Source organism: Rhizobium sp. T1470 (assembly GCF_042140505.1).
Lineage (GTDB): Bacteria > Pseudomonadota > Alphaproteobacteria > Rhizobiales > Rhizobiaceae > Rhizobium > Rhizobium favelukesii.
In genome coordinates this window covers 1494946-1552616 of sequence record NZ_CP148092.1, presented here as the reverse complement: position 1 = coordinate 1552616, position 57671 = coordinate 1494946, and the positions used below count along the sequence as shown (strand labels likewise).

The 57671-nt window shown below is 58.9% G+C and carries 52 protein-coding genes and 4 pseudogenes (2 of these 56 only partly in view); 26 read left to right on the top strand and 30 right to left on the bottom strand.

The genetic code is table 11. From position 1 onward, the window contains the following. Positions 1-1385: the 5' portion of an MFS transporter gene (locus WGT02_RS28735; RefSeq protein ID WP_225040059.1), read on the bottom strand. It extends 16 nt beyond the left edge of the window; 1385 of the gene's 1401 nt are visible here — the first part of the coding sequence; the start codon lies at positions 1383-1385; its stop codon lies beyond the left edge, outside the window. 120 nt (positions 1386-1505) lie between these two features. On the opposite strand from WGT02_RS28735, the gene WGT02_RS28730 reads away from it, so the two are divergent. Beyond that, a complete protein-coding gene (locus WGT02_RS28730; RefSeq protein ID WP_024314661.1) occupies positions 1506-2465 on the top strand; it encodes a LysR family transcriptional regulator in 960 nt (319 codons plus the stop codon). Between the two features lie 3 nt (positions 2466-2468). Here the strand turns inward: WGT02_RS28730 and WGT02_RS28725 are convergent, their stop codons facing one another. The 7 genes from WGT02_RS28725 to WGT02_RS28695 form a co-directional block, all read right to left on the bottom strand. Then, positions 2469-3440: a sugar kinase gene (locus tag WGT02_RS28725; RefSeq protein ID WP_208247872.1), complete on the bottom strand. Its 972-nt coding sequence runs from the start codon at positions 3438-3440 to the stop codon at positions 2469-2471. Positions 3441-3454: 14 nt separating this feature from the next. Next, positions 3455-4270, bottom strand: coding sequence for a carbohydrate ABC transporter permease (locus WGT02_RS28720; RefSeq protein WP_208247870.1), 816 nt, complete (start codon positions 4268-4270; stop codon positions 3455-3457). Then, positions 4270-5211 carry a carbohydrate ABC transporter permease gene (locus tag WGT02_RS28715; RefSeq protein WP_208247868.1) on the bottom strand — a complete coding sequence of 314 codons (942 nt, stop codon included), beginning with the start codon at positions 5209-5211 and terminating at the stop codon, positions 4270-4272. Before WGT02_RS28715 ends, WGT02_RS28720 begins: the two co-directional genes overlap by 1 nt. After that, positions 5211-6542 carry an ABC transporter substrate-binding protein gene (locus WGT02_RS28710; protein WP_208247866.1) on the bottom strand — a complete coding sequence of 444 codons (1332 nt, stop codon included), beginning with the start codon at positions 6540-6542 and terminating at the stop codon, positions 5211-5213. Before WGT02_RS28710 ends, WGT02_RS28715 begins: the two co-directional genes overlap by 1 nt. Before the next feature lie 55 nt (positions 6543-6597). After that, entirely contained in the window at positions 6598-7275 is a 678-nt protein-coding gene (locus WGT02_RS28705) for a GntR family transcriptional regulator (protein ID WP_208247864.1), read from the bottom strand. Between the two features lie 5 nt (positions 7276-7280). Beyond that, a complete protein-coding gene (locus WGT02_RS28700; RefSeq protein WP_208247971.1) occupies positions 7281-8165 on the bottom strand; it encodes a dihydrodipicolinate synthase family protein in 885 nt (294 codons plus the stop codon). A gap of 138 nt (positions 8166-8303) precedes the next feature. Continuing rightward, positions 8304-8696 carry an Lrp/AsnC ligand binding domain-containing protein gene (locus WGT02_RS28695; protein WP_375679620.1) on the bottom strand — a complete coding sequence of 131 codons (393 nt, stop codon included), beginning with the start codon at positions 8694-8696 and terminating at the stop codon, positions 8304-8306. Between the two features lie 204 nt (positions 8697-8900). Here WGT02_RS28695 and putA point away from each other — a divergent pair, with 204 nt between their 5' ends. After that, positions 8901-12608, top strand: coding sequence for a trifunctional transcriptional regulator/proline dehydrogenase/L-glutamate gamma-semialdehyde dehydrogenase (gene putA / locus WGT02_RS28690; protein WP_375679618.1), 3708 nt, complete (start codon positions 8901-8903; stop codon positions 12606-12608). 353 nt (positions 12609-12961) lie between these two features. On the opposite strand, the gene WGT02_RS28685 is transcribed toward putA, so the two are convergent. Continuing rightward, a protein-coding gene (locus WGT02_RS28685; protein ID WP_208245220.1) for an IS630 family transposase occupies positions 12962-14022 on the bottom strand; the annotation gives its coding sequence in 2 pieces (ribosomal slippage) (positions 12962-13530 and positions 13530-14022; 1062 coding nt in all). Between the two features lie 380 nt (positions 14023-14402). Here WGT02_RS28685 and WGT02_RS28680 point away from each other — a divergent pair. After that, the gene (locus tag WGT02_RS28680) at positions 14403-15167 is read left to right on the top strand and encodes a DUF4157 domain-containing protein (RefSeq protein WP_225040061.1); all 765 of its coding nucleotides are present in this window, start codon (positions 14403-14405) and stop codon (positions 15165-15167) included. Next, positions 15164-15556 (top strand): hypothetical protein, encoded by a 393-nt coding sequence (locus WGT02_RS28675; RefSeq protein ID WP_208247860.1) that lies wholly within the window; start codon positions 15164-15166, stop codon positions 15554-15556. The genes WGT02_RS28680 and WGT02_RS28675 overlap by 4 nt, the downstream gene beginning before the upstream one ends. 52 nt (positions 15557-15608) lie before the next feature. On the opposite strand, the gene WGT02_RS28670 is transcribed toward WGT02_RS28675, so the two are convergent. Further along, the gene (locus WGT02_RS28670) at positions 15609-15893 is read right to left on the bottom strand and encodes a LexA family transcriptional regulator (RefSeq protein WP_225039569.1); all 285 of its coding nucleotides are present in this window, start codon (positions 15891-15893) and stop codon (positions 15609-15611) included. 28 nt (positions 15894-15921) lie between these two features. Here WGT02_RS28670 and WGT02_RS28665 point away from each other — a divergent pair, with 28 nt between their 5' ends. From WGT02_RS28665 to WGT02_RS28655, 3 genes are all read left to right on the top strand, one after another. Further along, positions 15922-17037: an IS630 family transposase gene (locus WGT02_RS28665; protein ID WP_208244984.1), complete on the top strand. Its 1116-nt coding sequence runs from the start codon at positions 15922-15924 to the stop codon at positions 17035-17037. Positions 17038-17164: 127 nt separating this feature from the next. Continuing rightward, on the top strand, positions 17165-17452 hold the full coding sequence (locus WGT02_RS28660; RefSeq protein WP_208247964.1) for a type II toxin-antitoxin system HigB family toxin: 288 nt from the start codon (positions 17165-17167) through the stop codon (positions 17450-17452). Between the two features lie 4 nt (positions 17453-17456). After that, positions 17457-17864 carry a type II toxin-antitoxin system HigA family antitoxin gene (locus WGT02_RS28655; protein ID WP_024318387.1) on the top strand — a complete coding sequence of 136 codons (408 nt, stop codon included), beginning with the start codon at positions 17457-17459 and terminating at the stop codon, positions 17862-17864. A 304-nt stretch (positions 17865-18168) separates the two neighbouring features. On the opposite strand, the pseudogene WGT02_RS28650 reads toward WGT02_RS28655, so the two are convergent. The 4 genes and pseudogenes from WGT02_RS28650 to WGT02_RS28635 all read right to left on the bottom strand — a co-directional run bounded on the left by WGT02_RS28650 (position 18169) and on the right by WGT02_RS28635 (position 21704). Next, positions 18169-18983, bottom strand: a pseudogene (locus WGT02_RS28650) (pirin family protein). Positions 18984-19158: 175 nt separating this feature from the next. After that, positions 19159-19512, bottom strand: a complete 354-nt coding sequence (locus WGT02_RS28645; protein WP_208247858.1) for a RidA family protein — start codon at positions 19510-19512, stop codon at positions 19159-19161. Positions 19513-19640: 128 nt separating this feature from the next. Further along, positions 19641-20510 carry a LysR substrate-binding domain-containing protein gene (locus WGT02_RS28640; RefSeq protein ID WP_208247856.1) on the bottom strand — a complete coding sequence of 290 codons (870 nt, stop codon included), beginning with the start codon at positions 20508-20510 and terminating at the stop codon, positions 19641-19643. Positions 20511-20642: 132 nt separating this feature from the next. Continuing rightward, positions 20643-21704, bottom strand: a complete 1062-nt coding sequence (locus WGT02_RS28635) for an ABC transporter ATP-binding protein (RefSeq protein WP_208247962.1) — start codon at positions 21702-21704, stop codon at positions 20643-20645. Positions 21705-22412: 708 nt separating this feature from the next. Here WGT02_RS28635 and WGT02_RS28630 point away from each other — a divergent pair. The 3 genes from WGT02_RS28630 (at position 22413) to WGT02_RS28620 (ending at position 25261) form a co-directional block, all read left to right on the top strand. After that, entirely contained in the window at positions 22413-23258 is an 846-nt protein-coding gene (locus WGT02_RS28630) for an SHOCT domain-containing protein (RefSeq protein WP_208247960.1), read from the top strand. 816 nt (positions 23259-24074) lie between these two features. Then, complete coding sequence (locus WGT02_RS28625; protein ID WP_208247854.1) at positions 24075-24593, top strand: antitoxin Xre/MbcA/ParS toxin-binding domain-containing protein; 519 nt, start codon at positions 24075-24077, stop codon at positions 24591-24593. Next, positions 24590-25261, top strand: a complete 672-nt coding sequence (locus WGT02_RS28620; RefSeq protein ID WP_024318400.1) for an RES family NAD+ phosphorylase — start codon at positions 24590-24592, stop codon at positions 25259-25261. Before WGT02_RS28625 ends, WGT02_RS28620 begins: the two co-directional genes overlap by 4 nt. Positions 25262-25314: 53 nt before the next feature. Here the strand turns inward: WGT02_RS28620 and WGT02_RS28615 are convergent. Continuing rightward, a pseudogene (locus WGT02_RS28615) lies at positions 25315-26283 on the bottom strand (IS30 family transposase). Between the two features lie 500 nt (positions 26284-26783). On the opposite strand from WGT02_RS28615, the gene WGT02_RS28610 reads away from it, so the two are divergent. Next, on the top strand, positions 26784-27029 hold the full coding sequence (locus WGT02_RS28610; RefSeq protein ID WP_208247852.1) for a type II toxin-antitoxin system ParD family antitoxin: 246 nt from the start codon (positions 26784-26786) through the stop codon (positions 27027-27029). After that, positions 27029-27322, top strand: a complete 294-nt coding sequence (locus WGT02_RS28605) for a type II toxin-antitoxin system RelE/ParE family toxin (RefSeq protein WP_208247851.1) — start codon at positions 27029-27031, stop codon at positions 27320-27322. The genes WGT02_RS28610 and WGT02_RS28605 overlap by 1 nt, the downstream gene beginning before the upstream one ends. Positions 27323-27543: 221 nt before the next feature. Here WGT02_RS28605 and WGT02_RS28600 read toward each other — a convergent pair whose 3' ends face one another. From WGT02_RS28600 to WGT02_RS28590, 3 genes are all read right to left on the bottom strand, one after another. Continuing rightward, positions 27544-28920: an ISNCY family transposase gene (locus WGT02_RS28600; RefSeq protein WP_208247849.1), complete on the bottom strand. Its 1377-nt coding sequence runs from the start codon at positions 28918-28920 to the stop codon at positions 27544-27546. A gap of 185 nt (positions 28921-29105) precedes the next feature. Beyond that, positions 29106-30107: an IS30 family transposase gene (locus WGT02_RS28595; RefSeq protein ID WP_037069798.1), complete on the bottom strand. Its 1002-nt coding sequence runs from the start codon at positions 30105-30107 to the stop codon at positions 29106-29108. A gap of 313 nt (positions 30108-30420) precedes the next feature. Beyond that, on the bottom strand, positions 30421-30819 hold the full coding sequence (locus WGT02_RS28590) for a hypothetical protein (protein ID WP_225040183.1): 399 nt from the start codon (positions 30817-30819) through the stop codon (positions 30421-30423). On the opposite strand from WGT02_RS28590, the gene WGT02_RS28585 reads away from it, so the two are divergent. Next, the gene (locus tag WGT02_RS28585; RefSeq protein ID WP_208247847.1) at positions 30769-30969 is read left to right on the top strand and encodes a hypothetical protein; all 201 of its coding nucleotides are present in this window, start codon (positions 30769-30771) and stop codon (positions 30967-30969) included. The genes WGT02_RS28590 and WGT02_RS28585 overlap by 51 nt on opposite strands. Positions 30970-31114: 145 nt before the next feature. On the opposite strand, the gene WGT02_RS28580 is transcribed toward WGT02_RS28585, so the two are convergent. From WGT02_RS28580 to WGT02_RS28565, 4 genes are all read right to left on the bottom strand, one after another. After that, the gene (locus WGT02_RS28580) at positions 31115-32824 is read right to left on the bottom strand and encodes an IS66 family transposase (RefSeq protein WP_208246114.1); all 1710 of its coding nucleotides are present in this window, start codon (positions 32822-32824) and stop codon (positions 31115-31117) included. Between the two features lie 48 nt (positions 32825-32872). Then, on the bottom strand, positions 32873-33208 hold the full coding sequence (gene tnpB, locus WGT02_RS28575; protein WP_208246417.1) for an IS66 family insertion sequence element accessory protein TnpB: 336 nt from the start codon (positions 33206-33208) through the stop codon (positions 32873-32875). A gap of 11 nt (positions 33209-33219) precedes the next feature. Next, positions 33220-33591, bottom strand: a complete 372-nt coding sequence (locus WGT02_RS28570) for a transposase (RefSeq protein ID WP_208246116.1) — start codon at positions 33589-33591, stop codon at positions 33220-33222. Positions 33592-34266: 675 nt separating this feature from the next. Beyond that, entirely contained in the window at positions 34267-34548 is a 282-nt protein-coding gene (locus WGT02_RS28565; RefSeq protein WP_208247844.1) for a hypothetical protein, read from the bottom strand. A gap of 290 nt (positions 34549-34838) precedes the next feature. Between WGT02_RS28565 and WGT02_RS28560 the strand changes: the two genes are divergently transcribed. From WGT02_RS28560 to WGT02_RS28530, 7 genes and pseudogenes are all read left to right on the top strand, one after another. Continuing rightward, a complete protein-coding gene (locus WGT02_RS28560; protein WP_208246032.1) occupies positions 34839-36173 on the top strand; it encodes an ISNCY family transposase in 1335 nt (444 codons plus the stop codon). Between the two features lie 306 nt (positions 36174-36479). Continuing rightward, positions 36480-36668 carry a hypothetical protein gene (locus tag WGT02_RS28555; RefSeq protein WP_208247842.1) on the top strand — a complete coding sequence of 63 codons (189 nt, stop codon included), beginning with the start codon at positions 36480-36482 and terminating at the stop codon, positions 36666-36668. An 87-nt stretch (positions 36669-36755) separates the two neighbouring features. Then, positions 36756-37057: pseudogene (locus WGT02_RS28550) on the top strand (UBP-type zinc finger domain-containing protein). A gap of 11 nt (positions 37058-37068) precedes the next feature. Beyond that, positions 37069-37722, top strand: a complete 654-nt coding sequence (locus tag WGT02_RS28545) for a hypothetical protein (protein ID WP_208247840.1) — start codon at positions 37069-37071, stop codon at positions 37720-37722. 205 nt (positions 37723-37927) lie between these two features. Further along, complete coding sequence (gene istA, locus WGT02_RS28540) at positions 37928-39400, top strand: IS21 family transposase (RefSeq protein ID WP_208245170.1); 1473 nt, start codon at positions 37928-37930, stop codon at positions 39398-39400. Further along, a complete protein-coding gene (istB, locus tag WGT02_RS28535) occupies positions 39397-40293 on the top strand; it encodes an IS21-like element helper ATPase IstB (RefSeq protein ID WP_208245168.1) in 897 nt (298 codons plus the stop codon). Before istA ends, istB begins: the two co-directional genes overlap by 4 nt. Positions 40294-40344: 51 nt before the next feature. Beyond that, positions 40345-41390: pseudogene (locus tag WGT02_RS28530) on the top strand (NAD(P)/FAD-dependent oxidoreductase); the annotation flags it as partial. A gap of 50 nt (positions 41391-41440) precedes the next feature. Here WGT02_RS28530 and WGT02_RS28525 read toward each other — a convergent pair. From WGT02_RS28525 to WGT02_RS28515, 3 genes are all read right to left on the bottom strand, one after another. Then, a complete protein-coding gene (locus tag WGT02_RS28525) occupies positions 41441-41878 on the bottom strand; it encodes a hypothetical protein (RefSeq protein ID WP_208247838.1) in 438 nt (145 codons plus the stop codon). A gap of 166 nt (positions 41879-42044) precedes the next feature. Continuing rightward, complete coding sequence (locus WGT02_RS28520; protein ID WP_208247836.1) at positions 42045-43553, bottom strand: mechanosensitive ion channel family protein; 1509 nt, start codon at positions 43551-43553, stop codon at positions 42045-42047. Then, complete coding sequence (locus WGT02_RS28515; RefSeq protein WP_208247834.1) at positions 43550-44749, bottom strand: adenylate/guanylate cyclase domain-containing protein; 1200 nt, start codon at positions 44747-44749, stop codon at positions 43550-43552. Before WGT02_RS28515 ends, WGT02_RS28520 begins: the two co-directional genes overlap by 4 nt. A gap of 130 nt (positions 44750-44879) precedes the next feature. Between WGT02_RS28515 and WGT02_RS28510 the strand changes: the two genes are divergently transcribed. After that, positions 44880-45635, top strand: coding sequence for an SDR family oxidoreductase (locus tag WGT02_RS28510; RefSeq protein WP_208247832.1), 756 nt, complete (start codon positions 44880-44882; stop codon positions 45633-45635). Here WGT02_RS28510 and WGT02_RS28505 read toward each other — a convergent pair. Then, entirely contained in the window at positions 45573-46274 is a 702-nt protein-coding gene (locus tag WGT02_RS28505) for a carbon-nitrogen hydrolase family protein (RefSeq protein ID WP_208247829.1), read from the bottom strand. The two genes, WGT02_RS28510 and WGT02_RS28505, sit on opposite strands and share 63 nt — an antisense overlap. Before the next feature lie 317 nt (positions 46275-46591). Between WGT02_RS28505 and WGT02_RS28500 the strand changes: the two genes are divergently transcribed. Continuing rightward, positions 46592-47815, top strand: coding sequence for an efflux RND transporter periplasmic adaptor subunit (locus tag WGT02_RS28500; protein WP_208247827.1), 1224 nt, complete (start codon positions 46592-46594; stop codon positions 47813-47815). Further along, the gene (locus WGT02_RS28495) at positions 47812-50994 is read left to right on the top strand and encodes an efflux RND transporter permease subunit (protein WP_208247825.1); all 3183 of its coding nucleotides are present in this window, start codon (positions 47812-47814) and stop codon (positions 50992-50994) included. The genes WGT02_RS28500 and WGT02_RS28495 overlap by 4 nt, the downstream gene beginning before the upstream one ends. A gap of 194 nt (positions 50995-51188) precedes the next feature. Here the strand turns inward: WGT02_RS28495 and WGT02_RS28490 are convergent, their stop codons facing one another. From WGT02_RS28490 to WGT02_RS28475, 4 genes are all read right to left on the bottom strand, one after another. Then, on the bottom strand, positions 51189-51521 hold the full coding sequence (locus tag WGT02_RS28490; RefSeq protein ID WP_341353382.1) for an isochorismatase family cysteine hydrolase: 333 nt from the start codon (positions 51519-51521) through the stop codon (positions 51189-51191). Between the two features lie 501 nt (positions 51522-52022). Further along, on the bottom strand, positions 52023-53063 hold the full coding sequence (locus WGT02_RS28485) for a hypothetical protein (protein WP_208247823.1): 1041 nt from the start codon (positions 53061-53063) through the stop codon (positions 52023-52025). A gap of 59 nt (positions 53064-53122) precedes the next feature. Further along, the gene (locus WGT02_RS28480) at positions 53123-53515 is read right to left on the bottom strand and encodes a response regulator transcription factor (RefSeq protein ID WP_208247821.1); all 393 of its coding nucleotides are present in this window, start codon (positions 53513-53515) and stop codon (positions 53123-53125) included. A gap of 61 nt (positions 53516-53576) precedes the next feature. After that, positions 53577-54173, bottom strand: coding sequence for a response regulator transcription factor (locus WGT02_RS28475; RefSeq protein ID WP_341353381.1), 597 nt, complete (start codon positions 54171-54173; stop codon positions 53577-53579). A 112-nt stretch (positions 54174-54285) separates the two neighbouring features. On the opposite strand from WGT02_RS28475, the gene WGT02_RS28470 reads away from it, so the two are divergent. From WGT02_RS28470 to WGT02_RS28460, 3 genes are all read left to right on the top strand, one after another. Further along, a complete protein-coding gene (locus tag WGT02_RS28470; protein ID WP_208247818.1) occupies positions 54286-55809 on the top strand; it encodes an ATP-binding protein in 1524 nt (507 codons plus the stop codon). A 111-nt stretch (positions 55810-55920) separates the two neighbouring features. Beyond that, entirely contained in the window at positions 55921-57210 is a 1290-nt protein-coding gene (locus tag WGT02_RS28465; protein ID WP_208247816.1) for a DUF3644 domain-containing protein, read from the top strand. A 328-nt stretch (positions 57211-57538) separates the two neighbouring features. Then, positions 57539-57671: the 5' portion of an alpha/beta fold hydrolase gene (locus tag WGT02_RS28460; protein ID WP_225040186.1), read on the top strand. Its footprint extends 689 nt past the window's final position; the window shows 133 of its 822 coding nt (coding positions 1-133); its start codon is at positions 57539-57541; its stop codon lies off the right edge, out of view.

Below are 57671 nucleotides of genomic sequence, written 5' to 3'. Positions count from 1 at the left end.
TAGATGTTCCGGTCAACGACAGAGGCTCTCGGACCGAGTGCGGCCGCAAGCGTGACGAGGACCGCAAGGACCGCGACAAACGTGATGCCGGCGAAATACGGATCCCAGCCGAAGCCGGAAGCCGCACAGAATATGGCTGAGGCTGCCGCAAGCACAATGCCGCCACCGATCTGGAAGGAGCCAAACAATAGCCCCGATGCGAGCCCGGACTGATCCTCGCCAACGTCGGAGAGTGCCGCAACCTGCACGGAGGGGTAGGTCATGGCGTAGCCGACACCGAGCGGGAGCTGTGACAGGGCGACCAGCCAGACAGGGTCGATGTGGCCAACGCTCAGGATCCAGAAGATGTAGCTGAGCGCCTGTAGTGCTACGCCAAGCGTCATCAGCCCGGTCGTGCCACGATTTTGCGCGATCGTCGCAAAACGTGGCGCCAGGAACATGACGCAGACGCCGCCGAAGGCAAAGGAGAACCCGGTCGCGAAGGCCGACCAGCCAACGACTGTCTGATAATAGAGCGTCGCGATGAACTGGAAGCCGACATAGACGCCCTGGAACAGCGCAGCAATGGCATTGGCGTGGGAGAGCTTTCCCCGCCGGAATATCGCAAGCGGCACCATCGGATCAGCGTGACGGGATTCGACGATGAGAAAGAGGCCGATCAAAACGGCAGCCGCCACGAGCGCGCCCCAGGTCGGCACCGCCTGCCAGCCATCGGCCGCAGCATTGGTGATGCCAAAGACGAAGAGCAAGAGTCCCGGCGTGATTGTCATCGCGCCAGCCCAGTCGAACTTGGCACGCGGCCCGCTGCGCTGCTGGTCTGCCGGCAGCACGAAAGGAGCAATCGCCAGTGCGATAATTGCGACCGGCGCACCCATGACAAGAGTTGCCCGCCAGCTGAAGACCGTCGCGGCACCACCCAGCACCATGCCAAGGACAAAGCCGGTCGCGCCAGTCGAGGCAAAGACCCCAAGCGCTTTGGCCCGCGCCGATCCTTCGCCGAACACCGACAGAAGGAGGGCAAGGGCAGCGGGTGCCGTAAACGCAGCGGCGATGCCCTTTATCAGGCGTGCGGCGATCAGCGTCGGGCCGCTATCGACAAAGCCGCCGGCGATGCTGGCGGCAGCGAAAATGGCGAGCGACCAGAGGAAGACGCGACGGTGGCCGAAAACGTCCGCGACGCGCCCGCCCAGCAACAGGAAACCGCCATAGCCAAGCACATAGGCGCTGACGGCCCACTGAAGGGACGTGGCCTTCATGCCAAGCTCGGCCTGTATCGCCGGAAGCGCGACGCCAATCGTGGACACATCCATTGCATCAAGAAAGTTGGCAGCGCAGAGCAACAGCAATGCCAGGCCGGCTCCGCCTTGAGATCTCGAAATGGTCATGAGTGATCGTTCCTTTCTGCCGACGCCCCGGGAGGAAGCTTTGAGCGTCAGGGAACGAGAAAATGTACACCTCCCGAACCTATTGCAAATTGATAGTAACCATGCCAGGTATTATTGATAATGATAAATGACACGATCCTCAGAAAGATAGACCTCAACCTGCTGCTTGCCTTCTCGGTGCTGATGCAGGAGCGCAATGTCTCTCGTGCTGCCGAGCGGCTTCTGCTTGGCCAGCCAGGCTTGTCGGCGGCGCTAAAGCGGCTGCGCGAGACGCTCGACGACGAGCTGTTCGTGCGGGTCGGGCGCGGCCTGCAGCCGACCCCACGCGCGCTTGCAATCGCCCCGGCGATCGAGGATGCGCTATCGGGCATCGAGCGCGCCATTCGGCCGCCGGCCGCCTTCGATCCAAAGATCTGGCAGGGCGAGTTCAGGATCGGCATGTGCGACAATCTGGAATCGGCGTTCTTCGGGCCGCTGGTGGCGCGTCTGCGTGCACTGTCCCCGGGTGCACGTCTGATCGGGGTCGCCGCCGACAAGCGTGATGCTGCCCGCATGCTCGACGACGGTGCTTATGATTTCAGCGTCGCGGTCCACGAGGAACCGGCGTCCTGGCATGTCCGGGCGCCGCTCTTCAGCCAGTGTTCGGTCTGCGTCTATGACCCCGCCCAGCTGAAGCGCAAAGCGCCGCTGACCTTGGAAGACTTCGTCAATGCCGCGCATGTCACCGTGTCCTTTGAGGGCAACAGTGCGACAAATGTCGACACAGTCCTTGCCAAGGCCGGTCTGCGCCGACAGGTCGTGGCCACCGTACCGCGCTTTTCAGCGCTGCCACCGGCGCTGAGAGCGATGCCGGCAATCGCGACCATTCCGGAATCGATCGCTCGCTGCATCGCGCAGTTGCACGGGCTGGAGATCTCGGCGCCGCCGATCGATCTTCCCGCCGATCCTGTTACGATGCTGTACCGCCGCGTCGATCGGGCGGACGGTCGCTCGTTATGGTTCCGCAAGCTTTTCGTTGACGTCGTCGAAGCCGCGCTCAAGGCGTCCGGCTGCTCCATGACGATCTCGAAGGCAGCTTGACGTTCAAAGGGCCTGCGCCGGCGCGTTTCGCGCGGTGATATCGACGGCCTTGGCTGGCCAACTCATCAGAGCTTCATCAAGCTCTGCGCGAGCCGGCGCGCCGATGCGGCCTCCGAATGTCTGGCATTTAATTGCCGCCGCCATCGACGAGGCGCGCATCACATCCTCGATCGCCATGCCCTCGGACAGCGCGAGCGCGAAGGTTCCATGGAAGATGTCGCCTGCCGCCAGCGTATCCGTGGCCGTGATGCTCGGTGCTTCGAGATGGCGAATGCGACCGCTGTCGTCATCGAACCAGTAGGAGCCTTTTTCTCCGAATGTCACGCTAACGAAGGCATGGCTGAAACGCTCCTTCAGTCGGCGAACCATCGATGGGGGCTTCGCCGTTCCTGCCAGACGTTCAGCAGCCGGCTGCGAAAAAACAATATGGCTTGCCGCCGGTGCCAACATCTCGATCACCCCCTCAGCCGCCACGTCACCGTCAAGGATGGCCGGCAACTTCGCTTCCCGGGCAGCGAGCAGTGTCTGCAGTGCAAGTGATGGCCAGCGCACATCGACCAAAACCGCGTCGAATGGCGCGATATCGTCCGCTGTGACAGATTGGACGAACTGATGCAGACGCGGGTCGTAGAAGGGGATGATCAGGCGTTCGCCGGCATCGTCGATCAGGATCGTCGATATGGCCGAGCGGGCACCCGCCACGCGCCGCATGCCGCGGGTGTCTATGCCGCTTTCTGCCAGGTCGCCGATGATGCGCTCGCCGGTTTGGTCGTCTCCGACCGCACTCCAGAGGCTGGCGTCCCCACCAAGCTTTGCGACCGCAAAAGCAGCACTCGAGGCCATACCTTCTGCGATCTGCAGCATGTCATATGGTAGAACTTTGCCCTGTCCGGTAGGCATGGTGCGGACCCTGAAGAGCGTATCGAGAACAGCGGCTCCAACGCACAGAACGTGTCGCTTCGCACGCTTATCCATTGCGGTCGTCAGCGTCACTTCACGGCACCCGCCGTAAGCCCGGCCACAATCTGCCGTTGTGCAAAGACGGTCAGGATCAACACCGGCAGCGTAACGATCAAGGCGGCGGCCGCAAGCGGCCCCCAGCTGACCTGCTCGAACGACAGCATGTTGTAGACCGCGACAGGCAGGGTGCGGGTCTCACGGCTTGCAAGGACGATGCCGAAGACAAAAATGTTCCAGGAGAAGATGACCGATAGGATGAAGGCCACGACGATTCCCGGCCGTGCGATCGGCAGCGCCACGAGGCGGAAAACCTGCCAGGGCGTTGCCCCGTCGATGCTTGCGGCCTCTTCCAGTTCCATCGGTGTCGTTTCGAAATATCCGATCATGATCCAGACAACGATCGGAACGGTCACGACGAGATGGATGATAATCTGCGGCCAAAGCGTGCCGAGTAGGTTCAGCCATTGGAACAGCAGGAAGAGCGGGATCAAGAAGGAAAGGCCAGGCGTCATCCGGGCAATCATGATGACGACAGCCGACTTTTCGGCCTTCAGACGCGCAATGCCGTAACCCGCCGGCACCCCGATGACGAGCGCCAAGAGCGTCGCCGCACCCGTGACAAGAACCGAATTCCAAAGGTAAAGGAAGAAGTTGTTCTCCTCGAACACCTTTGCGTAGTTCGACCAGGCAAAGCGCTCAGGAATGAAGATCGGCGGATAGGCGCCGTTGTCGATCTCGTACTTCAGAGACAGCGAGATCATCCAGAGGAAGAACAGGATGACCGGCGATACCATCACCAGCGCCACGAACAGAAGTCCGATGCGATCGACTGCCTTGCGCTTCATCAGCGTGCCTCCCAATCGGACCAGTTGGCGCGCTGCTTGACCATCAAAAGGACGAAAGAGAGCGCCACGATCAGCACGAAGAAAATCACCGCCATCGCCGAGCCGTATCCAATGTCGTAGTAGGAAAACGCGGTGTTATAGAGATAGATGTTGATCGTTTCCGACGCAGTGCCAGGCCCCCCTTGCGTCATCGCGTAGATGATGTCGAAGCTCTTGACCGCATCGATGCTGCGAATGATGACCGCGATCATCAGGAACGGTGCAATCATCGGCAGCGTCAGATAACGGAACTTCTGCCAGACATTGGCGCCATCGATTTCGGCGCTCTCGTAAGGTTCGCGTGGCACGGCGGCGAGCCCGCCCAGCACGATCAACATGACGAGCGGTGTCCACTGCCAGGTTTCCACCAGCACCAGAGAGGGAATGACGCTCGTCTGGTTGTAGATCCATTCCTGCGGGCCGATCCCGATATAGGAAAGCAGGTAGTTCAAAACACCGAGCTGGGGATGGAACATCATCGTCCAGACGAGCGCGATGGCGACCGGGGTCGCCATCATCGGCATCACAAACACCCCGCGCAGGATGCCGCGCAGCGGAAACTGGGCATCGAAGATGAGGGCGGCCAGCATTCCGAGGAGCAGGGGAGCGACGACCGACAACGTCGTGTACAGCACGGTATGCCACAACGATTCCCAAAAGCGCAGGTCAACGGCAAGGCGGAGGTAATTATCCAACCCGGCAAAGACCTGTGCCTGGCCGAGCGTCCAGCTGTTGACGCTCATCCACAGCGTAAAGACCCACGGAAAAACGATGACAGCGGCCACGACGATCAGGGCGGGAATGACGAAAGGCCAATAATTGGGAGCAAACCGACCCGGTTTGCTCCCCTGCTTTGTCTCGGCCTTGGCCGCGGTTGCGGTTTCCATGCTCACCGAAGCCATTATCCCTCGCTTCGAGCCAGGACCGGCTCGAATTGAGCCGTGGCCGTCTTCAGCTCCGTGGCTGGATCGGCGCCGCCGATCATGTTGGTGAGGCCTACCCCATAGATGTCGCGGAACTCCGTGACTGGAATGATAACCGGTAAGGCAAGTTGCGACACCTTCGCGGAACCTGCGACAGCATCAAGCCATGCGGCCGGCATCTTCACGCCCTCGCGCACCTTCTGATCTGCAAGGACCGACTGGCGGAACGGAACGCCGGCGCCGGCCTGAAGCAGGCGCGCACCCATGTCATGGGAAATGGCCCACTGGCAGAAGAGATATGCAGCTTCCTTCTTCTGGCTTGCGGCGACGACGCCGAGGCCGTCTCCGAACGTTCCCGCCGCCTGGGCCTTTGGCCCCTTCGGCATGATGCCGTATCCGACCTGGCCGACGACGCGCGACTTTTCCGGGTTCTCGATCGGTGGCGCAAAGCCCACGCCATCAAGCCACATGCCGATCTTGCCCTGAAGGAAGGCCGATTGGGCTTCGGCCCAATTGAAGCCGGAGACGCCAGGAGGAGCCGCCTTAGTCATCAGGCGCTGATAGAGCTTGGCCGCTTCAACGGCTTCCTCGGAATTGGTGCGCAGCTTGCCATCCGGCCCAAGTGGGCTCGATCCGTAGCCGAGCAGTAGCGTCGTCCACACCGGGGTATTGGCATTCTTGAGACCACGGGCGACGAAGCCATAGGTGTTGGTCGACGGATCGGTGAGCGCCTCGGCAGCACTTGCCATTTCCTCGAACGACGTCGGATAGGAAAGCCCCTTTTTCTCGAAAAGCGCCTTGTTCCAGTAAACGATCCAGTAGTCGACCGAAAAGGGCAGGGAGCGCAGGACACCATCAGAATCCTTGGCGAAGGTCATACCCGCTTCGGCAAAATCGCTCTCGACCAGCGACGAATCGGTGAGCGAAGGATCCTTGAGGAAGCCACCGATGTCGGCGAGCCAGCCACCCTTTTCGAACTGTCGCTTCTGGACGTGATAGCTCATATGCACGACGTCGAAACTCGGCTTGCCGAAGCTCAATTCGATTGTGGTCTTCTGGCGCTGCTGCTGCTCAGGCGTGGCTTCCGCATTGACCTTGATGCCGGTCAGTTCTTCGAACTCCGGAAGATACTTGATGAGCGTCTCGCTGCGCGGGCTTTTCACCAGATTGACTTCCAACGTCGTGCCGGCAAAACGCTTCCAGTCGACGGCCGCCGATGCCGAGCGCACGCCCATGAGGCTGCTCGCACCGAGGGCTGCGGTACCGGCGAGAAAGCCGCGCCGGGTGGGATTAAGAAATGATGATGGCATGTAAGTCCTCCTCCTCCTGTTGCCGTCGATCTCCTCACCGCCGGCTATGGTGCAATTAAATCTTCAGGGCGCGATCCCTCGCGTGATTAATGTGGGCGGCGAGGTTGTTGACCGCATCCTCGGCCGAGCGCTTTTCGATTGCCTCCAGAACCTTCAGATGCTCACCCATGACGGGGCCGACACGCCCGTCGATGCGAAAGCGCTCCTGACTGATCAGACGCATCTTGATCGAATTGACTCGGTAGGCGTTGGAAATGATCGTATTGCCAAGCGCGTCGATAAAGGCGTCGTGCATGCCCCAGTCGACGGCTTGAGCGCGCACTTCCAGTTCATGCGAGGCGTCGCCATTGGCAATGGCATCGGCGATATCGCGATGCTGCTTGATGAGCCCACCGATCATCTCATCGGAGGCGGAGCGCGTGAAGAGCGCCACGGCTTCCTTCTCCAGGAAAAGCCGAAGCTGGAAAGCCTCGCGAATGAGGTTGAGGTCGATATGTGCTATCTGCAGGCCGCGCTGCGGGACCGTCTTGATCAGCCCTTCGGCCTCAAGCCGGGGGATCAGTTCGCGGATCGCCGCCAGCGTCAATCCGGTCAGTTCGACAAGACGGCGCTGAGAGACAAACTGACCCGGACGCACGTCGCGCGCCAGCAGGTGGCGCGTGAAGCTTTCATACGCCTTTTCCCGCAGCGTCGGCTGCTCGTCGATTCCGTCCATTGCCTCCCCCTGGTACATGGTGCCTATGCTGCCTTGGAGCGGAAAAGTAGATCGAAGGCAAGACCAAGCTGCTCCTGCCCCTCGCTGGATATTGAAACAAGCGGCGGACGAACCGCAAGCCACATCTCCTCGCCGGTGAGCCTGGCCACCATGACCTTGACGGCCGGAGTAACTGGGTATGTGAGGAGTTCGGCGACAAAATCCTCGACGCGGGCGTCATCCCTGCCTTCTTCGGCCATCAGCCTGACCTCGCCAGGCAGGAAGTTTGCCATGCCGGAGATCGCGCCTTGTCCGCCAAGACGCACACCCTTTGCCAAGTGGCGCTCATCGCCGATCAGGATGATGAGATCGCCGTGCGCCTTCAGGAGCGCTTCGGTGAACGGCCAGTCGCCGGACGAATCCTTCACTCCAGTGACGACCGCTGGAAAGGCTGCACGCAACCGCCCGATCAGCGACACCGTCAGCGGCACCATGGTGACCGACGGAATATTGTAGACGATGATGTCGCGTGCCTTGTCACCGAGGATCGCAAAGACGGCGGAGAACCATTTGAAGACGCCGTCATCGCTGACATTCTTGAAGTAGGAGGGCGGGGCGAGGAGAATGTTGCGCACACCGTACGAAAACGCTTGTCCGGCTTGAGCGGCCGCATCCTCGGCCGCATCGACCAGCACAGCGATCACAACCTTCTGAGGCGCGATACCGGCATCCAGAAATGCATTGAGGATCCGCTCGCGCTCCTGTGTGCCGATCGAGGCTCCTTCACCCGTGGTGCCGAAAAGCGTGACGCTCGAGCATCCCGCCGCAAAACTTTGTTTTGCCTGCGCAATCATCGCCGCGACAGCGATCTCGCCATTCGCATCAAATGGCGTAGCAAGTGCCACGGAAAGCCCGAATTTTTCAGTCAACATTAATCCTCCCCACCAACGTGTTAGGTATAACGGACTAACATGTTAGTTGTAAAGAGGTAATATGGCAGCGATGAAATCCGCCGCACTCCGGGAAACGAGACGCCTGAAGCCGGGCACGGAAAAGGATAGGTTTCCTCAGACGCCGTTTTCCTTGACGGCCTCCATAGCCACAAAAGTCGACGTACTGGCGACGAAAGGAAGGCTCGATATCTTCTCGCCGAGTACAAGACGGTAATTGGCGATGTCTGACGTGCGAATCTTCAAGAGATAGTCGAAAGCGCCGGCGATCATGTGGCACTCCTCGACCTCCTGTAGCTTCCAAGCGGCGATATTGAAGGCCGTCAGCGCATGCTCCCGCGTGTCGGAGAGCTTTACTTCGGTGAATGCGACGTGATTCTTCCCGAGTTTCTTCACATCGACGATCGCGCGAAAGCCGAGAATATAGCCATCTTCGATCAATCTCTTTAATCTGACCTGGCAGGGCGTGTTTGACAAACCGACCTTTTTGGCGAGGTCGGTAATGGACATGCGACCATCGGCGACAAGGGCCTCTATGATCTTGTGATCGAATTGGTCGATTTCCCTGCCATTTGCGATAGTATTCACGATATTGCCTCTAGGTTTCGCACAAATTAGGCAAATATATTCGCATTACGCCAGTTTCAAGTGAAATCACCTTTATTGGATCTGCTATGTTCGGCCACTATCCTTCTCTGGAGCAATGACATGACGATCACCAACGATCCGGTGGCGAACGAAACCGTTAACGCGCAGTCTCGCAGCGCCGCAAATCCTTTCGAGGGTTTTGCGCCGGAAGTCCGACCGCAAAGCGATCTGCGCCGTGCCATTACAGCGGCTTACCGTACGCCGGAGACGGTTTGTGTCCCGCGCCTCGTTGACGCCGCAACGATTTCGGAAAAGGTCAGGCAGGGCGCAGCTGCAACCGCTCGCAAGCTCATTGAGGCGCTCCGCGCCAAGCACAAGGGCACGGGCGTCGAAGGTCTCGTCCACGAGTATTCGCTCTCGAGCCAGGAGGGCGTTGCGCTGATGTGTCTCGCCGAAGCGCTGCTGCGCATTCCCGATACGGCGACGCGCGATGCGCTGATCCGCGACAAGATCGCCGAAGGCGATTGGAAGTCGCATCTGGGCGGCGGTCGTTCGCTGTTCGTGAATGCCGCAACCTGGGGGCTGGTCGTCACCGGAAAACTCACCTCCACGGTCAACGATCGTAACCTTTCGGCCGCGCTCACCCGCCTGATCGCCCGCTGCGGCGAGCCTGTCATCCGACGCGGTGTGGACATGGCGATGCGCATGATGGGCGAGCAGTTCGTCACCGGCGAGACGATCGACGAGGCGCTGCTGCGGGCCAAGCCGCTGGAGCAGCGCGGTTTCCGCTATTCCTACGATATGCTCGGCGAGGCCGCCACCACGGGCGCGGATGCCGAACGCTATTACAAAGACTACGAAGCCGCGATCCATGCCATCGGCAAGGCCTCTGACCGACGCGGCATCTACGAAGGTCCCGGCATTTCCATCAAGCTTTCGGCGCTGCATCCACGTTATTCGAGAGCCCAGAGCGGGCGCGTGATGGGCGAGTTGTTGCCGAAGGTCAAGGCGCTTGCGCTGATTGCCAAGTCCTACGACATCGGCTTCAACATCGATGCCGAGGAGGCAGATCGGCTGGAGCTGTCGCTCGATATTCTTGAGACGCTGTGCCTCGACGACGAGCTTACCGGCTGGAACGGAATGGGCTTCGTTGTCCAGGCCTATGGCAAGCGCTGTCCCTTCGTGCTCGACTATATCATCGATCTTGCCCGCCGCGCGGGTCGCCGCATCATGGTTCGCCTCGTCAAGGGCGCCTATTGGGACGCCGAAATCAAGCGCGCGCAGCTCGATGGCCTTGAAGACTTCCCCGTCTTTACCCGCAAGATCTACACCGACGTCTCCTACATCGTCTGCGCCAAGAAGCTGCTTGCTGCAACCGATGCTGTCTTCCCACAGTTTGCAACCCACAATGCGCAGACGCTCGCCACCATCTACCACATGGCTGGCTCCGACTACTATGTCGGCAAGTATGAGTTCCAGTGCCTGCATGGCATGGGTGAGCCGCTGTACGACGAGGTTGTCGGCCGACAGAACCTCAACCGTCCGTGCCGCATCTACGCGCCCGTGGGCACCCATGAAACCCTGCTTGCCTACCTCGTGCGCCGTCTTCTTGAAAACGGCGCCAACTCGTCGTTCGTAAACCGGATCGCCGATCCCAATGTCTCGATCGACGAGCTCGTCGCTGATCCCATTGACATCGTCGCCAGGATGCCAGTGCCCGGTCAAAAGCACGATAAGATCGCGCTTCCCTCCGACCTGTACGGTCAGCGCCGCAACTCCGCCGGCTTTGATATCTCCAATGAGACGTCCCTGCAGGCGCTGACAGAGGCGCTGAAGATGAGTGCCACGATCTCGTGGGCAGCCGCGCCAAGCGGCCCGATCGAAGGGGCTCCAGCGGCGCGCGATGTCGTCAATCCCGCCGACAAGCGGGACGTTGTCGGCACTGTACGCGAGGCAAGGGCTGAAGAGGCGGCCGCAGCAGCGGTGGTCGCGCTGGAGGCCGCGCAGTCCTGGGCGTTGGTCCCGCCAGCGGAAAGAGCGACACTGCTTGATCGCGCTGCTGACATCATGCAGGCGAGAATGGAAACCTTGCTGGGCCTCATCATGCGCGAAGCCGGCAAATCGCTGTTGAACGCCGTCGCCGAAGTGCGCGAGGCGATCGACTTCCTGCGCTACTACGCTGAGCAAACCCGCCGCACGCTTGGCCCGTCGCATGCGCCGCTTGGACCGGTGGTGTGCATCAGCCCCTGGAACTTCCCCCTGGCAATCTTTACGGGGCAGGTCGCCGCAGCTCTTGTCGCCGGCAACCCGGTTCTCGCCAAACCTGCGGAGGAGACCCCCCTGATCGCCGCCGAGGCGGTCCGTATCCTGCACGAGGCCGGCATTCCTTCCCATGTGGTGCAACTGGTGCCGGGAGACGGAAGGGTAGGGGCAGCCTTGGTCGCAGCACCGCAAGCCGCTGCGGTGATGTTCACCGGCTCCACTGAGGTTGCAAGGATCATCCAGGCGGAGCTTGCGAAGCGCCTGTCGACTGACGGAAAGCCAATCCCGCTGATCGCTGAAACGGGCGGCCAGAACGCCATGATCGTCGATTCCTCGGCGCTCGCCGAACAGGTCGTGGGCGACGTGATCGCTTCGGCCTTCGACAGCGCCGGACAGCGCTGCTCGGCGCTGCGTATCCTGTGCCTGCAGGAAGACGTCGCCGATCGTACGTTGACGATGTTGAAGGGCGCAGTGCGCGAGCTTTCGATCGCCAACACCAATCGGCTGGCCTCCGATATCGGCCCGGTGATCACCGCTGAAGCCAAGGATATCATTGAGGCGCACATAGACGCCATGAGCCGGTCCGGCTGCGCCGTCGAGCGCGTCGCGTTACCGGATGCGACCCAAAACGGAACCTTCGTTGCGCCAACGATCATCGAGATCAAAAAGATCTCGGACCTGAAGCGGGAGGTATTCGGGCCTGTTCTGCACGTCATCCGGTGGCGTCGTCAGGACCTCGGCCGCCTGATCGACGAGATCAATGCGACGGGCTACGGCCTGACTTTCGGTCTCCACACGCGCCTCGACGAAACGATCGCCAATGTGACGTCACAGGTGAAGGCCGGCAACCTTTATGTGAACCGGAACGTCATCGGAGCTGTCGTCGGCGTCCAGCCCTTCGGCGGCCGCGGCTTGTCCGGCACCGGCCCCAAGGCGGGCGGTCCTCTCTATCTCGGAAGGCTGGTCACCACGCCGCCGATCCCACCCCAGCACAGCTCCGTTTATAGCGACCCCGCTCTTTCGGACTTTGCGAAGTGGCTGGATCAGCAGGGCCTTTTCGAGGATGCGGAAATGGCGCGCCATCTCGGCGGCCAGTCGGCCCTGGGGCTCGAAACCGAACTCGCCGGCCCGGTCGGCGAGCGCAATCTCTACGCGCTTCATCCCCGCGGTGTGATCTTGTGCGCTCCGGTCTCGCAAACCGGTCTCGTTCGCCAGGTCTCGGCTGTGCTCGCCACCGGAAACAGCGCAATCATCGACGCCGACGAGAGCCTTCGCTCGATGCTGAAGCGGGTTCCCGTCAGTGTCGCCCGGCGGATTTCCTGGAAGGAGACCTCCGCCGATGCTGAGCCAATGGCCGGCGCCCTGATTGAAGGCGATGCCGACCGCGTCTTGGCCATGCTCGCAAAAATCGCCGCGATGCCGGGTGCGCTGCTGCTCACCCAGTCAGCCTCGACGGAGCAGCTTGAGCGCGACCCTGATGCGTATTGCCTTAACTGGCTTCTGGAGGAGGTGTCCACCTCCATCAACACGGCCGCAGCCGGCGGCAATGCCAGCCTGATGTCGATAGGGTAGGCTGGTCGGCTGCAACTTCGTCCTCCGAACCAGGCGCGACCCTTCGCGCCCGGTCTCCTGTAGCCGCTGAGGTCAACACAAAAAGACCAGCGCGATCACGACTTTTCGGCCTGCACGACCTGGAATGTTTCGACCACTCCCCAAGGGCATCGATTCGGATCATAGACTGGCTCGCCGCAATATAGATCTTAAGGCCCTCGGTTCAGGCACGGTTTATGGGAGTTGCGACCTCAAGCCGCTCCAATACGGAATGCAAGAACTCCGATGCAATTCATACAGACCGAGCGGCCAATGTCAGACGACCAGATTGCGCAAAAGATCGATACCGACGAGCTGATACCAACGAGCGCTAATCAAAACCGGTGCGCCCAGTCACGCATTCCAATCGACATGATCTTCCACGGCTGAGCGACCAGCTTGTTCCATGCGTCGCAGCAATGGGCGACGATGTCCTCGTAATCTTTGAAGATCCGGTTGGACAACCAGTTGTCACGCAGAAATTGCCACACGTTCTCGACGGGATTTAATTCGGGCGAGCGTGGCGGCAGGAAGAGCAGTGTGATGTTGTCGGGCACATCGAGCTTCGGCGTGACATGCCACCCCGCCTGATCAACGATCAGCACGGCATGAGCGCCGTCATCGACGGCCTGGCTGATTTCGATCAAATGCTGGTTCATGGCGCTGGTGTCGCAGTAGGGAAGAACGAGACCCGCACCTTTGCCCTTCTTGGGGCAGATAGCGCCGAAGATATAGGTCCACATCGTGCGTTGATCGTGTGGTGCCGAAGGCCTTGTTCCCCTGCGTGCCCATCGCCGGGTGATCTTGTTCTTTTGGCCTATCCGAGCTTCGTCGGCCCACCAGAGCTCAATCTCGACGTTCTTCGGGAGCCTGCCTTTGATGGCTGCCAGTGTGGCGGGGAACTTTTTTTAAAACTCTCCAGGTCGCCTTCGTTCTGGGCGTAATGGCGCGGGCGGGCAGACAGCTTTGCAAAGCCGAGCGCCTTCAATTCGCGGCCAATGGTCGTTTCATCGACGGATATCCGATATTCTTGGAACAGCCATTGAGCAAGATCCTTGCGCCGCCAGCGCACAACGCCATGCACCGCCGGTATCGGGCCACTTTCGACGATCTTTGCCAAAGCCTGGCGATGCACGTCGGAAAGCTTTCCTTGATTGCCGGGTGCTTTGCCATTGATGAGCCCCGACGGGCCACGCGCATTGAAGCGAATAACCCAGTCGCGGACAATTTGCAGGGTCACGCCTCCGATCCTGGCCGCATCGCTGCGGGAATGGCCATCATAGATTTCGGCAAGGGCAAGAAGCCGCCGAGCCTGTGCCGCATCCTTCGTGCCTTTGGCCAACGCCCGAAGAGCGAAGCCGTCGAAGTCATCGCGCAGTGGAATTCCTGATGTCATCCGCAAACCTCCGTTTGCGGTATTGATTCAGAACTCAACTGATTTGGAAACCTCAAAAAGAGTCAGAGATCGCTCACGCTGGTATGAGCTGACATTATCGCCCGGTCGCGACCAAGATGGTGCGGGCTGTAGGCGTGATCACCCTGGGGTTTTTGGCACGGCTTGGTGACCAGCCGACCATCGCCGACGGCCGCCGCTTCTTTCCATCAGCGACTTCATGCAGGAACGCCTTGATATCCTGCGTCGGAAGACTTGATCATTGCAGGCGCTTTTGCACCTGCAATTTCTGGCCGCAAAAAAATATTACGCAAGAACGGTGGCCTCACCATCATTTTAGATATTGTGTATATATGGTAATAGACTGAACTGAGGGACTGGCTATGCAAGTTGCCCGATCCACCACCGCGATAGTTTCCCAAAGCACCCTTTCAGCCATGTTCCGTCTCGCCCTGATCTTGCTCGGGACGTTGATACCGGCTTCGCTGGCCCACCCCTGCGCAGGCATTTCCGATGTGGCCTTCACCGCAAAACATGGCGGTCCGGAACCTGGTGATATTCTGGAGAAGACAGGCAACAGCCTTCAAGACTCATCGAATGCTGTCACGAGTGCCCTTCAGAGCGTCGTTACTGCGCTCAATGAGATTCAAGCCAGTGTCGTAACTGGGCCATTGCTGGAAAGAGCTCTTGTTAAGAGCCGCAATGACGCGATTAGCGGATCAATGCCGATCCCTCCGTATATTCGAGAGCAATTGACCGGCTACGCGACCGAAGACTCGATGAACCGTGTGCGGTACAAGATCGGCAACGACGACTCTCTAGACCTTGCTCAGCTGCTAGAGAAGGGAGGCTTTGCAGACGCCGTCACCCTGATCGACGTGGTGGTATTTCGCGAACCCAGCGCGGCCGCGAACGTCTCCGCGTGGGCGCATGAACTGACACATGTCGACCAGTTTCGAGACTGGGGCGTACACAACTTTGCAGTTCGATACGCACGGAACTGGCGAGGCGTCGAAAGTCCGGCCTATGCCAAAGGCGACGGCTTTTGCAATTGGCGACAATCCCAAAACGTCGGAAATATACGACAGGCCCTATCGCAACGCCCTGCCACTCCAATGGAATGCAACTCAGGCTCCAACGACGAGTGAGCCCGAACGTGTACGGTTTCTGCGTTGTACATATGGGGTGCAACTGGCACCTGCCGCATGAAGTTTATTCAATCTCCGAAAATGGAAATGCCTGCATAGTGCGGGCAAATCCTTTCTTTCCATCAGCAAGCGGCTCGCGCAGGGCACTTCCAGTCATTTTCTTCGACAATATCAAGGATCTTGATGGCCGTGCTGCTGGGTTTCTGGTGACCTTCTTGACGTTGATGAACTGGTTAAGCACGGCCTGGCTGACCTTGTTTGCGTTTCAAATCTTCTTGATCTCCTCGCGCATAGTCACGAAGAGGATGAAGGCAAAGAGCGTCGAGCTCCCTCATCGCCCACAAAGCCGGCTTCGTGCTGTCGCGCAGCAGACTTATGAACGTTCTTAAGAGCCCCGCTCGTGGCACTAGTACCGCGCCACAGAGATTATGACGGGTTGGGTTATCGTAGAATGGGCAAGTCTTCTGGTGGGATGAGAAGTTGGATGCTGCGTGCTGCGCCTGGCACGCGGGATATAAATCCTGCCTTCTCGAGGGTCAGCACCATCTGGTGAACAGACGGAGCCGTAACGGCGAAGTGGCGACGCATGTCGGCTTCGGCCGGAGGCTGTTTGAAGATGCGGCTGTAGGCGTAGATGAAGGCCAGGTACTGGCCTTGGACTTGCGTAAGGCCATGTCTTGCCGTTGCGGCTTGCGGGTCAAGTGAGGGACTCATTTTCGGATTCATCTGCGTCTCCGCGCTGAAGGAGGTGTCGATGACTATAAAGTTTCACGTAGAGCTTAGCCAATCGGAACGTGATCAACTGGCCGTTTTGTTGAGCGGGGGACGCCATGCGTCGCGCAAGATCAAGCGCGCCCAGATCCTGGTGGCGGCGGACGAAGGCTTCAGCGACGAGGTGATCGCGGCAACCTTGAACGTCAGCGGATCGACGATTTACCGGACCAAGCGCCGGTTTGTGGAAGCCAATCTGGAAGGCGCGCTCAGTGAAGAACCGCGCCCGGGTGTTGAGCGCAAGCTATCGAGCAAGGAGGAGGCGCTGTTGGTGGCGACCGCCTGCTCAAAGCCGCCGCCCGGGCGAGCCCGCTGGACCCTGGAGCTTCTGGCCGATGAGATGGTCCGACTCACCGATCATGACGAGTTGTCCTCGGAGACCGTACGTCGCCGGCTGGCTGAGAATCATCTCAAACCTTGGCGCAAAGACATGTGGTGCATCCCAAAGCTCGATGGGGAATACGTCGCGCGCATGGAGGATGTTCTCGACCTCTACGCAGAGACGCCTGATCCACAAAGGCCCGTGGTCTGCTTCGACGAGAGCCCGACCCAACTCATCGGCGAAGTGCGCGAGCCCATTGCGGCCAAGCCTGGCCAGCTTGAACGCTACGACTGCGAGTATCGCCGAAACGGCACGGTCAATCTGTTTGTCTTCATGGACGCCCACCAGCCCTGGCGCAGGGTGAAGGTCACCGATCGGCGAACCAACCAAGACTTCGCCCAGTGCATGCGCGAACTGGTCGACGTCGATTATCCCGACGCCCCGATCATCCGCGTGGTGATGGACAACCTCTCCACCCATTCCGCCGGGGCGCTTTACGACGCATTTCCAGCCCCGGAGGCTCGAAGGGTGCTGAAGCGACTGGAGTTCCACCACACGCCCAAGCACGCCAGTTGGCTCAACATGGTCGAGATCGAGATCGGTGTCCTGCGCAGCCAATGCCTCGACCGTCGTATCGACAATAAAGACACCATAATCGCCGAAGTCGCAGCCTGGGAGCAGCAACGCAACGCTAATGGCGCAAAGATCCAATGGATGTTCACAACCGAAAAAGCCCGCCAAAAGCTCCGCAAAGCTTACCCCGTCAAAGAGTCATAATCTCTGTGGCGCGGCACTAGTCGGACCTTGGCGAATGCGAATAAAAAGGCGCCATAGCAACTTGCTATAATCGGATTATCGCGCTAGATTGCAGCCATAGCAAAATGCGATGCGCGATTCCGGGTTTATGCACGTCATTACACAGATAAAGATCTGGGAGGCGAAAGACCGATGGCCCCAAGCAGCCAGTGCCCTAGATACTTGGTATCGACTAATAAAGTCCTCGGAGCCGACAGACTTCGCTGACATGAAGTCGCTGTTTCCGGCAATAGATAAGGTCGGCCAGCACCACGTGTTCGACATTGGTGGCAACAAGCTGCGCTTGATCGCGGTGGTGCATTACAAATTTAAGAAGGTCTATATTCAGCGGATTATGGACCATGCGGAATACGACAAAGGAAAATGGAAGGGTTAGCCCGATGAACGCACTTGTAAAACTGGTAAGCGAGCACTGGACGCATGTGGCCCCTCTTCTTGCCATGCCGACCAACGAAGCTGAGTATGATCATCTCGTGGAGCAACTTGACGAGATCCTGGCTGAAGTAGGCGACGATGAGGATCATCCTTTGGCGTTGCTTGCATCTCGCATGGGGGACCTTATCGAGGCCTATGACGAGCAAACCCGCCCAATGCCTCACGTAACCGGTGCTGATGCACTCCGTTACATCATGGAAGAGCGGAGTCTTGGCCAGTCCGAGGTGCCAGAAGTAGGCGCTCAGTCCGTCGTGTCTGAGATTCTAAGAGGAAAAAGACAAATCAACGTTCGACAAGCTCGTGCGCTGAGTGAGCGATTTTTGATACCAGCGACAGTATTTCTATCGCTTTGAAGACGAACGTCTACTGCTGACGTCCCAAACGCCGAAGGGTCAACACAGAACTATCGTCAGAGTGACATTTTTTGTACATCACTGCATCCACGGTCTGAGCCCGATTGCGCGACGCGGTTCGTTTCCAAGCCAAATCCAAATACGGCCACCGTTCGAAGCAACCGCACCAACATCCCGCTTGCGGGCGGTCAAGGCTCACGACGACGACCCTTCTACACCGGATCTCGTCTGGGAGTGGCCCGGACATGCATGATCAGGCAGCACTCTCCCAGAGGCGGGGCTGCCGATCGGCGATGCCCGGCCCTTAGTTGGCCCAGTGACGCCATAGGCGCTGCAGCCTTTTCCACCCCTTAATAGCCCGAATGACGATAGGAGGCGGGATCTTTCGGTGATCTCCAACTGTTCCTCTGCGAACCACCGGGGCATGTGGATCTACAAGGAACGCGACAACCACACTGGAGCTCTTTGCCCTTATCGTAAGTGTGGCACCAGACAAAAGCAGTCCTTGTTCGCGCTCGTCAAACTTCAGCCCGTCGGCAACGACTGAACCGCTGAACACGTGGAAAAAGAGGTCACGCCCAGGCACCTGCGGGAATTCAACAACCGCGTCAGCCTCCAGCCGGATATCAAAGAAATCGGCCGCATTGCGCACGTAGAAGGGGGCCTTGCTACCCTCCGGTCCTACGAGATGCCGCCACAAGTTCGGCTCCGCCGGCGGGATAGGTCCGTGCTGAATCTTGGGATCGAGATCCATCGCAGAGGGCCGCACAAGAATTTGCAGCATGCGCAAGGGGGATCGGACTGTATTGTCTCTTCAGAGTGCCAAAAGCTGCGTCCGGCATTCATCACCATAAGGCTGTTTCTGTCGGTAATCAGTCGGCCGGTGATTTTGTCTTCGTGGCGCATCACGCCAGCCGGCACCCAGGAGATGATTTCATCGTTTCGGTGCTCGTGCATCGCAATGACCCGACCTGGATGGTGGATGGATTCGACGACCATAGCGAGAGGACCATGACCGTGATCGGTCGGCTTGTGTTGCAGCCATCCAGGCATGTTAATGTGGACGATGAAGCCTCCCATGTCGCGGACCACAAATGTGCGTTCACCTTTGATCAGCACAGAGTCCTCCTCATTGAGTGTTGGCGCTCTACCGCGCACTAAACCGGAACCAAGAATACTATTCCCAACCCGATTCAGGCAGCTTTCCCGGTATATGGCCGATCCTCAAACACCTGCGTCTGACCGCACGCAAGACGCGTCGATGGAATGGTGCGCACGCACGCAGACGGCTCATTCAAGCTCGCAGGGCCCCGCTCTTTCGCGACGCTGCTACGTCAATACGGATGGCGCACATCGGCGGGAGATTCTTGTCCTCAAACGTCGCCCGCCGTGGCGTCCCGCCATCCGGCACCCAAACGTCCCAGGCTCTGTTCATTTCCTCGAATGAGGCAAGGTCGCTAAGCCAGATGTTGGCGAGAATGATCTCCGACTTATCGGTACCTTCGTGCAGCAGCATATCATTGATGCCCTGCAGTATTTCGTTGGTTTGCGCCGCCACGCTCGCTCCCCTCGTGAGGTTTGCGATCTGGCCGGGCAGATAGACGGCATCTGCAAGGAGAGTTTCGTCAACTTTGGCTTGCCCCATCATCGTATGCGCAGACTTCCATGAATGCTTGAAATTTGGCCGTCGACCCTTCATTCGATCACTGTGGGGCTTTGCTCGCCATTCCGGTAGAGGGAATTAAATTGACCCGATATAATGGAAGCTGAACGCTCCTAGCTGGACAATATGGCGGTATGCCGCGAAATGAAGTCCACAAGGTAGCGCGCGCCTTCGGCCGTCTCGGATTGAGCATACAGACCGATCTCGATACGCACGGGACCGGGCAGGTCGGCCGACCTGTCAAGCGTCCGGCAGCCCTCCGGTTTCGTCGTGACCATCATTGGCGCGATACCGATACCGACGCGAACCGCGGTCGCCATGGCCACCAGCGTCGATGCGACGCATGCCGTCTTCCACTGGACGTTCCGCTGGGACAGAGCTGCAATCGTCGGGAGCGTCCAGGGACACCCCTCCTCGAACATGATGATGGGAAGCGGTTTTTCCGCGTCGGCCACAAAGTCAGATCTGACCGTCCACATCAGATATTCAGTCCAGATGAGGGTCGGTTTTCGCGAGAGGCAGGTGATATCGCAAACAACCAGATCCAGCTTCCTGTCTTCAAACAGCTCTGCGAGGCGGCGATTCGGCTCAACAATGATATCGATCTCGACTTTCGGGTTTTGGGCTCTAAAGTCCCGAAGAATGTCGATCAGGTGGCCGGCTGCAAAATCTTCGACAACGCCGAGGCGAATGCGGTCCTCGATCATCTTGCCGGTCAGCCTTTTCTCGACCTCGTCGCTGAGGGCGACCATTTCGCGGGCATATGCCAGCATGATCTGCCCATGGCTCGTGAGTTCGAGGCCTTTTGACGATCGCGAAAACAGCGTAACGCCGACAAGCTCCTCCAGCTTGCGGATCTGCATGCTCACGGCCGCCTGCGTTCTATTCAGAGCGACGGCTGCGCCATTGACGGTGCCGATCTCCGCAACGGTCAGAAACGCACGAAGCAGATAGGAATCAAGGTCAAGCATCAGAAGCCGCATTCCATATTTTGTGGCGCTCGAGAGCGGATGGCCTCTCTGCCCATATGCGGATATTGGACGAACCCTGTCCCTCAGGCAACTGGTGGCCCTCAAGCCGGGGCGCGGTACAAGCTGCGCACCATCAACGCCAGCTTATCGCGCGAAGAGAACGCATGCCTCGGCGGGGATGGAAATGCTGATTTCCTGCCCGCGGGCGAAGGCTATATCTGGACGGTTGGGGCAAGCCGAGATGATGCGGTCGCCACTGGCAAGGTCCAGAACGACATGCCTGAAGGCACCGAGTGTCACGACCTCAGCAACGCGTCCCGGCATCGCCCCAGCAGCCGGAGCGCCGGATGATATCGAGACGCTTTCCGGCCTCACGCAAACCTCGGCGGCACCTAAAAGGCTTCCCGTGGATGCGACCGGAAACTCCCAGCCGGATTCGGAGCGGAATTTGCAGGCCGTTCCGCCAGCGGCCGAAATCGAGCCATGAATCCAGTTCGTCCGACCCATAAAATCCGCTACGAAGCGCGAGTCTGGACGCCAATACACATCATCCGGCCTGCCCGACTGCATGATTGCACCACCGTTCATCACGAATATGCGCTCTCCCAGGCTCATTGCCTCTTCCTGGTCATGGGTTACCACGATTGCGGTCGAGCCGACGGCGGCGAGCACATCCTTCAATTCGGTGCGCAACTCATGTCGAAGTTTGGCGTCCAGGGCCGACAAGGGCTCATCCAGGAGAACAAGGCTCGGATGGGTGGCGAGCGCCCGCGCAAGTGCAACACGCTGCTGCTGGCCCCCGCTCAACTGATGCGGCCGCCGCTGTCCGAAACCGACGAGCCGGACGAGCTCGAGCATCTCGGCAACGCGACCGGGTATTTCGCCTGGCGCATGGTTGCGATGGCGAAGTCCGTAGCCGATGTTCTGTTCGACGGTCATATGCGGGAAAAGAGCGTAGTGCTGGAACAGCAGCCCGACATTGCGCTCATAGGGTTTTAATCCGGCCATCGACTTGCCGTTGATCATGATCGAGCCTTTGTCCGGCCGCTCGAATCCGGCAATGAGCCGAAGAATGGTGGTCTTGCCGCAGCCGCTTGGTCCAAGCAGTGCGATTGTTTCACCTGGGTTCACCGAGAAGGAGATATTACCGAGGGCGACAATTTCGCCGAAGCGCTTGCTGACCCCTTGAAATTCCAGTCGGAACAGCGTTGGCGGATCTTGCCGCCGCGACGATGGTATATGAAGCCGCTTTGATCGCCAGCTGACCGTCCAAGGCGCATGGAGGCCGAGACGTTAAAAATTCTTACGCCCACCAATGGCAGAATGTTCCGGAACCCCTTTTGGTGAACGAGAAGACACCGTTCGTGAAGCCGCTTTTTTGCCAACCACGTCGAGGGCTCGGCCAGGGCAGCGGTTCGCGGGAGGGCACACATCACCATCTGCGTCCATCAATGCTAAAAGCCCTGGGGCTACCCAATCCTTTGTGGCGGCGTGCAAAGTAGAAGTGTCACTTTGGGGGCGCCTTCAGCCATTTGGAAATGCGACACTCGGCATCTCCACTTGCGCTGAGGCAAGCCCTCGACCGGACCGGCTGGTTGGGATTGCAAGGGAAGATCGGGGGCCGGGTGAGTTGGACGCCGCCTCGATACGAGAAATCGCTCTCTGCCGCTGGAAAATGACGGTAGGATCGGGGACGAGATCCGTCCGCCGTCCCAGTTTACGACTGCCCAGTGCGTTATAATAAAACGTCACGAGGGATTGGAGAAGAGGCCTTGTGCCAGTCCGGCAGCGCGCAGCGCGACGCTGATCCTGCGGGGGCCTGTCAACTCGGAGCGGCGCGTGCTAGATCACTTGCAACGGATGCGCCGACCTGGTGCGGCGTGCCCGCAATCTTCGTCAGGCAAGGCGATCACGATGAGACAACTCAGTGAAGAGGGCCGACGGACCCTGGGAGAGATCGCAGAGCGGTACGGGGTCAGCTTCGGCGCGGTGGAGCACCTTCTGATGGCGATTATCGCCGGGCAGGCGACACAGGCCCAGTTCAACCATCCCGATCTGGGTGGGATGGGGCAATGGTCGCAGGGCGGCATGATCATGGTCGGCGACATGTTCAACAATGCGCTAAAAGCGAACGTGGCCGGGATTTGTTCCGAGCTTGCGGCCTTGGTGCACGGCCTGGATTTGCTGGGCCCGCAGGCGTCGCACCAGTCCCAATATCAAGGTCAGGGCGGCAGCGTCAGCCTGTTCCTGCCTGGCGCACTGTCGGCTGGAAACTGGTGGCCCGAGGAGTTTGGGCATCCTGCCTCGACCGGGGCGCAGAATGACCTTCGCTATGCCTTGTTCCCGACAATTCGACGGCTGGCGATCGATATCGGTGGCCGGGTTACGATCTATGACACGAAGGACCATCGAATTGGCGGGTTCTCACAACAGCAAAGCGGCGACCAGTCGCTGAGCTTTACCTCTCAGTACGGGCTGGTGAAAATTTCGGAGCTGGATGTGGTACGGCAGGGCGGCAAGGAACCGGCGGACACGTCGGCTACCGGAACATCCGCCGCCACGGCTGCGCCGTCGATATTCGCATCGTCCGCGCCGGAATCCGCCGAGCCACAACAAGCGACACGTCCAGCAACGGAGGCGCTTCGGTCGGATGAGGACATCTTCGACAAGATCGAGCGTCTCGCGGCACTTCATGCAAAAGGCATTCTCACGGATCAGGAATTCGAGGCCAAGAAGTCGGACTTGCTCAGCCGACTATAGCATCCGATGAACGGGACTTTCCACACGGAGGTCAATGGAAGGCTTTCCATCGAGCCGGCGGCCGAGCTGACGGGCAATCTCACCAGTCGGAACATTGCGTTCCCTGAGTTGGTGAAGACGTCGTCGATCGGAAAGGGTGATCTGCGAAAGCAATGCGACACCCAAAAATCTCCAGAGCGAAACCATTGTAATCATTGGCATGTCGCACTTGAAAATAGAATGTACCCCCTACAATGCTGCATGTGGCGGCAAGGTTGGAATGTCCGTTTGTGCGCAAAGTTAAAGTGTCACTTTGGGCGCGTCTTCAGCCATTTAGAAATGCGACACTCGGCATGTCCACTTGCGCTGAGGCAAGCCCCCGACCGGACCGGCTGGGCCGGGTTGCAAGGGAAGGGCGGGGGCGGATGAGACACACCCATCGGCGTTCCTGACGTCCTTGACTGTGGCAATCCGGAACGTAAAGAAAAACGTCGCGCGCTCTATCGCGAATACGGGTTTCTACCTTTCCATTCGAACGAGATGCGCCTTTTCCTTGCAAGCGCATCCGTTCGGACGTTGATTGCGGACGAGTGAGTGATCTCGGACGTCGAAACACCATCATAGCCTTCCGCCCCCACAGATCGCCGAGCAGATCCCGATCGCACCAATCGGGCAAAGAAGAATCGGTGTTGCCTGCTTTTCCAGTGACGCGACGTCGACCGGATAGGGTGAGGGGAGCAATTCATGCATTCCGACCGACAATCAGATCCTCAGGCGAAGGTGACTTGCTGAATGTCTAGATCTAGACTATATCTCTTTTCAGATTGGAGCAATGTAATGCGGAACGCTGAACATAAGACAGATGGGACGGTACTACCGCGCCTTCAAACAGATCGGTTTGCTCCCTCGAATCGAAAAAAACTCAGTGCGCCATCGCTGAGGACCTTCTTGGCCATTGCGGATCTGTGGTCGTTGACCGAAGAGCAGCGATTACTCGTTCTCGGTTATCCATCAAGGTCGACTTATCATAGCTGGGCCAAACGGGCCCGTGAACATGGCGTGTTTACCCTGGACGTCGACACGCTTACTCGAATCTCTGCAGTGCTGGGGATTCATCAGGCGCTTGGCATCCTGTTCTCCAACGAACGGGCGGGAGTAGAGTGGTTGCGCATGCCGCATCAGGCGCTTGCTTTTGGCGGTCATCCCCCGCTTACAGTCCTAACCAATGGAACTCAGGACGGACTGATGACTGTCCGTCGATTTCTGGACGCGGCGAGGGGCGGTGTATACATGTCCCCAAACACTCTAGACGAAGCATTTACGCCATACGACGACGGGGACATTGTGTTCCGGTGACCAGTCGCTTTGCCCCGGCGCCATATCCCTCATTCCGGCTAGTGCCGTCGCAGTTTCCGCCGATCGGGCTGTTTGACACAGTTGCTACGGCGGCTGATCTCGAGGCTGTGATGGAGCTTGTCGGCTGGACCAACGACCGATTGGTCGCTGAACGCATTCAGCGACTCCCCCAAGATGAATGGGTTTACAGTGTTCCCAACGCCAGTGTGGTAATGGCTGCGTTCCTGCATGTGGCTCCTGATGGAATGCGGTTCAATGGCGGGGATCTTGGTGCCTGGTATGCGGCCGATGATCTTCGCACAGCCGCTGCCGAGGTCGGGCATCATCTTCGCCGCGAGGTCGTTGCCCGCGGTGTGAGAGAAATGGCGCGCTCCTACAGATGTTACACCGCAGTTCTGCACGGAGACTACCTGGACATCCGTGGAGAGCAGTCGCGGCACTCTGCGGTATATGACAGTGCCAGCTATGCAGCTTCTCAAGCGCTTGGTGAGCAGGTCCGGGCGGGCGTCGGCGCAGGTATCATCTACGACAGCCTGAGGCGCAGGACCGGCGTGAATGTTGCGGCACTTCGGCCACGGAACATTCGGGATGTCACGCAGACCGACCACTTTGAGATCACTGTGTCCGCCGGTGAACGCCGAATCGACGTGCGGAAGCTTTCGAGCTGAGAGGCATCATTTTGTGAGTTCATGGCGAACCGCGACTTGCGGGCTTCGAGAGGCTAACCGGTACGCCGGATTTGCGCGAGGAGTTTCTGGCGGAAGACTTCGGCGGGTGTTTTGTAGCCGAGGCATTTGCGTGGTGTCGCGTTCAGATGATTGCAGATCTCGGTGAGATCGCCGTCGCTGAGAGACAGTGGATCCACCTCTCTCGAGAGCCATTTCCTGGCCCGTCTGTTGGTGTTTTCGACAGTGCCTTTCTGCCAAGGGGATTGTGGATCGCAGAACCATGTTTGCGCTCCGATGCTCGCCTGCAAGTAGGGCCAGTCGGTGAACTCAGTCCCACGGTCAATGGTGATCGAGCGGCGGGCGAGGTGGTCTCGATTGCCGGTCTTTATTGCGCAGGAAGACGGCGAAGCGACTGACCCGTTCGACCAGCGACGTCACGTTGGCCTTTCCGAACTTCTTGCGAAACTGGATGAGATCGCATTCCCACTGCCCGAACTGTTTGCGCTCGGCGACGGCGTCTGGCCGGTAGAGAATGTTGACATCCGGGGTGAAACGCCTGCCATGGCGGCGCCTGGCGTGTCGTGGCCGGCGTCTGGCACGATGGCCGGCAGATGTCGCCACAGCTTGATCGCATGACCGTCCGATGAATAGGCGAACTGGTAGATCGTCTCATGGCTGACGGAGATCGGATGGCGCTCAAGCTGCAACCGGCCAGCAATCTGTTGCGGCGACCAGCCATGCATGATGCGCTCAATCACCGACTGGCGCAGATGCGAGAACCGGGCAAGTTTGCGCAGCTTGGCACGCCGTTCTCGCGCCATGTCATTGGCCATCACGCAATAGTAACCCTTGAGGTCCGGCATCTCACGATCCTCGAAAGTATTGCGGCGCAGCTCACGGAAAATGGTTGAGCGATGTCGGTGCAGTTTCTCGGCGATCACGTCAACGCTGATTCCAGTCGTACGCCAGCGAGCAATCTTGCGGCGTTCATCCATATCGATCTGGGAGTAGGTGCGCTTCATGTCTCGTTCCTTGCAGGGATAAACCGTTGTTATCTATTGCAAGTCGCACTTCATCCTTGAACCCACCTTTGATCACTGCATGTGGCGGCAGGGTTGAACTGTCCGTTTCGACGCAAAGTTAAAATGTCACTTTGCGCCGCCACACGGCACGACGACCAGCCCCGATCTGTCCGGCTGTTCCAGGTTGCGAGGACAGACCGGGGCGAGTGGGAGGTAGCATACCCGGTCTTCAGACGCCCTGGTCACCGGGTCTGGTTTTCGCCCGCGGCGGCCCGTGCCGGTGCCAGTCACGCTAGGCGGCTCATCGCGAAAAGCTTCCGGCGCCTGCCTGGTCGGACGCGGCAATGTCCGTCTGGTTAATTTCGATCTGGTCTTGTTGTGACGCCATTGCCATCGGACATCTACAAACTCGAAAGAGATGGCCGAGATCTTGGCAGTGAGTTTAGACTTGCCCAATCTATCATAGATTGATAAATTTTGATAAGTTGAAAGGTAAGGTCATGCCAGCGAGTTACAGCATTGGATCTCACTATGAAGCTCTCGTGCAAGAGCTTGTCAAAAGCGGTCGCTATGCCAGCGCGAGCGAGGTCGTGCGCGATAGCCTGCGCATGCTTGAGGAACGCGAAGAGCAGCGGGCTGCAAAGTTGTCGGCGTTGCGTGAAGAAATTCGCAAGGGTGTCGTGAGTGGCGATGGACTCCCGGCAGCATCAGTGCTTGATCGCCTCGAAGCGAAATACCGCAGGTAATGGATATCGTGTTCGCTCCTGCGGCGGCGCACGATATTGAGGAAATTGGCGACTACATCTACGCGGAGAATCCGCCGGCGGCGATCCGGTTCATTATGGGGTTGAGAAGCCGTTGCAGCCGTATTGCTGACGCGCCGAGCGGTGGTGCGCCGCGCTTCTCGCTTTGGCCGGGCCTGCGATCGGTCGTCTTTCGACCCTATATCATTTTCTACACTATTCATGACGAGAGCGTCCGTATCGAGCGGGTTTTGCATGGCGCCCGCGATATAGAAGCCATCCTTGGAGACGATTAGCGGCACGTTGCCTCTCGCGCCAGGCGGTATCTGCCGCTACATGGCCGCTACACCATTTTGTCAAAGCTGATTAGAGATGCGGCGTCGCCAGCGAGTTAGAAACGCGACACTGGCACCGACAATCAGCCCCCGATCCGACCGGCTGGGCCGGGTTGAGAGGGAGGAGCGGGGGCGGGTGAGGCGCACCAACCGGCTTTAGCTTTGACAGTTGGAGCTGCCAGTCATTCCGCCGCATCGAGGTCAGAGAGCGCTTGTCGCCGGCGGGCAATGACGGCGGGGTCGTTCATGAAATCCGTCTTCCGACCCGGCTTGCCGCCCCGAGGCGTATAGCCGATCTTCTCGCTGTTGGTCTTCATAACAGGCGTTGGTCGCTGATCCTGACGCTCCTTGATATAGGCCAGCACATCACTCAGTCGCTTGTTCTCGGTGATCGCCGCATGCGTCACCCTCTGGTCCTTGTCGAACACCCGATAGGACAGCGAATGGCCTTTCCAGCGCACGTCGAGCCGGCCATCGGCATAGGCATAGGTCTCGACATAGCGACCGACGAGCCCGCGGGTGACATCATTCTCCTCCAGCATGATGCGCTGACGCTCGAACGAAATGGTCAGCTGTGCCGTGACATAGCGTTGCTCGCGCTTGCATAGAATGTCCTTGAGCCGGTCCGACGCAAGATTCACCGGCCGATGCAGATCATCAGGCCGGGAAGGGGCAACCGCAAACCGCGCATTGTAGCGCTCCATGAACCCCGCCAGGAAGGCATTGCCTCCATCCATGTCAAAGACCTCCGCCAGCCGCAGATCCTTGATCAAGCGGTCCTGCAACGTCCGGTTCATCCGCTCGACGCGGCCCTTCGCCTGGCTCGAATTTGCGCAAAGAATCTCGATGTTTAACTCTGAAAGCGCGCGGCCGAACTGGGTCATGCCCTGGCCACCCTTGGCATCCTTCTTCGCCACCCGAAACATCGAATGCTTATCGGAATAGAAGGCAACGGGAGCACCGTGATCCTTCAAATAAAGCTCTGGCGCCTCGAAGTAGCTGAACGCGCTTTCCGATCGTACGAAGCGCAACTGCATCAGCTTGCCCGTCGCATCGTCGATGAACACCAAGAGCGAACAGGGATCGCCGCGACCCTCGAACCAGCGATGCTCGGACCCGTCGATCTGCACCAGCTCGCCATAGGCTTCGCGGCGCAAGCGCGGTTGATGAAACGTGCGGCGCTGCTTGCGGGACAACCAGATTCCGGCCTCGGTCATCCATTGCCGCAACGTCTCGCGCGACACACGCAATCCATCGAGCTCGCCAAGCTTCTCGGCTGCCAGGGTTGGACCGAAATCCAGATAGCGCTCGCGGATCAGATCCAGCGCCGCATTGCGAAACTCCTCGCTGTGGCGCCGGTTGCTCGGCTGCGATCGCTTCTTCGAAACGAGGCCGGCTGGACCATCCCGGTCATAGGCCTGCAGCAACCTGTGGACCTGACTTCGACTGAGGTCGAGCTGCTTGGCAGCCTGGACAACGCTCAGGCGTTCATCACGGATCTTCTGGATGACTTCGAGGCGATGCAATTCTTTCTGCGACATGGTGATCATAAAGGACATGACGACTCCGACCGCTCATGGTCTCGACCAGGCTGAAGGTCGTCATCCTTGCTCCCAACGTTGGCATTGACCAGAACCTCGAGAGGCGAGACTGTCGCATCTCTAACTGGCCCAACTGTCGCATTACTAAATAGCCCTGGAGAAGCTAACCCAAGTGCATCATGCCTGTTTTGCAGGATAGGGGATCACCCATCTTCGCGCAAATGCGCCATAAACACCTCGGTTGGCGTCCTGTATCCGAGGCATTTGCGCGGTTGATCGTTGATATGGCGCGTCAGATGGAGAAGGTCGCGTTGCGACACAATTGCCAGATCTGTGGTACCTGGCAGGTAGCGTCGAATGCGCTTGTTGGTGTTCTCGACGGTCCCTTTTTGCCAAGGCGCACTTGGGTCGCAAAACCAACTGCACGCACCGATCCCTTCTTCCAAAGCCCTGAACCCGGCAAACTCGGTACCGCGATCAAAGGTGAAGCTCTGACGCGCGTAGGCCGGTAAGGGAGAAAACGCTTTGATGATCTTGTCCATGATCGGGCGCGAGTGCCGGCTCGGATTCTTGATGAGAACAGTATAGCGGCTCTTGCGCTCGACGAGGGAGGTGACATTGGCATGGCCGAGTGGACGTTCGAAGATGAGGAGGTCGCCCTCCCAATGCCCAAACTGCGATCTATCTCCAATAAAATCAGGCCGTTGGGATATGCGGTGCGTGGCTGGAAACGCACCGTCCCGCGGCTTCCTGGAGCGCAGTGGACGACGTTTGCGGCGCGCTTCTGGCAGATACTGATAGAGACCAAGCCCATAATCTTCCTTGCTGTAGATGAAGCGATAGATTGTCTCCTTGCAAACGCGAACACGACTGACGCCGTCCGACAGCAGGCGTCCGGCAATCTGTTCGGGGGACCAGCGAGCTTCCAACTGGTTGATGATCTCTGTTCGCAAATTCGGGTGACGCCGCAGCTTTTTCAGCCGGCGACGTCGGTCCTGCGCAATGTCGTTCGCAACCGTGCTGTAGTAGCCGTCGTAGTCCGGCAGTTCACGATCGCGAAACGTGTTGCGCTTGATCTCGCGGTAAATCGTCGAGCGATGACGGCCAAGCCGACGTGCCATCTCGCTTACCGGAACTTTTGCCGCCACCAAGTGATGCAGGCGTCGGCGATCGGCGAGGGTGATCTGCGTATAGCATCCAGACATGCCAAAATCTCCATAGTGAAGCCATTGTAATCATTGGCATGTCGCACTTGGAAATAGAATGTACCCCCTTACATTCATAAATCGGATAAGATAGATTATGGAACACCCGAGCGGTCTTGAACGTGGAGTGTGAAAAGCAACGTTGTATTTCCCACGGCAACGTCTGACTTCCGCAAAAGCAACCCGAAAATTCCTACGACGCATGCGGCTGTCTTCGAGGCCATTTCAGGCGCAAGTTGGTCGCAGATTTTGTGAGAGAAGTAATCAACCAGAGTGCGCCGCAGCTGGAGAGCGAGCCGATCGTTCTCTAAAGCTATTTCCGCCTAAATCCGAACAATTTCGTCGTAGCAACAAGTCGGTCCGAACACCCCAAGGCGTCGGCGATGTCGTGCAAGCGATCGATTGAGAAATCCGGGTTTGCGGTGCACCTTTGGAGGGCGTCGAAGAACGTCTGATCCGTGGCTCGAGCGGCGGCTGCTCTCACCCGGTTAAGTGGACTGAAAATGAATAGGTCGACGAGTGTTCGCTCCTTGTCGGTGACGCGGACATCGGTTCCAGCTAACCTCACACTGTCGATTCCGACCGTTAAAAAACTGGGATTCCGAGAGCTGATGGCATCGACACGCTCCGTGCAATCGCCCCCTATCTTAACTGACCCACCATGGCGACGTGGAACGAAAGCCTGTATCGATTCGGGTTGCTCGTTCGTCATTCCATGGAATTTGGCGGCGGTGAGAAGGCCGAGGGCTCCGTCTGGCACCGCCAGAGCGAAGCCAACCCACGGGAGGTCGCGGCTATCAATCTTGCCCTTGAGCGCGTAGTAGCCGAAGGCAGGCCGCACAACAATGCCGGCGACGACTAGCCGCCCGAGCGTTTCGTGTGGAATATTAGCGTCCACAAAACACGAAAGATGAAGCGCACCATCGGCTTGCGTGTATCCATACGCGGAAGGCCGCGGAATTGGCTCGCGCGCAGGCGCACTTGCTGATGTATGGTGAGGCTGTCGCTCAGGCGATGTACTGATCCTGGGCCTTTTCGGCCTCACGGAGCCTTTTCCACGTCCACGGGAGCAGTTCGTGCAGGCGGGAGACGGGAAGATCGGCGATGCGTGCGAACACATCGGCGAGCCATGCCTTTGGGTCGACGTCGTTGAGACGGCAGGTCGTGATGAAGGTGAGCATGATGGCGGCACGATCGGCCCCACGCTGGGAACCGGCGAAGGTCCAGTTGCGGCGCCCGAGGGCAATACCTCTCAGCGCGCGCTCGGCGGCATTGTTCGTGAGACAAATCCGGCCATCTTCCAGGAAACCGGCAAAACCATCCCATCGCTTCAGCATGTAGTCGATCGGCTCGATGACCTCGGAGGATCTGCTGAGCGTGGCGCGCTCCCGTTTCAGCCACTCGTGCATGTCATCGAACAGCGGCTTGCTCTTTTCCTGCCGCGCGGCCAGTCGTTCTTCGGCGCTCAATCCATTGATCTGGCGCTCGATCTCGAACAGCGCATCGTACCGTTGGACGGCCTCCAATGCGATCGGCGAGATCGGCTTGCCTCTGCGTTTGCGATCACGGGCACTTTTCTGGATGTCGGCCAGTTCAAAGAATTTACGCCGCGCATGCGCATGGCAAAAGGCAAAGGTGATCGGCACCGCTTTCTTCTCGGCGACACTGAGCGGCTCGAAGCCATTGTAGCAATCGCTCTGCAGAATGCCGCCATACCCGGCCAGGTGTTTCTGCGGGTGCTCACCACGCCGGTTACTCGACGCATAGTATATTGCCGCCGGCGGCGCCGCACCGCCGAAGGGCAGGTCATCGCATACGTAAGTCCATATGCGCCCGGTCGTGCATTTGTCTTTGGCCTGAATGGGAATGGTGGTGTCGTCGCCGTGAAGGCGCTCGGCCGCGAAGACATGCGCCTCGATCAGATCAAAGACCGGCATGAGCGCGGCTGTCCCAAACCCGACCTGGTCAGCCAGCGTCGAGGTCGAAAGCTCGATGCCCTCGCTTTTGAACCGGGTGCTCTGGCGGTTGAGAGGGCTATGCATTCCGAACTTGTCGAACAGGATCGTGGCCAGCAGATGAGGGCCGATGAAGCCGCGCGGCGTGGCATGGAACGGCGCCGGCGGCTGGCTGATCGACTCGCAGTCACGGCAGGTAAATTTCTCCCGCACCGTCTCGATCACTTTGAACCGGCGCGGAATCTCCTCCAGCGTCTCAGTGACGTCCTCGCCCAGTTTCGACAAACGCGATCCACCGCAACAGACACAAGCGGTGGGAGGATCGATGATCACACGTTGTCGCTCGATATCCTCCGGCCAGGGCTTTCGTACCGGCCGTTTGCGTGTAAACGAACGCACGCTCGATGTCCTGGCAGCCGCAGCCTGCGCCGCAATTTCATCCTCCGTCGCCGCCATCACCAGCTCTTCGAGCTGCAATTCCATCTGGTCGATCAGTCGCGCCGTGCGCTCAGATCTCTGGCCGCGCAGTTCGCGCTTCAGCTTTTCGATCGCCAGTTCCAGACGGGCAATCAGTGCCTCGCTGTCCGATAACATGGCCTGCGCATTGGCGGCTTGCGCCACCGCAATGTCCCGCTCGGCGACGACGGTGTCGCGCTCGGCAACAACGACATCGCGTTCAGCCTGTAACATCTCACGCTCGGAAAGCAGCGCCAGATAGGCGCTCGCAAGGTCCGCGGGAAGATCGGCAGGCTTCGAATTCATGAAGCCATTCGATCAGATTCTCCCTGTATTTTCAATGTAATAATGCTATCAGACCCGTGTCGGACGCCATGTTTCCTGCGGATTGCGCCAGTCGATCCCGGACAACAAATAAGACAGTTGTGCTGGAGAGATCGCAACCGCACCGCCCTCCAAATTCGGCCAGATGAACCGGCCTCGCTCCAGCCGCCGGGTAAAAAGGCAGGCACCCAAACCGTCATGCCAGATGATCTTCAAAATATCCGATCTGCGGCCCCTGAAGACGAAGAGATGCCCTGACAACGGATCATGCTTCAGAACCTCCTGCACCCGAAGCGCCAGAGAGGGGAAGCCACAGCGCATGTCCGTATACCCCGTCGAAAGCCAGACCTTGACGCCTGTTCCCATCGGAAACGGATTCACCGCAGCGTCTCCAGTCCGCGCATGATCTGAAGCAGCGCCTCAACGTCGACATCGCGGTCCACGATCACACGGCGACCATTCGAGCTGACAACCTCCATCCGGCCGGCGTTCGGCAATGACCCTGCTGCCGGCTCTATCTCTGGAACAAGCAGTGCTGGGATAAAGCCGCCGGCAGGTGACCCAACATCCAGTTGCCACGCTCGTGCGAGCCGCCGCCATTCATATAACTGCGAACGGGAAATCCCATGTCGCCGCGCCGTCGTCGCACACAAGCCAGGTTCCGAATAGCTCTCGGCGACAATCTGCAGCTTCATCTCTTTGCTGAAGCGTCGCCGCCGGCCGCTATCGACAATCTCAAGCCGTTCCATTCCGCACTGTCCTTTTTGACGTCAATAAGGACAGTCAGTGCCAAATCCGACAATTCCTACAAGGCGGCCCTGCTCGGATGCGTACGCTTGCGTGAGCATGTCAACAACTGAATCTGCGTGGGTCATACGCCAGATTGCCTCCGTCCAAGCGAATGGTCTTCCGGGAAGGCTCCTCCGAATCTACAAAAGTATGGCTGCGAGGTCGTTTGGCTATTCCCAATGCCGGAGGATCGCGAACTGGGGACTAAGGTCTAGCCAGCCGGCCGAGCATCATACCGATTGACCCTGCCCGTAGAGGTTTGCTCCAGACGCCGCGGCACGCGCCGGTGGATCGCCCTCCTCGCCTTGTGCGCGCCTTCAATTCACAGAAGCATTGTTCGATATCTGGACTTCAGCTCAGCCATCGCGGTAATGGAGCAATACAGATTGTTTCCGGCCGCACCTTACGCCGCCGCTTCGATATTCCTGGGTGTTACGCTTTCCCTTTTATTGCTCAGGGCTTCCTCCGCTGGATCGCCGCAATCGTCCTCACATTGTCATGGCTCGCCGGGGCATTCTCTGCTCCGCCACTACCGGACACCTTTTTCAGCCAGATCGCCTTGGCCGGCGGCTTTCTTCTCGTCGCGTGGGAACTTGCGCGGCTCGAGAGACGACTAGCGCTTGCCCACAGACTTCTTATTGGATGGTGTCGCCGTAGGGATTGCGGGACTTGTAGGCATGCATCAACAGGACGGCTTGCTCCATCAGCAGCTCCGCAGTTGCAAGATCGTCACGGGAAAGATCGCCCGCACATCCGCGGATGGTACACGCGACCGCCCTGGAATTTAGCGAAAATTGCCTGTCTCCGCTTTCCTCCGCCTCTTCCGCGAATGCCTCAAGCGCGTCAACGACGACCGCGACCATATTCGTCCGTTCGTCCATAGTCATCTCGGTGAGTGTTCTGCTGGGTTCGGCCATGGTTCTTCCTTTGCGCGGATTGCGGTCAAAGGCCGCTCGCCGCTACGTTTTCCAGGTTGAGTGGGTGTGCGTTCCTTCAAGATGTGGCCATGGCTCGACCTGCTCGCAAGGACAGTGTGATGCGCGGGGTGCAGGGCTGGTGCGCTAGCTAGTGCCCATCCACAAACGGTAAACCGCTGAAATTATTGTATGAATCGCGATATTGCCGCGGGCAAAGCCCGGCGGTTTCAGGTATACTTTAGATCAAGCGACTGATTCTAAAGACAAACCCGTAACCGCCGGAGCCGACAATGCGCCAAGAACGCACCGTCCAATCCAGTATATTCGATCTTTTTGCCGGGCACGAGATCGGCCGTGAATTGAAGGCGATGTCGCAATGGCTGGATGAGCATCGCGATCTGCTCGGGCTGGTGACGCGGGACCTGCGCCGGCATGGTCTCAAGGAGACCGGTCGCGAGGGGCTGCCGGCCGAGGCTGTGCTGCGCTGCGCGCTGCTCAAGCAGCATCGCCAGCTGAGTTATCAGGAACTGGCCTTCCATCTCGAAGACTCCGCCTCGTTCCGGGCCTTTGCCCGGCTGCCGTGGGGATGGAACCCGAAGAAGTCGGTCTTGCACAAGACGATCAGCGCGATCCGGGCGCAAACCTTTGAAGAGATCAACCGGGTGCTGCTGGCGAGCGCCAAGCGGGAGAAGCTGGAAAATGGCAAGGTCGTGCGTGTGGACAGCACCGTCACCGCGGCACTGATCCATGAGCCGAGCGACAGCAGCCTGTTATGGGACGCCGTGCGGGTGATGGTGCGACTGTTGCAGCAGGCCGAGGCACTGGGTAGCGCCATTCCATGGCACGACCATCGCCGCGCGGCAAAGAAGCGGGCTCGGGCGATCGAATATACCCGCGGCCGTCCCAAACGGGTGAAGCACTACCGCGCACTGCTCAAGATCACGCGCACGACCTTGAGTTATCTGCAGCAGGCGAGCGAACAGTTGCCCCAGACGGCGGGCCCGGCCGGCGAACTGTGGCAGGCCCAGCTCCGCCACTACCGGCCACTGATCGCACGGATCCTCGCCCAGACCGAACGGCGGGTCCTGGCCGGGCAGCCGGTCCCGGCCGGCGAGAAGCTGGTGAGCCTGTTCGAGCCGCATGCCGACATCATCGTCAAGGGCAGCCGCGACGTCGACTACGGCCACAAACTCAATCTGACGACCGGCAGAAGCGGACTGGTCCTCGACCTCGTCGTCGAAACCGGCAACCCGGCCGACAGCGAGCGCTTGCTGCCGATGCTGGAACGCCACATCGCCTTTTATGGCCAGGCGCCGCGTCAGTCGGCAGCCGACGGCGGCTATGCCAGCCGCGCCAATCTGCGCGGAGCCAAAGCCTGCGGCGTCCGCGACATGGCCTTCCACAAGAAGTCCGGCCTCCGCATCGAAGACATGGTCACAAGCCGCTGGGTCTATCGCAGGCTGCGCAACTTCCGCGCCGGCATCGAGGCCGGCATCTCTTGTCTGAAACGCGCTTATGGCTTGGGGCGCTGCACCTGGCGCGGCCTCGACCACTTTAAGGCTTATGTCTGGTCCTCGGTGGTCGCTTACAATCTCGCCCTCTTCGCCCGCCTCAGGCCGACCTGACGCTCCTGATCCGGTAGCGTTCAGAGCAAGCCCGGCGAGCGTCGGCCGATACCCCATGACCCCATTGCCGCCAGATCGCTCTTCGGGCCATAACCTGCGCGGTCTTGTGCCATCACGCGTCCCAAGAAACGATGTCAGCCGGCAAACAACCTTTCAAAACCGCAGAAAAACAGCCGTTTATGGACGGGCACTAGCTAAGCCCTTCTCTTTTATGAAGGACACCCCATCAATGAACTCAATGGCACCACAGCGAGCAATCATGAAACTTACCTTTCTTGATCGCGTTATGCGTGTGGAGGTGACGGTATGGACGATCACAAGCGCATGCCTATTCTGGTTTACGCGACGATCGGCGCGGTGTCGGGGTTTCTGGCTGCTGAGGCAGCATCGCTGGCAAAGGTCGGTGGATCGCTTCACCTTGGTCTTCTCCTCGTCCTTGCCATTGTTTTCACGCAGATCGGTATACGGACGATGCGGCAGTTTTGGATGAACTAGGTGCAGAAACACGATCATCCCTGAGTATAGGTCCCCCGCCGAAGGTTGTCGGCTATGGTCTTGGCATTGTCATCCGCGGAGCCACCCATGAAGAGCTGTCAACACACATCGACCATCAGATCGGTCACACCGAGAGCCTTGGGCTGCGAAGAATGCCTGAACGAGGGTCAGACGTGGTTTCACCTTCGCGTCTGCAGGGAGTGCGGACACGTCGGCTGCTGTGACCAGTCCGTCGGAAGACACGCGACCGCGCACTTCCATGAAACGGGCCACCCGATCATCGAAGGCTATGATCCCCCCGAAGGCTGGGCTGGTGCTACGTCGACGAAACCGTGGTTCCGTTGCCCGATCAGACGCCGCACCTCGGTCCAATTCCTCGTTATTACTGAGACCCGCCCCCATGACCCTAGACCCATCCCGCTACCACCAGATGTTCCCGGTTCTGACAAGCCAGCGGATCGACATGGCGCGGCGTTTCGCGAGTAGCGGCCCGCATGCCTTCGCGCCTGGCGAAATGGTTTCAGCAATAGGCGACCGCAATGTGCCCGCCTGGCTAATTCTGGAGGGTCAGCTGGATATATTCCGGCACGATGGTCTCGCCTCGGAAGCATCCATCGTCAGTCACGGAAAAGGCCACCTTTCCGGGGAAGTAAGCCAGCTGTCGGGCCGACCGTCCTTGGCTGGTGCTCGTGCTGGACCGGAAGGTTGTATCGCCGTGGCGTTCGACGCTGCCCATCTCAAGGCGCTGATCATCGGCTCCGCAGACGTGGGCGAGATCGTTATGGGCGCATATATCCTACGGCGGGTCGCGCTGATCGACAGCGGTAGCGGTGGGTCCGTTCTCGTTGGCAACTCGAGTGATAGTAGCCTGGTGCGTCTGCAAGGGTTTCTAACCCGGAACGGATACCCCCACATCGTTCTCAATGCCGCGACAGACCCTGAGGCTTTGGCCCTGATCGAACGGTTCGGCATTGTTCCGGTCGACCTTCCTCTTATGGTTTGCCCAAACGGCAATGTCCTCAAGCATCCGAGTGCGCGGCGACAAACAAGGTGAGACTCAGCGTCAATCAGGATGAGACTCGGCGGCGGGGGTGTGACGAAGGGAGGGCGTAGCCCGACTGGAGTTACACCCCCGCCGCGGCGCAATTTTTCGGCGTCTCATGATCGCGGTTGGCCCGGTAGCGTCGGTGATTTTCTGAGAATGGAGAATCACCTTTGTGCCGGGTCGCCATGTAACCGATCATCAGACGAGGCTTTTTATGAAGTACCGACAAAACAACCCCATTGAGGTCGCTGCCGCCAAGGCGTCGATCAGCCGGGCGACGGCTTACCGCATCGAGAAGGATGCGCGTCTTCCATCGCAGACCAAGCCGCCGCGCGACCGGCGTCGCCCCGATCCCCTTGAGCACATCTTCGACGCCGAGGTTGTTCCGCTCCTCAAGGCCGCGCCCGGCATCCGAGCGGTCGCCGTTTACAACGAGATGCTGCGGCGTCATCCAGAGCTGTCAGAAGGTGTTCGCCGTACGATTGAGCGTCGTATCCGATCATGGCGGGCTGTTCACGGTCAGGAGCAGGAAGTGATCTTCCGTCAGATGCACGAACCCGGTCGGTTAGGACTGTCGGATTTTACCGACATGGGCAGCCTCGGCGTGACGATCGCCGGCCAATCGCTCGATCATCTGCTTTATCACTTCCGGCTGGTCTGGTCGGGCTTCGAGCATGCCCATGTCATCCTGGGTGGAGAGAGCTTCGTCGCTCTGGCCGAGGGGCTGCAGAACGCCCTGTGGTCGGTTGGCGGTTCGCCGCTCTATCATCGCAGCGACAGCTTATCGGCCGCCTTCCGCAACCTCGATGCCGACGCCAAGGTCGATCTGACGCATCGCTACGACGAACTGTGCGCCCATTATCGCATGACGCCGACGCGCAACAACAAGGGCGTCGCGCACGAGAACGGCTCGATCGAAAGTTCCCACGGCCATCTCAAGAATGCGATCCGCGATGCTCTGCTGATGCGCGGAACCAGGGACTTTGGCGACCTCGGATCCTATCGCGCCTTCATCGATGAGATCGTCAGCCGCCGCAATGCCGCACATGGCAAGCGCATCGATGCCGAGCGCACGCATCTGCAAGCTCTTCCCGATCGTCGCACCACCGACTTCGAAGAGGTCATCGTCACCGTATCGAGCACCGGCGGCTTCGCCTTGCGCAAGGTCTTCTACACCGTGCCTTCCCGTCTGATTGGCCACCGGCTGCGGGTGCGTCTGTTCGACGATCGCCTCGACGTCTTCATCGGCGGCACGCATCTGCTGACATTACCCCGAGGCCGCGCCCATGCGAGTGGCAAGCACGATCAAGTCGTCAACTATCATCACGTCATTCATTCCCTGCGCAAAAAGCCGATGGCGCTTTTGGGGCTCGTCTATCGCGACAAGCTCTTCCCCAGGCCGGAATATCGCAGGACTTTCGACGCGCTCATCGAGCAACTGCCCGAGCGGCAGGCTTGCAAGATCACCGTGGAACTGCTTGCCTTGGCTCACGATCGCAGTTGCGAGCGTGAACTGGCCGAGGAGCTTGCCAAAACGCTCGACGCCCACAAACTGCCTGATCTGGCGGCTTTGAGAGCGGTCTTCAGCCCGGACCCGGATCAGTTGCCGATCGTTCATGTGCAACTCGCGTCGCTCAATGGTTATGAAGCCCTGATCGGCACGGCCTATGCGGGAGAGGTCGCATGAAGAGCAACATCCACACAGTCGATGAAGCCCGCCTCGGCATCATGCTCAACGAACTGAGGCTGCCGACGATCAAGACGTTCTGGCACCAATTTGCCGAGCAGGCCGATCGGGAAGGATGGCCTGCTGCCCGTTTCCTCTCGGCCATCGCCGAGCATGAATTGGCCGAACGCGCCCATCGCAGGATCGAAAGACACCTCGCCGAGGCCCACCTGCCACCCGGAAAGACGCTCGACAGCTTCGCCTTCGACGCTGTTCCCATGGTCTCCAAGGCCCAGGTCATGGCGATTGCAGCCGGCGATAGCTGGCTCGCCAAAGGCGCCAATATCCTGATGTTCGGTCCGCCCGGCGGCGGAAAGAGCCATCTCGCCGCAGCCGTCGGCCTCGCGCTAATCGAGAACGGCTGGCGCGTGCTCTTCACCCGCACGACCGATCTCGTCCAGAAGCTTCAGGTCGCGCGGAGGGAGCTTCAGCTCGAAGCCGCCATCGCAAAGCTCGACAAGTTCGATCTTCTCATCCTCGACGACCTGGCCTACGTCACCAAGGACCAGGCCGAAACGAGCGTGCTCTTCGAACTCATCTCCGCAAGATATGAGCGGCGTTCCATCATGATCACCGCCAATCAGCCCTTCGGAGAATGGAACCGCGTCTTTCCAGACCCGGCCATGACGCTTGCCGCGGTGGACCGACTTGTCCATCACGCAACAATCTTCGAGATGAATGTCGAAAGCTACCGGCGGCGTTCGGCCATGGAAGCCAAACGCCAGCGCGGCAGACCCGCCTCATTCGCGACAATCAAAAGCTCTTCCCAGCTTGTCGCGGAGCGGCAATCAGAACACGATGAAACTCTTGCCAGCGACAATCAACATGATAACTTCGCTCCAACCGCGACATAAGAATCTCATCCAGATTGTCGCTCGCGTCTCATCCTGATCGTCGCGCTATATCCGAGCGATGTGGAAGCGGCCGCTTGCCTGGGCATCTCGCCCGTGCTTGATCCGGACAAGGTTTACGACGTCGCGATAGTCGGCGCGGGGCCGTCGGGTTTGGCCGCGGCCGTCTACGCTTCCTCGGAGGGCCTCAGCGTCATCGTGATCGACGAACGCGCTATTGGCGGCCAAGCCGGAAGTTCCTCCCGGATCGAAAACTACCTCGGGTTTCCGACAGGTATCTCAGGACAGGCTTTGGCTGGTCGTGCTTTCAACCAAGCCCTCAAGTTCGGCGCTGAAATAGCGCTTCCCATGGAGATATTGGGATTGACGGCTCCCAGGGCCGGAAGCCCGAAATCAGAGCCTTTAGCTCTCCATCTAAAGGGACAAGACGTCCTGGCGCGGACGGTGGTCCTCGCTACTGGCGCGAAGTATCGGCGGCCGAGGATCGAGAACATCTCGGCGTTCGAAGGGTCCGGGGTTTCGTATTGGGCCACGGCCATCGAGGCCAGACTTTGCGAGAACGAGGAAGTCGCTCTCGTCGGCGGAGGCAACTCCGCGGGCCAAGCGGTGGTTTTCCTCGCGCCCCGCGTCAAGCGCCTTCACCTCGTGGTGCGACATGATTTGTCAGAAACCATGTCTCGTTATCTGATCGACAGGATATCCACCCTACCGAACGTCGAACTCCATGTCGGATGCGAGATCACGTTGAGGATAGCCAAGCCGTCCTCCGGGCCACGATGGAAGATCTGACAGAAAAGACGAGACGCCTCTTGAGGCTCAGGCGCGTTTTCATGTTCATAGGAGCGGACCCCAACACGTCTTGGCTTCCGGCGGCCATCGCGGTCGACGACAAGGGTTTTGTCAGAACTGGAGCGCCATTCGACGTGGAATTGGCGGCCAGTGTGGGACGTCCGTCCATGCCGCTGGAAACAAGCGTTCCCAATGTCTTCGCGATCGGTGACGTGCGTGCGGGATCGACCAAACGTGTTGCCGCGGCCGTCGGTGAAGGCGCTGCTGTTGTAAGCGCGATACACGAGGCGCTCAGAATTCTATCGGCATAGTACCGAAAGTTTCGGGAGCGACGAGGCCGGCCATTCCCGAACCGCGCGAGCTACGGAGCAAGTCGCCGCTTCTCTTCCCAGCGACGATATTGGTCCGCTATCATCTGGCGGCGCTCTTCTTTTCGTTCTGCCTCCCCGTGTAGGCTGGCCACCGGGTCTTTATTCGCAGCTTTTCTTCCGCGGCGTTTTGTCTTTGGCTTCTTGGGCTTGAGGGCTCTGACAGGACCGGGGCTGCGATGATAGTGCCATTCGACGTTTCCTGGCTCAAAACCCGTCTCTTTATCTTTGCACCCGAGGAAGCGACGACCTGCACTGCTGGGCGTGATGTCGATCATGTCGTCGTAGAAGCTCTCGAAGCCCGAACGCCAGCGGGCGCAAACGGGATCGGCGGATGCCAAGATGGCGAGGTATTGTTGTCGTAAAAAGGCGCGCTTGTCCATGCGCGGAATGTATCGGTAGCCTCGGAACTTTTCAAGAACATCCAGCATCCGCCAGTTCCCACAAGCCAAGGATGTCCGGGCTCTGGTTCGGCCTGCGGCACGACGGCTCCAAAGAGACATTCTGTGCATCAGCCTCCACCGCTGTGGCGAACGGACTATTGAGGGTAGTTGGTGCAGCCGGTCGGGCATGCGAAAAACCTGGTGGAGGTCATCGTCACAAGTGAAACAGATTCCTGATCTTCGCAGACAACGAGTTGGTCTGCTGCGTGGTCGAGAAGCGATTGGCGTCGTGAAGCTGCTCTTCGGCTTTCGTCCGAGCAGATAGAAGAGCAGCAAGTTCGTCGGCCATCGCCGGCCGCTCCCGCATGATGTCAGCGAAACGCTGTTTGGGAATCTCATAGACAACGGAAGGCGTAAGGGCTCGAATGTCCCCTGGTTCTAGGGCTCCCATCAAAACACCTCGCTCACCGAAGATGTCTCCAGGCGCGAGGCGCTCAAGCTCAGAGACGCGGCCTTCGTCCAACTCCTCGATGGCCATCACTCCGCTTCGAAGTATCATTAGCGATGTAAGTGCAGTTCCCCTGTGGGCCACGACATCGTTTTTCTTATATGTGAGCCGGTTCATCGTACCGACGAGATCGTCCTTTTCCTCGGCTGTCAGGGCGGAGAATAGCTGGATGGCGTCCATCAGGCGTCGGGACGACGTCTGCCGCTTGGCACTGCCATCCGTGGACTCTGACATCTGGACCACGTTCACCGACCCGGAGGCATCGGCGAGTTGTAACCCTGCCGCTTCGACATGACGGAAAACCAGGTCGTATAACTCGTTGCGTGCCGCAGACACCCGGCCCAGGTCCGACACCCTGAAGGACAGCTCGATCTCCAGGGATGAGCGATCCATCGCTATTATGTTGGCGGAAGGGGCCGGAGTCTTCATAGTCAAATTGCTGCTGAGGAGTACCCGCTCCATAGCTTCCAGGATGATCGCGGGCGGCTTGCTCGGATGAAGCCGGACGACGAGGGTCGCGCCGTGTGATTTGTCCGGTCCGCTGATGTTCGTGATCCGGCTTTTAGCCAGAACGCTGTTCGGGACGACTACGAGGTCATTGGTTCCACTAAGCAGTTCCGTAGATCGCCAGTTCGTCTCGACCACACGGCCCTGCGTGGTATCGTCGATGACAATCCAGTCGCCGACGGAAAGCGGGCGACCCAAGTTCAGGGCGATGCCAGAGAAGACGTCGTTCAGCGTGCTCTGCAGGGCGAGACCGAGGATAATCGCGAACGCACCGGATGTCGCGATGATCGTCCCGACCGGCAGACTGAACACGTAGGCGACCACACTGAGCGCCGCGCCTACATAGATCAGGCCGACAACCAGGTCTTGAAGAAGTCGACCTTCCTTTGGCTTGCGCTCGAAAATCAGGAAGGTCCGGACGAGGCTGGCAAGCATCATTGCGCCTCCCACCCACCAGATCGCCTTGAGGATACCCGAGGCGATCCGGTCGGAGACGCTGTCCGGCGACACGTCCGGGAGATAGGGCGGGATGCGGTGATAGAGCAGGAGCGCAGTAAGGGCCGCGAAGAACAAGAGGTTGGCGGCGAGCTTGCCGGAGCCGCTCTCGCCCGTCAGAACACTGGCGAGCATTCTTAACAACACCAAAATAGCGAACTGGGGAATCGGTTCGCTGAGCAGCGCTGTGATGTATCCCGTGCCTTCGATCATGTCTGGGGGTCCTCAGTTCCACTAAGGGCAAAGACTTCGAGCGGTTGGTCCTGTCCCCGCAGCTCATGTTTGCCAATCGACCTAAAAGAACCATCCGACCCGTCGATCGAATTTACGAATTCGGCTGAGATAAGTACGGGATGGCTAGTTTTCTTCGTAAGCGACTCGAGCCGTGCAGCCAGGTTGACGGCGGGTCCGATGACTGTAAAATCCAGCCTGTGCTCGGAGCCAATGTTGCCGTACATGACATCGCCCAGATGAACCCCTACCCCATAGCGAAGAACGGGTCGCCCGGCGGCCTGATTGCCTCGGTTCAACAAAGCCATGCCGCGAGCGGACTCCCGCACAGCAGCGATCAGGTTTTTCCGGGCGTCAGGGCTTGTGAGTGGGAAGATGGCGAGCATTCCATCCCCCATGAATTTGAGGATTTCGCCACCATGTTGTTCGACCGGCCTGCATAGTACGTCGAAGTAGGCGTTCAGCATCTCGATCACGTCATCGCGGGGCCAGAGATTTGAGAGTGTCGAAAAGTCCCTGAGGTCGCAAACCATGATTGCGGCTTCGATGGTTGCCCCGCTTCCGCGCGTTATCGAGCCTGCGAGTATCTGCTCGGCCGCCCGCGGGCCCACGTACGTCTGTAATAGCGTGCGTGCGAGAACGTTCTTAGTCCTCACCTCGCTCAGCATGGCCAAGGGAGCCACCAACTTCTTGAGATAACGAACGTCCCGCTTATCGAAGCCACCAGGATTTTTAGTGGCGAAGCTGACCATGTGGCGTTTCCCGAGGGTGTGTTTCAGTGGCCAAGCTAGATATTCGGTAAAGCCTTCCGCGGTAAGTGTCTGGTAGACTTCGTAAGCGTGATCGTCCCCGGGGACGAGCTTCATGATGACTTCTTCGACGCCATTGAAGATTTCGTTCGCGGGGCTCATCAGGTACTGGGGAGCGCTGTCGATCCCGTGGTCGAAGCGGTTGATGACCGCTTCCTTCATCCCGGGTTTCCACAGCACCCGTGCGCCCAGCCACTGAGGATGCTGCAGACGGAAATGCATCGTCCCGCGTTCTACGGGGATGCCGGCTTCAAGTAAGCGGTCACAAAGCTGTACGAAAAGGTTGTCGGTGAACCGTTCTTGCCAGGCATCTTCCATCAGCCACTTGAAGATGCGATTTCGAACCTGCACGGAAGCGTTCACCACCATTTCAGTACTTCCACACGGCCGTAGCGATTAGTGACGTCACGGCACAAATATCCGGATGGCGAACCAAATTATCAAGGAAGGGACGACGCTGTACTTTGTGAGCAGTCACTGAGATAGAGGAATGCGTCACATGTTTGTGGAAACTGCACCCCAAAACTTCTTCCCGATTTACGACCTCGGAGGACAAACCGTCGTCGTCTTTGGCGGGACGTCCGGAATAGGACTTGCTACCGCGGCCCAGGCCAAGGCAGCTGGCGCGGCTGTCATCGTCATCGGTTCCAACGAGGAGCGCGCTAAAACAGTAGCTAGCGAATACTCGTTCGATGGCTGGAGAGCGACAGACGTAACCAAAGAAGGCACGATCGCCCAAGCCTTGAGCGACATTCCGTCCGTCAACCATCTCATCATGTTCGCGGGAACCGTGGTTGCCGGGAAGGTGTTGGAAGCCGATGTCAATCATTTGCAAAAAGCTTTCGACGAGCGGCTGTGGTCGACCGTGGAAGCCATCAAAGCGCTCGGATCGCGCCTCGAGATCGACGGATCGATCACATTGATCTCGGGACGTTTGGCCGATCGTCCGACGGCTGGCGGCACGGCCGTGCTCGCTGCGGCTTCGGCGGCAATGGAGGCACTCGCACGAGGATTGGCGCTCGAGCTTGCCCCCGTGAGAGTGAACGTGCTGGCACCGGGCTCAGTCGAAACGCCGCTGATGGACAAGTCTTTTGGAGCTAAGCGCGACGAGGTCGTGGCGTCTATGAAGAAGGCGTCGTTGCTCGGACGCTTGGGCGCGCCCTCGGATGCCGCTTCAGCTACTATGCTTCTTCTAACCAATGGTTGGATCAACTGCGAGGTGCTCCATCTGGACGGCGGGGCTCGTCTTTCGTGATCCAGGGGCATCGGTTTCGGTGGTGCGAACGTATACCGGGTACCGCGCCTTCGACGCACTGGACAGAGTTTTGTCGAGATCAACACGGATTGCCGGGACCTCCCGGGTAGTCATCCCGATTTCGTTGCCATCGCTATCGACAATGATGCCGCCGCCGCCGAAACGTGGGGATGCTGCATCATGTTGGCCGATGCGATTTGAGCTTACAACGTAGGAACCGCTGACGATCGCGGCCATGGTTGCCGCGGTTCGCCAGTAGCGGTGATCGGTCCCCGTTGCCCGGGGAACCGCGATCAGGTCTGCACCAAGCTTACCGAGCCAACGCGCTTTTTCGGTGAACATCAGCTCGGTACACAGCAAGACGCCGACAGATACCCCGGCCACGTCGGCAACCTCGAAGCCTTCGCGCTCGGTTTCGAACCAAGCCTGCTCTTGCCATCCGTTCTCCGCCGGAAAGTAATGTTTCTGATGAAGGAATTCGTACCGCCCATCCACCAGCGCGAAAGCTTCGTTCACCAGCCTGGAACCCGAAAGAACGGGACGGGACGAAATCACGGCCCGGACGGGCAAGCGCGCCAGGGCGTCGAGGGCTTTTTCATGGAGGTTCGCCCACTCCCTCGCCCGGTCGGCATTGAACATGTGACGCGTTGGATGCCAGCGGCCGAACGGCATTTCGTTGGTTACGAGAATATCCTGACTGGCAGACTTGAGAGGCTTGATCGCGTGGGACCAAGCCTCGCCCTCCGGCGTCAGTCCCTCAGGCCATTCCACTGACCAAGCATTTACCATCGCCAACCACCGACCTTCTACTGGGAATCCCTAAGCGCGGAATCGGAGCAGGTCTTGGCGCGGGACGCAAGTATACTCGGGTATGGTTGCGTAAGACCCGCGTAGGATTCCTGTTCGCGATTAATTTAGTCAGTTTCCGGGACCGTTTATAATCTCGGAGAACTCGGATGATCCCGTCCCTTGGGCAGACACCTCACGACAATTGGATAGGGCACGTCCCAATCCCTGCAAAACACGGAATAGGTTTCGCGTTGTTCTTCGCGTTGAGCTGCAGCTTGTCGGTAGCCGTGGCGCAGGAACAGGCACCGCCGCCAGTCACCGTTGCCAAGCCCGTCGTCCGCGAGGTCGTGGACAACGACGAGTTTATCGGCAGGTTCGAAGCAGTTGATCAGGTTTCCGTCCGCGCCAGGGTCGGCGGCTACCTCGACGAGGTTCGCTTCAAAGACGGTTCCATCGTACACAAGGGCGACGTGCTTTTTGCAATCGACCAGCGTCCATTCATTACGGCGCAGAACGAGGCGAATGCTGCGCTGGAGGTTGCCAAGTCAACGCTCACATTCGCGGAGGCACAGTTCAAGCGGGCGGAGTCGCTGGCGCAGAGCGGTAGCCAGTCGGTCTCGACGCTTGACGACCGCCGTCGCGAATGGGTCTCGGCCCAGGCCAACGTACGAGGCGCACAGGCAGCCGCGGACCGCGCCGCGTTGGACCTCGATTACACCCAGATCACCGCTCCCATCAGCGGTCGCATCGACCGGCGGCTGGTTTCCGCGGGCAATCTCGTCCAAGCCGACCAATCAGTCCTGACCACGATCGTGTCTATGGACCCGATCGATTTCTATTTCGACGTCGACGAGCGCCGCCTGCTGAATTTTGCCGACACGGCCCGCGCCAAAGGTGCCGACCTTCAGGAAGGCGGCGGCGGGCTCGACGTCAAGGTGTCGATCGCCGACGCGGCCGCAAAGCCGTTTGTAGGTAAGCTCGATTTCGCGGAAAACCGGGTCGATAATGAAACAGGTACGATGAGGGTTCGTGCCCGCTTCCCCAATCCCAAGTTTGTGCTGCAGCCAGGCCTCTTCGGTCGCGCCCAGATCGAGGCCTCGAACAGCTACCGGGCCGTACTCATTCCAGATGAAGCGATCGGGTCGGACCAGAACCAGCGTGTTGTATATGTCGTCGGCGAAGACGGTACAGTGACGACCAAGCCTGTCCGGCCCGGTCCACGCCTCTTCGGCTATAGAGCCATCCGCGAAGGTCTGATCGGCGACGAGGCGATTATCGTCAACGGCCTCATGCGCGCCCGCCCGGGCAGCAAGGTGACTCCGCAGATCACGCAGCTCCCTCCTGAACGTACCGATGCACCCGCGCCCGCCGCGGCGGAGGTCGGCCAATGAGGTTTGCTCACTTCTTTATCAATCGACCGATCTTCGCATCGGTCGTATCAATCCTACTGCTCATCATTGGCGGCATTGCCTATTTCCAGCTACCCGTCTCACAATATCCAGAGATCGCTCCGCCAACGATCGTCATCCGGACGTCGTACCCCGGCGCTGACTCAGAAACGATCGCCAACACCGTGGCGACCCCGATCGAGCAGGAGATCAATGGGGTGGAAGACATGCTCTATATGTCTTCGTACTCAACGGCCGACGGACAGATGACGCTGACCGTGACCTTCAAGCTCGGTACCGACCTCGACAAGGCCCAAGTCCTTGTCCAAAACCGCGTCGCCATCGCCGAGCCGCGCTTGCCGGAGGACGTGCGCCGCATCGGCATCACGACCGCCAAGAGTTCGCCGGACATCATGATGGTCGTCCATCTGCTCTCGCCGAATGCCAGGTATGACCAGCTCTACGTCTCCAACTACGCCCGGAACCGCATCCGAGACAGTCTGGTGCGCCTCGATGGGGTCGGCGACGTCCTTCTCTTCGGCGAGCGCGAGTATTCGCTCCGCATCTGGCTGGACCCCGAGAAGCTCTCTGGTTTCGGCATGACAGCATCCGATGTCGTGCAGGCTTTGCGCGATCAGAACGTGCAGGTCTCCGGTGGCTCCATCGGTGCGCCTCCGACGGCCGGCGCAAACGCATTCCAGTACACTGTCACCACCCAGGGACGTTTCTCTGATGCGCGACAGTTTCGCTACGTCATCGTGAAATCGACCGATCAGGGCCGCCTTGTGCAGTTGCAGGACGTTGCTCGTATCGAGCTGGGAGCTAAGGACTACGTCACCAACAGTTACCTTGATGGCAAGTCGGCAGTCGCGATCGCAGTGTTCGCGAGACCTGGCACCAACGCCCTCGAAGCAGCGGACCAGATCAGGGCTACAATGGCGACAGCCGCCAAGGATTTCCCTCCCGGTCTCGAGTATCAAATCGTCTATAATCCCACCGAGTTCATCTCTGCTTCTATTGAAGAGGTCTACAGGACCATCATCGAAGCAGCCATCCTCGTCGCCATCGTCGTTATCGTGTTCCTGCAGTCCTGGCGCACGGCTCTCATTCCGATCATCGCGATCCCTGTCTCCCTGGTCGGCACCTTCGCATTCCTCCTGGCGTTCGGCTTCTCGCTGAACATGCTGACGCTATTCGGACTGGTGCTAGCGATCGGTATCGTGGTCGATGACGCCATCGTCGTTGTCGAGAACGTCGAGCGCAACTTGGCGGCAGGTAAGACACCGCGCGAGGCAGCGCACGTAACAATGGACGAAGTCGGGACCGCGGTCATCGCCATCTCTCTGGTCTTGATCGCAGTCTTTGTGCCAACGGCGTTTATCCCAGGCATCTCGGGGCAATTCTACAGACAGTTCGCCGTGACTATCTCGGTCGCTACAGCGATCTCTGCGCTCAACTCGTTGACGCTGTCCCCTGCTCTGGCCGCTATCCTGCTCAAGCCGCATGACCACGCTCATGCGCGCCGTAACGTGCTTTCGCGCTTCTTCGGTCGGCTCGCCGACGGCTTTAACAACGGGTTCGACCGCCTCAGCCACGGCTACTCATGGGTCGTCAGGCATATGGTTCAAACCGTGGCAGCACTCTGCGCAGCCCTCTTGGTATTCGTCGGCCTGCTGGGTGCTACGTACTACATGGGAACTACGGTGCCACGCGGCTTCATTCCGGCCGGCGATCAGGGGTACGCCATCATCGTTGTCCAGTTGCCGGACGGAGCCTCGTTGGAGAGAACCGACGCGGCGATGGAGAAGGCTACCACGATCATCAAGGCAGTGCCGGGTGTCGCGCATACCGTCGCCTTCGCTGGCTTTAATGGTGCCACCTTTACGAACGCATCGAACGCGGGCGTCATCTTCGCCACGTTTGACGGGTTCGACGAGCGGCTTGAAAAGCATCAGACCGCCAATGGCATCATCGGCGAGATGTATGGAAAGCTACAGTCAATCCAGGAAGCCTTCATCATCGCGATCCCGCCCCCGTCCGTTCGCGGTATCGGCAACGGCGGCGGCTTCAAGATGCAGCTCGTCGACCGCGAAACATCGGATATGCGCCGGGTTCTCGGACTTGCCTACCAGCTGATGGGTAAGGCAAATCAGACCGAGGGCTTGACCGGCGTCTTCACGACGTTCTCCGCCAATAGCCCGCAGTACTTCCTCGAGATCGACCGCGAGAAGGCGCGGATGCTGAACGTTCCGATCCCGAACATCTTCGACACCCTGTCGATCAACCTCGGCACCTCGTACGTCAACGACTTCAATGCTTTTGGTCGCGTCTACCAAGTTCGGGCCCAGGCCGATCAGCAATACCGTATGGACCGCGATGACATTCTCGGTCTCAAGGTCCGTTCCGCTACGGGCGCTCTGGTTCCCCTTGGGACTATCGTCAATATCCAGGACACCAATGGCACCACCCTGGTGCAGCACTACAACATGTATGTTTCCGTACCTGTGCAGGGAAATCCGGGACCTGGCGTATCGACGGGTGAGGCCCTCGCCAAGATGGAAACTCTGGCAAAGGACATGCTGCCGGCGGGAACTAACTTCGAATGGACGGAACTCGCCTACCAGGAGGCCAACACCGGAAACACGGCGATCTACATCTTCGCCCTGTCGGTGGTGTTCGTGTTCCTCGCGCTCGCGGCCCAGTATGAAAGCTGGACCCTGCCCTTGGCGATCATTCTGATCGTTCCGCTAGCCATCCTCGCCGCCCTACTCGGCGTGCAGTTCCGGGGCCTGGATAACAATATCCTGACGCAGATCGGTCTTATCGTGCTGATTGGCCTGGCTGCGAAGAACGCGATCCTGATCGTGGAATTCGCTCGCCAAGCCCAGGAAGCGGGCAAGTCAGCGGTCGAGGCCGCCGAGGAAGCAACTCGGCTTCGTTTGCGGCCAATCCTGATGACCGCATTTGCTTTCATCTTCGGGGTTCTGCCTCTGATGATCGCGACGGGACCAGGTGCCGAGATGAGGCAGTCGTTGGGCACCGCGGTCTTCTTCGGGATGCTCGGGGTTACGATCTTCGGTCTCTTCCTGACGCCCGTGTTCTTTGTGCTGTTGCGGTCGCGGTGGAAGCCAAAAGCGGTCGCGACGGTTGCCTCCGAACCCGTTGCATCTGGGGCCGCGTGATTTACTGGCCTAGTGGTAAATAAGGGCGGCGCAAGCCGCCCTTCGTCGTTGAGTATGGACTAGAGCACAGTTTGGCATGGAGCCAGTGGTCAATTGATGGAGGTCGAACTGGTCTGGCGAGCGGCAGTGGCGCGGTGCGCGGTCGGGCAAATTTTCGCTGCTTTGAGATCAGGCTTGTTGGGCGAATGGTTACCTTAGGCCTGACCAGAGCACAGAAGGGCGATGGCTTCGTTTGTCGGTCGCACATCGCCAAAGGTCCGATAGATATTATGAAGGGCCGCGTTGTGGTCCTGATCGCGCCTGGCAGCTGTCCCGTCAGCTATGAAGATGACCCGGAATCCGCTGGCATTTGCGTCTCGGGCTGAGGATTCGCAGCAGATGTTCGTCAATGTTGCGGTGATGAAAATGGTGTCGATGCCGCGGGAGCGAAGAACTGATGGCAGTTCAGACGAGCCAGGGAAGAACGCGCTATAGGTGGACTTCTCGAAATAAAGGTCTTCAGCTTGTGGTGATAGGCCAGCCCACACCCTCCCCGATATCGGGCCCTCGCCACCTGAGTTCCTGAATACTTCAGCTATCTCGTCGCCAAAGAACTCCGTGTGACGTCGGGGTGGGGTTGATCGGAGCCGGGAACAACCCACGCTACGGTGCCACCAGCGGCCCGAAGGGCATCTGCGAGACGGACTATGTTCGGCAGTATCCCTCGACAGTAGCCGCTTTCCTCGACGAAAAACGGGACCATGTCGATCACGATTAGAGCCGTTCGGCGGGCGTCGACAGATTCATATGCATGCCGTCTTCCACGTCTCTGCTCCTGCCGCTCGTACTCACGGTGCTCAATCAGCCAATTGTGGAGCTTTGGGCGCGGGTCCGTTAGTTGGGGTGCTATTGCGCTGCCCTGATCAGAGCCCATCTCGGCGAATCCTCGTGCGATGTGACGATGATTGACCGGCCACAGCACGGGCGTCAACGACTTCACTTTAAGTGATAGCGCATCCTCAGTACCGATACAGCACTCTCTGCAAAGCCTATCCGAGCGCCTTCGTGATCATCTCGGCAAGGCGCATCAGGTCGCCACCAAGGATATACCAGCCCGCGACGACCACCGCCCCTTTGGCAGCGTACTTGCCGATCTCGTCGGCGAAGCCGCCCGCCGCCGCGTCAAGCTTGCCGGCTGTCCAACGAGCGATCTGACCCGCAGTCTTGATGAGAACGTCTCTGATGCCGGGAGCGGCCTCTAAACGATCGAGGCGATCTCCAGGGTGAAGCTCCACAAGCATATCGAGGGACGTCAGCAAGTTCTGCCGCTCGTCCTCCAGGATCAGGAATTCAGGAGGCGGATTGTTGTGCCCGAGCCCGGCGCGCCGTTCTCTCTCGGAATATCCGGTAACGAGTGCGTTCAATCGAAGACGAGCCCTGATAGCCGCGCCGCGTATCTCATCGGGCTCAAACGGCGAGAACACCGCTTCGTCAATCCAATCGGAAAACTCGCTCCGCCGGACGGAGACAGTTAGCGGGTTCCCATGATTGTCGGTGATGGCCTCGCCGCTTTCGGTCGTGAGGACTTCTTCGTCTTCGTCCTCGTCCTTGTCCTCAAAGAAAATGTCGGGCAGAGGTTCGTCGATAGAATAGAGGCCATCGCCTCGCTTATTGTTTTCCACTACCACGTATTCGACCGTTGCGACCCGCTCCTGATCACGGACCGATCTTATGTTACGGACGATCACGGCCAGGTAGTGGCCATCCTGGTTTTCGTAAACCACGAGCTGGCCTCGTCGGGCTTCACGGGTACGAGAGGTGAAGTTCAGTTTGCCGAGATCAGTCGGCCCAAGGCTTTTCAAATCGTAGGACGTGTCCCCGGAACCCACCGCTACGCCGACAATGTTGTCCCCGTCGTTGTAGACCCTGACCCGTTCGGACTCCAGATATTCCCAACGCGTGTCGAATTGGAATTCCCCATCGCCGAATATAATGTTCCCGTCATGGTCTCCGAGGTGGAAGGATGTGCGACCAGCGAGCGCTTCGACGCGCGGAATGCCGACTGTGTTCGCTTTGGGTCTGAGGGCCATCTTCTATCTCGGTGGGAATCGATATCGGTGTATAAATAGAGACACCGGTTGCAAACGCGTCAAGAATGCCTTGTGTGACCGACTAGGATTGCCTGCTCGATGAACCCCACAAGTTCATCCCCGTCGAAGGGCTTGCGAAGGAGTACAATAGCGCCGGCTGCTTTAGCCCCTGCCCGCATCCTGTCGTCGCAGAATGCCGAGATTAGGATTACAGGAACGCCATTCTGATTCCGATACCGCTCCTGGACCATCCAACATAGTTCCACCCCGCTGATTTCGCGCATCTGCACGTCGGCGACGATGCAGGCGCTTTCCTCAATCGCCGCAGATTCAAGGAAATCCTCGGCGCAGGCGAAACACATGGAACGGTAGCCGAGACTGCGGATGAGCCCGTCCAGCGACGTCCGCATTCCAGCGTCGTCATCGATGATACAGACGAGCGGCGATGTCACTAACAAGCCCTCCCAAAGGCGACATTCGCCGACCAATACGGCCGAAACACGAAATAGTGAATTATACCTGAGGATGAGAACCGGCGGTTGACTCGCTTGCTCCCAGAGATTCGACCGCTCGAACGAGCTGTGGAATGGAGGTCGTTCCCATCTTGCGGATGGCGTTGCCTCGATGGATTTTAACGGTAATTTCGCTGAGACCCAGCTCGAAAGCGATTTGCTTATTCATTTGTCCCTGCACAACGAGCCTGAGCACCTCCTGCTCTCGGCTCGTGAGGCTGTCATAGCGGTTACGCGCATCGGCGATCTGATCGAGTTCGGCTCGAATCTTCCGATCCTTTTTTAACGCGGACTCCAGAGCATCGAGCATGTCCTGTTCCCGAAACGGCTTCGTCAGGAAATCGACCGCGCCCGCCTTCATCGTCCGCACGGTCATCGGAATGTCGCCATGTCCGGTCATGAAGACAATTGGCATCCGTACACCGCGTTCAGCGAGCAGCTCCTGGAATTCGAGGCCGCTCATCCCTGGCAATCGCACATCCAGCAGGAGGCATCCTGGGTCGTTGTACTGACCGGAGTCGAGGAAAGCCGGCGCGCTTACGAAGTGTTTCGTGCGGTAGCCGACCGACCTGACGAGATTGTCGAGTCCGTCCCTCATTCCGTCATCATCGTCTACGACAAAGACGGTTTGTGCCGGTGTGGAAGCGTGTGTTTGCATGTCGGATATTCTTAGATATAGCTCGCAATTCAGTCAACGAATGTTGCTTCCCATGGACAATCACGATCCCGCTATTTCCGACCGCGTTCCGGCACTGATTTCGTTTTTCGATACCGACTTCGTATGCCGATATGCCAACGGGTTCCATCGCGCCTGGTTTGGTCGCGAACCGTTTAGCCAGATCGGCCGCAGCGTCGAAGAACTTTTCGGGGCCGAGGTGGCAGCCAAGAAAGCCGAGCATTGGTCGAGTTTAGCGACCGGGGAGCAAGTCACCTTTCTTGCCGACATTCCGCATGGCGACGGCAGCCAACATTCCGCGTCGGTGCGCTATGTGCCGAATATTCACGACGGGAAGATAACAGGCTTCTACGCCTTCGTCTTCGACATGGACGACCAGCAATACATGTTCGAAAGCATGTTCGGAGCTTCCGCGGTTGGTTATTGGGAACTGGATTTCCGTGGCGTGAGAAAGGCGCTTGAAGCGATCGCTTCCAGCGGTTGGCATGATCCGATCCAACATCTTTATGACCATCCCACGTTCATGAGGCAGGCTGTCGACAACGTGCCCGTCCTCAACATGAATAAGAAGGCCCGCCAGCTATTCGGCGTCCAGGACAGCGACATGGAGGGCCTCAAGCTCGGGCGGTTTGTGCCTGCGGGAGCTGAAAAGGTCGTCGCCGCCAATTTGGTCGCCTATCTCAAGGGCGAGTCGAACTTCGAGAACGAGACGGTCTTGAACACCCTCGACGGGCAGCCGGTAGAAGTCTTGATATCCGCGAGCTTCCCGCGAAAGGATGGCTTCTGCAACACGTTGACGCTGGGGACGGTCGACATCTCATACCGGAATGCCCAAGATCGAAGACTGGCCCGGCTCGAGGCCGAACTCGCACATTCGTCACGTGTTTCGACCCTAGGTCAGCTGACTGCCTCAATCGCCCACGAGGTAAATCAGCCTTTGGGAGCGGTGATGACCAACGGCAACGCGGCGCTGCGATGGCTCAATCGCGACGTCCCAGATCTAGAGGAAGCGACGGCAGCGCTCAGGCGGGTGATCGCCGAGGCGGAGCGAGCCGCCCAGATCATCGAGCGGACGCGATCGCTAGCCAAGAAGGGCGAACCCAAGCGGGTCGACTGCGAACTTCACGCTCTGCTCGCCGACGTCGAAAAGTTGGTCCACCGGGAGACGTCGAGCTTAGAGTGCGAGCTTATCGTAGAAGCACTCCCCTCGTCCGTTTGCCTCACTGCCGATCCCATTCAGGTTCAGCAAGTTCTAATCAACCTAATCGTCAACGCCGCTCAAGCGATGCGAGAGCAAAGCGGACGAAGGTTGATCCGGGTATCTACGGGGCATTCTGAAGGCTCGGTCACGATCCAGGTCCGTGATAATGGCCCCGGGTTCGAGACAGCTTCGGCTGACTGCCTGTTCGACCCGTTTTACACCACGAAGGGCGATGGCATGGGCATCGGTCTGTCCGTGGCCCGCACCATTATTAAAGCCCACGGAGGATCGATTTCCGCAAAATCGGACCGCGGGACCGGGTCTGTATTCCAGTTCACGTTGCCTTGCATGGGGTGACTTCAGTGGGTCTGGATCGGCCAGCGGTATCTGACGAGTCTTAACCTTACCCACAACCGAATGTCGCAAAGCGCGGGCTCATTGCTATTATCCCGTGGCGGGGGTGACGAAATGCCGGACGATAATAACGATCTTTTTTCAGGCGCAGCGGTTGCGGTGGCGGAAACGATAGAAGCGCACTACCCTCTCGAGCCCATCTTTTCTGAAGGACGAGAACGAAGACGGGTGACGCGACGGGCCGGCAACACCCTCGACAAGTGGGAAGTGCCACTGGTCAAAGCGATGCTGCGCAGGAAAGACTATAATGATCAGGACATCCTGGCCTATTTCACTCGTCCCACCAGGACGGTCAATCACAGGCTGATTGCCGAAATTCGATCGGGTTGTAAGCACAAGGCGGTCAAAGCAGCCGATGATGAAGAGCTAGCTGAGTTCCTCACGCGGTGGCCAGACGTCGACCACGAAACGGGACTCAGCGTTCGAGGCGACGAGCTACTAATCAAGGCCCGTGAGGCAATGATCGCGGCCGTGCATATCTTTAATAGCGCGGGCCTTACCTTCAGAGCGGAACTTTTCATCGTGTCCGCTATCATTTCGTGGACCTACCTTCTTCACAGCTACTACAGGCGGCACGGCATCTCGTATGTTTATAAGGATAAGAGAACAACCCACGGGCAGGAAAGATACTGGGACCTGACGCAGTGTATCGACACTGGCAAGTGTCCCCTTCCCGAAGGAATGAAAACCAACCTGCATTTCCTTATCGGCTTGCGAAACGAGATCGAACACCAATCGACCAGCCGAATAGACGACGCAGTTGGCGCTGAACTCCAAGCTTGCTGCCTCAACTTCAACACGGCGCTGAAAGAGCATTTTGGTCATCAGTTCGGTCTAGAGAAGAGGCTGCCCATAGCCCTTCAGTTCGTATCGTTCGGGATGGAGCAACGATCTGCGTTGAAAAGAGCCTCAGGCCTACCGACCCACATATCGTCGTTCATCTCTGCCTTCGAACACGATCTCACCGACGACCAGGTGAAGGACCCCAGTTTTCGTCTGAAAGTTGCGTTCGTCCCGATCGCCGCCAGGAAGGCGGCGGGTGCCGATCAGGCGGTTGTAACGGTTCCACCGGGATCGGACTTAGCGGATAAAATTGAGGTTGTTTTCAAGGAGGTAAATCGCGCTCGCTACATTCGACAGGAGATTTTGGATAAGGTCCATGCCGCTGGATATCCAAGGTTTGGGCCGGGCGCTCACACAAAGCTGATGGCAGACCTCGACGCGAAAAATCCCGCCAAAGGGTACGGCTGCGTCGGCGACTACAAAGCCCACTGGGTCTGGTACGACAAATGGCTGGAAACTGTGTTGGAGTATTGCAAGGCTCACCCGGAATTATTTCAGTAATTCAGCACTAAATCGGCCCTGTAATCATCGGGCCAGTTTCCAAGTCGGCAGTCCGCTTGTCTAGGAACGCCACCGACCCGCATCATACTCAGGTATAGGTCACTAAAACCGCGGTAGGATTCCCCATCCGATCGGTGGCGGATATTCGTGAACAGGACGCCTTCTCGAAGCCGTCTCCGCACCTCGAACACAAGATTCCATCATGACGCTCGACATCGAGATTTCTCGCCGGGACGCCCTCCTCGCCGGAGCGGCGGTCGCCGCATCGCTTGCAATTCCCGCCGCTGCACAGGCAGCCAAGACGCCCGCCAAAAAAGGAAGCAAACACATGAGCTTTATCACGACCAAGGACGGCACGAAGATCGCCTACAAGGACTGGGGCAAGGGTCAGCCGATTCTGTTCTCGCACGGCTGGCCGCTCGCCGGCGACGCTTGGGATGCCCAGATGCTGTTCTTTGGCA

Coding starts and splice junctions, on each gene's coding strand:
- WGT02_RS28730 (WP_024314661.1), top strand. CDS start 1,506: ATGATAAATGACACGATCCTCAGAAAGATAGACCTCAACCTGCTGCTT.
- WGT02_RS28725 (WP_208247872.1), bottom strand. CDS start 3,440: ATGGATAAGCGTGCGAAGCGACACGTTCTGTGCGTTGGAGCCGCTGTT.
- WGT02_RS28720 (WP_208247870.1), bottom strand. CDS start 4,270: ATGAAGCGCAAGGCAGTCGATCGCATCGGACTTCTGTTCGTGGCGCTG.
- WGT02_RS28715 (WP_208247868.1), bottom strand. CDS start 5,211: ATGGCTTCGGTGAGCATGGAAACCGCAACCGCGGCCAAGGCCGAGACA.
- WGT02_RS28710 (WP_208247866.1), bottom strand. CDS start 6,542: ATGCCATCATCATTTCTTAATCCCACCCGGCGCGGCTTTCTCGCCGGT.
- WGT02_RS28705 (WP_208247864.1), bottom strand. CDS start 7,275: ATGTACCAGGGGGAGGCAATGGACGGAATCGACGAGCAGCCGACGCTG.
- WGT02_RS28695 (WP_375679620.1), bottom strand. CDS start 8,696: ATGTCCATTACCGACCTCGCCAAAAAGGTCGGTTTGTCAAACACGCCC.
- WGT02_RS28680 (WP_225040061.1), top strand. CDS start 14,403: ATGCAAGTTGCCCGATCCACCACCGCGATAGTTTCCCAAAGCACCCTT.
- WGT02_RS28670 (WP_225039569.1), bottom strand. CDS start 15,893: ATGAATCCGAAAATGAGTCCCTCACTTGACCCGCAAGCCGCAACGGCA.
- WGT02_RS28665 (WP_208244984.1), top strand. CDS start 15,922: ATGACTATAAAGTTTCACGTAGAGCTTAGCCAATCGGAACGTGATCAA.
- WGT02_RS28660 (WP_208247964.1), top strand. CDS start 17,165: ATGCACGTCATTACACAGATAAAGATCTGGGAGGCGAAAGACCGATGG.
- WGT02_RS28655 (WP_024318387.1), top strand. CDS start 17,457: ATGAACGCACTTGTAAAACTGGTAAGCGAGCACTGGACGCATGTGGCC.
- WGT02_RS28645 (WP_208247858.1), bottom strand. CDS start 19,512: ATGATGGGGCAAGCCAAAGTTGACGAAACTCTCCTTGCAGATGCCGTC.
- WGT02_RS28640 (WP_208247856.1), bottom strand. CDS start 20,510: ATGCGGCTTCTGATGCTTGACCTTGATTCCTATCTGCTTCGTGCGTTT.
- WGT02_RS28630 (WP_208247960.1), top strand. CDS start 22,413: ATGAGACAACTCAGTGAAGAGGGCCGACGGACCCTGGGAGAGATCGCA.
- WGT02_RS28625 (WP_208247854.1), top strand. CDS start 24,075: ATGCGGAACGCTGAACATAAGACAGATGGGACGGTACTACCGCGCCTT.
- WGT02_RS28610 (WP_208247852.1), top strand. CDS start 26,784: ATGCCAGCGAGTTACAGCATTGGATCTCACTATGAAGCTCTCGTGCAA.
- WGT02_RS28605 (WP_208247851.1), top strand. CDS start 27,029: ATGGATATCGTGTTCGCTCCTGCGGCGGCGCACGATATTGAGGAAATT.
- WGT02_RS28600 (WP_208247849.1), bottom strand. CDS start 28,920: ATGTCCTTTATGATCACCATGTCGCAGAAAGAATTGCATCGCCTCGAA.
- WGT02_RS28595 (WP_037069798.1), bottom strand. CDS start 30,107: ATGTCTGGATGCTATACGCAGATCACCCTCGCCGATCGCCGACGCCTG.
- WGT02_RS28585 (WP_208247847.1), top strand. CDS start 30,769: ATGGCGACGTGGAACGAAAGCCTGTATCGATTCGGGTTGCTCGTTCGT.
- WGT02_RS28590 (WP_225040183.1), bottom strand. CDS start 30,819: ATGACGAACGAGCAACCCGAATCGATACAGGCTTTCGTTCCACGTCGC.
- WGT02_RS28580 (WP_208246114.1), bottom strand. CDS start 32,824: ATGAATTCGAAGCCTGCCGATCTTCCCGCGGACCTTGCGAGCGCCTAT.
- tnpB (WP_208246417.1), bottom strand. CDS start 33,208: ATGGGAACAGGCGTCAAGGTCTGGCTTTCGACGGGGTATACGGACATG.
- WGT02_RS28570 (WP_208246116.1), bottom strand. CDS start 33,591: ATGGAACGGCTTGAGATTGTCGATAGCGGCCGGCGGCGACGCTTCAGC.
- WGT02_RS28565 (WP_208247844.1), bottom strand. CDS start 34,548: ATGGCCGAACCCAGCAGAACACTCACCGAGATGACTATGGACGAACGG.
- WGT02_RS28560 (WP_208246032.1), top strand. CDS start 34,839: ATGCGCCAAGAACGCACCGTCCAATCCAGTATATTCGATCTTTTTGCC.
- WGT02_RS28555 (WP_208247842.1), top strand. CDS start 36,480: ATGGACGATCACAAGCGCATGCCTATTCTGGTTTACGCGACGATCGGC.
- WGT02_RS28545 (WP_208247840.1), top strand. CDS start 37,069: ATGACCCTAGACCCATCCCGCTACCACCAGATGTTCCCGGTTCTGACA.
- istA (WP_208245170.1), top strand. CDS start 37,928: ATGAAGTACCGACAAAACAACCCCATTGAGGTCGCTGCCGCCAAGGCG.
- istB (WP_208245168.1), top strand. CDS start 39,397: ATGAAGAGCAACATCCACACAGTCGATGAAGCCCGCCTCGGCATCATG.
- WGT02_RS28525 (WP_208247838.1), bottom strand. CDS start 41,878: ATGCTGGATGTTCTTGAAAAGTTCCGAGGCTACCGATACATTCCGCGC.
- WGT02_RS28520 (WP_208247836.1), bottom strand. CDS start 43,553: ATGATCGAAGGCACGGGATACATCACAGCGCTGCTCAGCGAACCGATT.
- WGT02_RS28515 (WP_208247834.1), bottom strand. CDS start 44,749: ATGGTGGTGAACGCTTCCGTGCAGGTTCGAAATCGCATCTTCAAGTGG.
- WGT02_RS28510 (WP_208247832.1), top strand. CDS start 44,880: ATGTTTGTGGAAACTGCACCCCAAAACTTCTTCCCGATTTACGACCTC.
- WGT02_RS28505 (WP_208247829.1), bottom strand. CDS start 46,274: ATGTTCAATGCCGACCGGGCGAGGGAGTGGGCGAACCTCCATGAAAAA.
- WGT02_RS28500 (WP_208247827.1), top strand. CDS start 46,592: ATGATCCCGTCCCTTGGGCAGACACCTCACGACAATTGGATAGGGCAC.
- WGT02_RS28495 (WP_208247825.1), top strand. CDS start 47,812: ATGAGGTTTGCTCACTTCTTTATCAATCGACCGATCTTCGCATCGGTC.
- WGT02_RS28485 (WP_208247823.1), bottom strand. CDS start 53,063: ATGGCCCTCAGACCCAAAGCGAACACAGTCGGCATTCCGCGCGTCGAA.
- WGT02_RS28475 (WP_341353381.1), bottom strand. CDS start 54,173: ATGAGGGACGGACTCGACAATCTCGTCAGGTCGGTCGGCTACCGCACG.
- WGT02_RS28470 (WP_208247818.1), top strand. CDS start 54,286: ATGGACAATCACGATCCCGCTATTTCCGACCGCGTTCCGGCACTGATT.
- WGT02_RS28465 (WP_208247816.1), top strand. CDS start 55,921: ATGCCGGACGATAATAACGATCTTTTTTCAGGCGCAGCGGTTGCGGTG.